The sequence below is a fragment of the Kitasatospora sp. NPDC005748 genome (assembly GCF_040630735.1).
Classification (GTDB): domain Bacteria; phylum Actinomycetota; class Actinomycetes; order Streptomycetales; family Streptomycetaceae; genus Kitasatospora.
In genome coordinates, this window is the sequence record NZ_JBEXYD010000052.1 from 1 (window position 1) to 56,774 (window position 56,774).

At 74.4% G+C, this 56,774-nt stretch carries 47 protein-coding genes; 14 read left to right on the plus strand and 33 right to left on the minus strand.

All coding sequences use genetic code 11. The features are described from left to right. Positions 1–87 precede the first annotated feature (87 nt). Positions 88–1,011: a hypothetical protein gene (locus ABZ495_RS28435; protein WP_359805348.1), complete on the minus strand. Its 924-nt coding sequence runs from the start codon at positions 1,009–1,011 to the stop codon at positions 88–90. A 166-nt stretch (positions 1,012–1,177) separates the two neighbouring features. On the opposite strand from ABZ495_RS28435, the gene ABZ495_RS28440 reads away from it, so the two are divergent. Then, positions 1,178–1,390 (plus strand): hypothetical protein, encoded by a 213-nt coding sequence (locus ABZ495_RS28440; protein ID WP_329490330.1) that lies wholly within the window; start codon positions 1,178–1,180, stop codon positions 1,388–1,390. Positions 1,391–1,451: 61 nt separating this feature from the next. Here ABZ495_RS28440 and ABZ495_RS28445 read toward each other — a convergent pair whose 3' ends face one another. Next, complete coding sequence (locus ABZ495_RS28445; RefSeq protein ID WP_359838760.1) at positions 1,452–3,017, minus strand: hypothetical protein; 1,566 nt, start codon at positions 3,015–3,017, stop codon at positions 1,452–1,454. 269 nt (positions 3,018–3,286) lie between these two features. On the opposite strand from ABZ495_RS28445, the gene ABZ495_RS28450 reads away from it, so the two are divergent. Further along, on the plus strand, positions 3,287–3,481 hold the full coding sequence (locus ABZ495_RS28450; RefSeq protein WP_359805344.1) for a hypothetical protein: 195 nt from the start codon (positions 3,287–3,289) through the stop codon (positions 3,479–3,481). Between the two features lie 281 nt (positions 3,482–3,762). On the opposite strand, the gene ABZ495_RS28455 is transcribed toward ABZ495_RS28450, so the two are convergent. The 7 genes from ABZ495_RS28455 to ABZ495_RS28485 form a co-directional block, all read right to left on the minus strand. Then, positions 3,763–5,124 carry a DUF2252 domain-containing protein gene (locus tag ABZ495_RS28455; protein WP_359838762.1) on the minus strand — a complete coding sequence of 454 codons (1,362 nt, stop codon included), beginning with the start codon at positions 5,122–5,124 and terminating at the stop codon, positions 3,763–3,765. Positions 5,125–5,289: 165 nt separating this feature from the next. Continuing rightward, the gene (locus ABZ495_RS28460; RefSeq protein WP_329490326.1) at positions 5,290–6,885 is read right to left on the minus strand and encodes a multicopper oxidase family protein; all 1,596 of its coding nucleotides are present in this window, start codon (positions 6,883–6,885) and stop codon (positions 5,290–5,292) included. Next, positions 6,882–7,364, minus strand: coding sequence for a hypothetical protein (locus ABZ495_RS28465; protein ID WP_359805337.1), 483 nt, complete (start codon positions 7,362–7,364; stop codon positions 6,882–6,884). Before ABZ495_RS28465 ends, ABZ495_RS28460 begins: the two co-directional genes overlap by 4 nt. Positions 7,365–7,819: 455 nt before the next feature. After that, complete coding sequence (locus ABZ495_RS28470) at positions 7,820–10,378, minus strand: FtsX-like permease family protein (RefSeq protein ID WP_359838764.1); 2,559 nt, start codon at positions 10,376–10,378, stop codon at positions 7,820–7,822. Next, entirely contained in the window at positions 10,375–11,169 is a 795-nt protein-coding gene (locus ABZ495_RS28475; protein WP_329490323.1) for an ABC transporter ATP-binding protein, read from the minus strand. Before ABZ495_RS28475 ends, ABZ495_RS28470 begins: the two co-directional genes overlap by 4 nt. Before the next feature lie 240 nt (positions 11,170–11,409). Further along, positions 11,410–12,198 (minus strand): aminotransferase class IV, encoded by a 789-nt coding sequence (locus ABZ495_RS28480; RefSeq protein WP_359838766.1) that lies wholly within the window; start codon positions 12,196–12,198, stop codon positions 11,410–11,412. 67 nt (positions 12,199–12,265) lie between these two features. Further along, positions 12,266–13,270 carry a GNAT family N-acetyltransferase gene (locus tag ABZ495_RS28485; RefSeq protein WP_359838768.1) on the minus strand — a complete coding sequence of 335 codons (1,005 nt, stop codon included), beginning with the start codon at positions 13,268–13,270 and terminating at the stop codon, positions 12,266–12,268. A 154-nt stretch (positions 13,271–13,424) separates the two neighbouring features. Here ABZ495_RS28485 and ABZ495_RS28490 point away from each other — a divergent pair, with 154 nt between their 5' ends. Together ABZ495_RS28490 and ABZ495_RS28495 are read left to right on the plus strand one after the other, a co-directional pair. Beyond that, complete coding sequence (locus tag ABZ495_RS28490; RefSeq protein WP_359838770.1) at positions 13,425–14,888, plus strand: hypothetical protein; 1,464 nt, start codon at positions 13,425–13,427, stop codon at positions 14,886–14,888. Then, on the plus strand, positions 14,795–15,889 hold the full coding sequence (locus tag ABZ495_RS28495; RefSeq protein ID WP_359838794.1) for a glycosyltransferase family 4 protein: 1,095 nt from the start codon (positions 14,795–14,797) through the stop codon (positions 15,887–15,889). Before ABZ495_RS28490 ends, ABZ495_RS28495 begins: the two co-directional genes overlap by 94 nt. A 62-nt stretch (positions 15,890–15,951) precedes the next feature. Here the strand turns inward: ABZ495_RS28495 and ABZ495_RS28500 are convergent, their stop codons facing one another. The 7 genes from ABZ495_RS28500 to ABZ495_RS28530 all read right to left on the minus strand — a co-directional run bounded on the left by ABZ495_RS28500 (position 15,952) and on the right by ABZ495_RS28530 (position 21,933). Next, entirely contained in the window at positions 15,952–16,608 is a 657-nt protein-coding gene (locus tag ABZ495_RS28500; protein ID WP_329490319.1) for a response regulator transcription factor, read from the minus strand. Continuing rightward, entirely contained in the window at positions 16,593–17,912 is a 1,320-nt protein-coding gene (locus ABZ495_RS28505) for a sensor domain-containing protein (protein WP_359805327.1), read from the minus strand. The genes ABZ495_RS28500 and ABZ495_RS28505 overlap by 16 nt, the downstream gene beginning before the upstream one ends. Positions 17,913–18,018: 106 nt before the next feature. Further along, complete coding sequence (locus ABZ495_RS28510) at positions 18,019–18,474, minus strand: S26 family signal peptidase (protein WP_359805326.1); 456 nt, start codon at positions 18,472–18,474, stop codon at positions 18,019–18,021. A 9-nt stretch (positions 18,475–18,483) separates the two neighbouring features. Beyond that, positions 18,484–20,367, minus strand: a complete 1,884-nt coding sequence (locus ABZ495_RS28515; protein ID WP_359838771.1) for an ABC transporter ATP-binding protein — start codon at positions 20,365–20,367, stop codon at positions 18,484–18,486. Positions 20,368–20,411: 44 nt separating this feature from the next. Beyond that, positions 20,412–21,005, minus strand: coding sequence for a TlpA disulfide reductase family protein (locus ABZ495_RS28520; protein WP_359838773.1), 594 nt, complete (start codon positions 21,003–21,005; stop codon positions 20,412–20,414). Positions 21,006–21,102: 97 nt separating this feature from the next. Further along, the gene (locus ABZ495_RS28525; RefSeq protein WP_359805320.1) at positions 21,103–21,627 is read right to left on the minus strand and encodes a MauE/DoxX family redox-associated membrane protein; all 525 of its coding nucleotides are present in this window, start codon (positions 21,625–21,627) and stop codon (positions 21,103–21,105) included. Between the two features lie 105 nt (positions 21,628–21,732). Next, positions 21,733–21,933 (minus strand): hypothetical protein, encoded by a 201-nt coding sequence (locus ABZ495_RS28530; protein WP_359805318.1) that lies wholly within the window; start codon positions 21,931–21,933, stop codon positions 21,733–21,735. A gap of 673 nt (positions 21,934–22,606) precedes the next feature. Between ABZ495_RS28530 and ABZ495_RS28535 the strand changes: the two genes are divergently transcribed. Further along, on the plus strand, positions 22,607–23,794 hold the full coding sequence (locus tag ABZ495_RS28535; RefSeq protein ID WP_359838796.1) for a carbohydrate-binding protein: 1,188 nt from the start codon (positions 22,607–22,609) through the stop codon (positions 23,792–23,794). A 58-nt stretch (positions 23,795–23,852) separates the two neighbouring features. Here the strand turns inward: ABZ495_RS28535 and ABZ495_RS28540 are convergent, their stop codons facing one another. The 3 genes from ABZ495_RS28540 to ABZ495_RS28550 form a co-directional block, all read right to left on the minus strand. Further along, entirely contained in the window at positions 23,853–26,804 is a 2,952-nt protein-coding gene (locus tag ABZ495_RS28540) for a hypothetical protein (RefSeq protein ID WP_359838775.1), read from the minus strand. 2 nt (positions 26,805–26,806) lie between these two features. Further along, positions 26,807–28,711: an HSP90 family protein gene (locus ABZ495_RS28545; protein WP_359838777.1), complete on the minus strand. Its 1,905-nt coding sequence runs from the start codon at positions 28,709–28,711 to the stop codon at positions 26,807–26,809. Between the two features lie 155 nt (positions 28,712–28,866). Beyond that, positions 28,867–29,892, minus strand: a complete 1,026-nt coding sequence (locus tag ABZ495_RS28550) for a hypothetical protein (RefSeq protein ID WP_359838779.1) — start codon at positions 29,890–29,892, stop codon at positions 28,867–28,869. Between the two features lie 653 nt (positions 29,893–30,545). On the opposite strand from ABZ495_RS28550, the gene ABZ495_RS28555 reads away from it, so the two are divergent. Further along, complete coding sequence (locus ABZ495_RS28555; protein ID WP_359805309.1) at positions 30,546–30,872, plus strand: hypothetical protein; 327 nt, start codon at positions 30,546–30,548, stop codon at positions 30,870–30,872. A gap of 80 nt (positions 30,873–30,952) precedes the next feature. Here ABZ495_RS28555 and ABZ495_RS28560 read toward each other — a convergent pair whose 3' ends face one another. From ABZ495_RS28560 to ABZ495_RS28590, 7 genes are all read right to left on the minus strand, one after another. Next, positions 30,953–31,621, minus strand: a complete 669-nt coding sequence (locus ABZ495_RS28560; protein ID WP_359805307.1) for an enoyl-CoA hydratase/isomerase family protein — start codon at positions 31,619–31,621, stop codon at positions 30,953–30,955. 111 nt (positions 31,622–31,732) lie between these two features. After that, the gene (locus tag ABZ495_RS28565; protein WP_352287629.1) at positions 31,733–33,331 is read right to left on the minus strand and encodes an AMP-binding protein; all 1,599 of its coding nucleotides are present in this window, start codon (positions 33,329–33,331) and stop codon (positions 31,733–31,735) included. Between the two features lie 81 nt (positions 33,332–33,412). Then, the gene (locus tag ABZ495_RS28570) at positions 33,413–33,808 is read right to left on the minus strand and encodes an acyl-CoA thioesterase (protein WP_329490309.1); all 396 of its coding nucleotides are present in this window, start codon (positions 33,806–33,808) and stop codon (positions 33,413–33,415) included. Positions 33,809–34,018: 210 nt separating this feature from the next. Beyond that, positions 34,019–34,957, minus strand: coding sequence for an acyl-ACP desaturase (locus ABZ495_RS28575; RefSeq protein ID WP_329490308.1), 939 nt, complete (start codon positions 34,955–34,957; stop codon positions 34,019–34,021). After that, entirely contained in the window at positions 34,954–35,253 is a 300-nt protein-coding gene (locus ABZ495_RS28580) for a hypothetical protein (protein ID WP_329490307.1), read from the minus strand. Before ABZ495_RS28580 ends, ABZ495_RS28575 begins: the two co-directional genes overlap by 4 nt. A 156-nt stretch (positions 35,254–35,409) precedes the next feature. After that, the gene (locus ABZ495_RS28585) at positions 35,410–36,852 is read right to left on the minus strand and encodes an MFS transporter (RefSeq protein WP_359805303.1); all 1,443 of its coding nucleotides are present in this window, start codon (positions 36,850–36,852) and stop codon (positions 35,410–35,412) included. Between the two features lie 490 nt (positions 36,853–37,342). Beyond that, positions 37,343–38,026 carry a Tat pathway signal sequence domain protein gene (locus ABZ495_RS28590; RefSeq protein ID WP_359838781.1) on the minus strand — a complete coding sequence of 228 codons (684 nt, stop codon included), beginning with the start codon at positions 38,024–38,026 and terminating at the stop codon, positions 37,343–37,345. 332 nt (positions 38,027–38,358) lie between these two features. On the opposite strand from ABZ495_RS28590, the gene ABZ495_RS28595 reads away from it, so the two are divergent. Further along, entirely contained in the window at positions 38,359–38,913 is a 555-nt protein-coding gene (locus ABZ495_RS28595; RefSeq protein ID WP_359838783.1) for a hypothetical protein, read from the plus strand. A 14-nt stretch (positions 38,914–38,927) separates the two neighbouring features. Here ABZ495_RS28595 and ABZ495_RS28600 read toward each other — a convergent pair whose 3' ends face one another. Continuing rightward, positions 38,928–39,644: a flavodoxin family protein gene (locus ABZ495_RS28600; protein ID WP_359805298.1), complete on the minus strand. Its 717-nt coding sequence runs from the start codon at positions 39,642–39,644 to the stop codon at positions 38,928–38,930. 281 nt (positions 39,645–39,925) lie between these two features. Here ABZ495_RS28600 and ABZ495_RS28605 point away from each other — a divergent pair, with 281 nt between their 5' ends. Continuing rightward, positions 39,926–40,450 carry a hypothetical protein gene (locus ABZ495_RS28605; protein WP_359805296.1) on the plus strand — a complete coding sequence of 175 codons (525 nt, stop codon included), beginning with the start codon at positions 39,926–39,928 and terminating at the stop codon, positions 40,448–40,450. A gap of 35 nt (positions 40,451–40,485) precedes the next feature. Here the strand turns inward: ABZ495_RS28605 and ABZ495_RS28610 are convergent, their stop codons facing one another. From ABZ495_RS28610 to ABZ495_RS28620, 3 genes are all read right to left on the minus strand, one after another. Continuing rightward, positions 40,486–41,214 carry a DUF5995 family protein gene (locus tag ABZ495_RS28610; RefSeq protein WP_359838785.1) on the minus strand — a complete coding sequence of 243 codons (729 nt, stop codon included), beginning with the start codon at positions 41,212–41,214 and terminating at the stop codon, positions 40,486–40,488. 273 nt (positions 41,215–41,487) lie between these two features. After that, positions 41,488–44,541: an acyltransferase family protein gene (locus ABZ495_RS28615; RefSeq protein ID WP_359838787.1), complete on the minus strand. Its 3,054-nt coding sequence runs from the start codon at positions 44,539–44,541 to the stop codon at positions 41,488–41,490. A gap of 84 nt (positions 44,542–44,625) precedes the next feature. Further along, positions 44,626–46,332, minus strand: a complete 1,707-nt coding sequence (locus ABZ495_RS28620; protein WP_359838788.1) for a cellulose synthase catalytic subunit — start codon at positions 46,330–46,332, stop codon at positions 44,626–44,628. A 560-nt stretch (positions 46,333–46,892) separates the two neighbouring features. Here ABZ495_RS28620 and ABZ495_RS28625 point away from each other — a divergent pair. The 3 genes from ABZ495_RS28625 (at position 46,893) to ABZ495_RS28635 (ending at position 50,260) form a co-directional block, all read left to right on the plus strand. Then, a complete protein-coding gene (locus tag ABZ495_RS28625) occupies positions 46,893–47,951 on the plus strand; it encodes a substrate-binding domain-containing protein (protein ID WP_359805465.1) in 1,059 nt (352 codons plus the stop codon). A 195-nt stretch (positions 47,952–48,146) separates the two neighbouring features. Further along, positions 48,147–48,935 (plus strand): ATP-binding cassette domain-containing protein, encoded by a 789-nt coding sequence (locus ABZ495_RS28630; protein WP_359805289.1) that lies wholly within the window; start codon positions 48,147–48,149, stop codon positions 48,933–48,935. Positions 48,936–48,991: 56 nt separating this feature from the next. Next, the gene (locus tag ABZ495_RS28635; protein ID WP_359805464.1) at positions 48,992–50,260 is read left to right on the plus strand and encodes a sugar ABC transporter permease; all 1,269 of its coding nucleotides are present in this window, start codon (positions 48,992–48,994) and stop codon (positions 50,258–50,260) included. A gap of 134 nt (positions 50,261–50,394) precedes the next feature. Here ABZ495_RS28635 and ABZ495_RS28640 read toward each other — a convergent pair whose 3' ends face one another. Continuing rightward, positions 50,395–51,840: a glyceraldehyde-3-phosphate dehydrogenase gene (locus tag ABZ495_RS28640; protein ID WP_329490298.1), complete on the minus strand. Its 1,446-nt coding sequence runs from the start codon at positions 51,838–51,840 to the stop codon at positions 50,395–50,397. Positions 51,841–52,210: 370 nt separating this feature from the next. Beyond that, a complete protein-coding gene (locus tag ABZ495_RS28645; RefSeq protein ID WP_359838790.1) occupies positions 52,211–53,155 on the minus strand; it encodes a ScbA/BarX family gamma-butyrolactone biosynthesis protein in 945 nt (314 codons plus the stop codon). A 116-nt stretch (positions 53,156–53,271) separates the two neighbouring features. Here ABZ495_RS28645 and ABZ495_RS28650 point away from each other — a divergent pair, with 116 nt between their 5' ends. Further along, positions 53,272–53,901 (plus strand): ScbR family autoregulator-binding transcription factor, encoded by a 630-nt coding sequence (locus ABZ495_RS28650; protein ID WP_329490296.1) that lies wholly within the window; start codon positions 53,272–53,274, stop codon positions 53,899–53,901. A gap of 165 nt (positions 53,902–54,066) precedes the next feature. Continuing rightward, positions 54,067–54,840: a glucose 1-dehydrogenase gene (locus ABZ495_RS28655; RefSeq protein WP_359838792.1), complete on the plus strand. Its 774-nt coding sequence runs from the start codon at positions 54,067–54,069 to the stop codon at positions 54,838–54,840. A gap of 54 nt (positions 54,841–54,894) precedes the next feature. Here the strand turns inward: ABZ495_RS28655 and ABZ495_RS28660 are convergent, their stop codons facing one another. After that, entirely contained in the window at positions 54,895–55,485 is a 591-nt protein-coding gene (locus ABZ495_RS28660; RefSeq protein ID WP_329490294.1) for a TetR/AcrR family transcriptional regulator, read from the minus strand. A 177-nt stretch (positions 55,486–55,662) separates the two neighbouring features. Between ABZ495_RS28660 and ABZ495_RS28665 the strand changes: the two genes are divergently transcribed. Next, positions 55,663–56,373 carry a response regulator transcription factor gene (locus ABZ495_RS28665; RefSeq protein WP_329490293.1) on the plus strand — a complete coding sequence of 237 codons (711 nt, stop codon included), beginning with the start codon at positions 55,663–55,665 and terminating at the stop codon, positions 56,371–56,373. Positions 56,374–56,774 lie beyond the last annotated feature (401 nt).

Consider the following 56,774-nt stretch of genomic DNA (forward strand, 5'->3'; position numbering starts at 1 on the left):
GCCGACAAATCCCAAACAAGACAGCCGAAGCGTCAGTCAGCCGAAGGGTCAGACCCGCCAGCAACATCACCACGAACATCATCACTGTCAGCCGACGAGCCGCCGGCGCCAGTCCAGCGGTCGCACCTCGACGGCACTGGCGGGGTCGCCGTCCCAGTCCGCCGACAGGCCGGCCACCGCCAGGGCGGCCACCACCTCACGGCCGACGGCGGCGGTGGTCTCCGAAGAGTCGTCGAAGCCCCCGTAGTACAGCGACAGCCCGTGGCCGGCGGCGGCCGCGTCGGTGCTCTGGGAGTGGAAGTAGACGAAGCCCCGGGCGTCCGGCGAGCCGACGCCGGCGATCTCGGCCTGTCCGCAGGAGTGGCAGCAGGTGAAGTTCTCGCGGGCCGTGATGCCGGCCGCCTCCAGTGCCGTGAAGGCACGGGTGATCCGGTCGGCGTCCGTCTCGCCCTCCCAGCCGGCCTGCTCCTCGGCCCGCTCGCGCCACATCCGGTCGACCAGGGCCCGGGCCTGCGCGGGCGAGACCGGTCGCCGGTCACCCTTGACCAGGTAGTCCTCCGCCAGTTCGGCGAGTTCGGCCCGGGTCGCGTAACCGCCGGCCAGGCTCTGGCGGAGGCGGTCCTCCAGCTGCCTGCGGTCGTCGTCGGGCAGCTCCAGCGGCGGCGCCGGCGTCTCGGGCTCCGGTGTCAGGTCGAGCCGCCGCCAGGCCAGGCCGGCGTCCCAACCGTCCGCCCGGCGGGCCCAGCCCGTCATCGCGGCGATCACCGGGCCGGGGTCGTCGAGCAGCACCCGGAAATGGCGGTCGTTCGAGCCCTCGCGGTGCTCCAGGGTGTAGTCACCGCCGGCCTCGTGCCAGACCTGGACGAACACCTCGGCGGGGCCGGAAATCCGCTCCACCACCAGGAAGCGGTCGCCCGGCCCGCCGATCCGGCGCACCAGTGCGGCCAGCTCCTCGGCGGTCACCCGAAGGTGCCGCTCCCCGTTCTCCGTCTGCACCTCGATCGCCAGCATGCGGGCCACTGTCGCACAGCCCACTGACACGTCATCGGGGAGGTCCCTGCCGCACAGGGGACACCTGCCTCATGTGTCCGGGACTCCGGGCACCGAACCATGGACGCATGCCCCCCACGGGACGCTCTTCCTCCGACCCGGGGAAGTCGTCCGGAAAGGAAGCTCCGTGGCCATCCTCGGACAGTCCAACTGGCGGTACTGCGGCAAGTGCTTCGGCCTCTGGTTCAACGGGAACCCGACCAACGGCGTCTGCCCCGCCGGCGGTGCGCACACCTCCTCGGGCAGCTTCGACTACCTCCTGCCCGCCAACAACTTCAGCGGCGTCGCGCCCGCGGGCGCCGGGAAGGAGGCCGCGACGGAGGACGACGACGGCGCCTGACCCCTCGCACGCCGCGGACCCCGGGCCGAATCGGCCCGGGGTCCGCGGTACGGACGACGGCTCAGCCCTTCGGGGCCGGCGAGGGGAGCGCACCGGACACCAGCGGCCACTCGCGGTGGAACGGCGGCAGCGGGAGCTTGCCCTCGATGATCGGGGTGCCGAAGACCTTCAGATGGGCGAGCAGCGCGCCGTTCAGGTCGACCCCGCCCAGCAGGGCCCAGCTGCCCTGGAGTTGGGGCGCGCCGCCCGGGACGTCCACGGTGAGCGAGCCGTCGGCCCGGGCCCGCAGGTACGGGGCCACGGTGGCCTCGACGCCGACCGTGTCGTACAGGCCGACGCTCACCTCGGCGCCCAGCGCGGCCCGGGCGGCCGCCTTGCCGGTCAGCCGCACGTGGACCGGGGAGACCTTGGTGTCGGCGGCGTCGGTGGACGAGGTCCAGCCGCGCCCGCCGGCGTAGTCGGCGTGCACCGCCCAGGTACCGGTGACCTCCTGTTCGGCCTCCAGGTGGACCTGGCCGTCGGCGCTGACCTCCAGGTAGCAGGTGAGCCCGAGGTTCACCACGACCGGCAGGCCGGCCACCGTGATGACCGGGCTGGCCTGGAGCTTGGCGAAGGGCACCCGGGTCGGTGCTGCGCCGGTGTCTCGGGCGAAGTCACCGGTGACCTTCCACTGGGCGTGGGCGCCCAGGTCGAAGCCGATCGACGCGGTGCGCGGGCCGCCCGCGCCGGCACCGTGGTAGGCGAAGTGCACGGCGGGGTGGAGCTGGAGGGAGCCGGAGGCGTCGGCGCTCAGCCCCTCGGGGAGCGGGATCGGCGCCTTGACGTCGACCTCCAGCGTGCCGGACGCGTCGGCCGTGGTGGTTCCGTCCTCCCGGCCGACGGTCGCCTTGACGTCCTTGACCAGGGGCGTCACCTTGATCGCCTGGGGGTCGACGGCCACCTTGCCGTCCGCCTCGGCCCCGCCGAGCAGTTCGGTCAGCGTCGCGGGCCGGGTCGCCAGGGAGACCGACCCGCCGCTCGCCGAACGGACGGCCGTGACGGCGACCAGGGCGCCCTGCGGCGCGGCGGCCGTCGGCGGGCTGGCGATCAGCTGACCGGGCCGGACGGCCTCGACCGCGGCCGTCGACCCCGGCGAGGGGCTCGCGAACGGGCTCGCGGACGGGCCCGCGGACGAACCGGCGGACGGGCTCGCCGACGGACCCGCCGAGGGTGCCGACGGCCCCGCGGCAGCCAGGACCGCCGTACCGGCGGCCGGGTCGTACGCGGTGAGCTGGAGGTTCCGGGCCGCCGGGGAGACGGCCGTGCCGTCCGGACCGGGCACGCCGACGGCGGCCTGCTGCGCGCCCGGCTGCGCCGCCGCCACCGGCAGGGTGGTGGCGGCGGGACGCCCGGAGGCGGTGGACGCGCTGGCCGGGGTGGCGGCCCGGGCCTGCGGCGAACCGGTCGGGGTGACGGCGGCGACCGGGTGGCCGGCACCGGAGGCCGAGGCGGCGACCGGGGCACCGCCGGTCGCGTCGGCCGTCGGGGAGCCCGGCTGGTCGCCCGAGGTCGGCCCGCACGCGGCGACACCGAGCAGCACCAGTGAGACGAGGGCAGGGCGGACCGCCATGCCGAGGGAACTCTTCAACAGGACTCTTTCGGAGCGGCGGACGAGGACACGACCGCCCGTGATCAGTGGAGGCAGGGAGGCGGCTCGCACGGCCGCGCCGCCATGTTACTGACGAGGAATCATCTTGTCGAAGTCATGCACATGCCCCACCGGCACCAGGGCGGACCCTCAACTCATCATCCGGAAAGGCGAGTTGACGCCACAAAGACGCGCCGACCCCGACCTTCGACGGGCCTCGGTCCCCCGCCAACCCGTCGACCGGCGGGGTCCGCACCCCCGCCGACCGGGTGGCGCCCGACCCCGTCGCCCGGCCGCCGGCGCCCACTGCGGCGGCCCTCGCCCGCACCGGGCGGTGCTACGGCGGCCGGCTGCCGTACCCGCCGGACCCCGCCGACTACCGGTCCGGGCTGCTGGACGTGCGGAAGGCGGCGGCCGGGGCGGGCCGTGACCCGGAGGCGATCACCCCCGCCCTCTTCGTCTAGGTCCGCGTGGACGAGGACGTGGCCGCCTGGCGCCCGACGCCTACGCACGGGCCGACCACGGCCTGCCGCTGGAGGAGTCGGAGCGGATCCAGGCGCTCGTGACCGGCCCGCCGGAGGACGTCGTGGCCGGCCTCGCCCGGTACCGGGACGCGGGGCCCGCCATGTCGTCGTCCGCCCGGGCGCGCTCGACCTCGCCGACCAGCGCGACCAACTGCGACGGCTCGCCGCACTGCTGCCCGAACTGGCGTGACGGTCCTGCCTGGAGGACCGGGCGGCCAGGGTCAGATCCCCCGCTTCGCCGTGATCACCCGGTCGTCGATCGCGGACAGCAGGGCGGCGTGGTCGGCCTCGGTCCGGTCGGCGTAACTGACGGCGAAGTCGGCGATCGCCTCCGCGAAGGTGTCCGACGAGCCCAGGTAGCCGGCGATGGCAAGCCGGTCGCCGGAGCGGGCGTGGGCGCGGGCCAGCGCGCGGCCGCAGAGGTCCGCGTAGTCCCGCAGACCGGACCTCGTCATGTCGGCGATCTCCACCGAACCCTTCATGTCCCGCAGTTGGCGCCCGTAGTAGTGGCGGCCGGCCGGGCCGGTGGTCCAGCCGAGGAAGATGTCGCTGACGGCCTGCATCAGGTGCTGGCCGACCACCACCCGGCGGCCGCCGTGGGTACCGGTCACCTCGGCGTCGACCCGGCTGCCGGCGGGCAGGTGGTCCTCCAGGACCGACCGGGTGGCCTCCTTGACCTGGAGGAAGAGCGGGTCCCGGGCGTCGCGCCCCTCCAGCAGGATGATGTAGCAGCGGGTGCCGACACTGCCGACGCCGACCACCTTGCGCGCCGCGTCGACGAACTGGAACCGGTCGAGCAGGACGCGGCGGTCCTCGCTGAGGGTGGCCCGGTAGTCGCTGAAGATCTGCCCGACGGCACCGAACTCGTTCTTCGTCAGCGGCTGGATCAGCGGCGGCTCGCTGATGATGTGGCGCTGGCCGTCCCGTTCATCGGTGAGCTTGCCGAAGGCCTGCAGGCTGGTGCGGCGCCGGGCGTGCGCCATACCGGCCTCGACCCGCTTGCGGCGCTTGGACCTGCTGATCAGCGGGAGGAGGTCCTCGGTGTCGATCCGGGCGTACCAGACGTCGAGTTCGCCCATCGCCGCCAGCCGCCGCATCGCGGTGGCGTAGCCGAGCGCGGCGGTCAGCGCGGCCCGGCGGACGTGCGCCTCGTCGTTGCCGTTGTCGCGGGCCGCGACGGCGGCGCTCGCGGCGAGCCGTTTGACGTCCCACTCGAACGGGCCGGGGTAGGTCTCGTCGAAGTCGTTCAGGCCGAAGAGCAGCGCCCGCTCCGGCGAGGCGTACATGCCGAAGTTCGCCAGGTGGGCGTCACCGCAGAGCTGGACGGTGATGCCGGTGTCGGGGACGGCCGCGAGGTCGGCGGCCAGCACGGCGGCCGCGCCGCGCAGGAAGGCGAAGGCGGAGTCGGCCATCCGGCCGTAGCGGATCGGCAGCAGTTCGGCGACCCGGTCCGCCCCCTGCCGCTCCAGCACGGCGATCGGGTCGAGCCGGTCGGCCGCGGGGATCCAGCGGCCGTGGGCCGAGCGCGAGACCCGTTCGCGGGCGGCCCGGCCGCGCCGGCGGCGTTCGGCGGGACTGGTCATGCGCGCGCTCCTCGGTCGGACGGCAGGGCCGGTGCCCCTCCCGCGACGCTAGGTCAACCGCGGGGGCCCGGCACGTCGAGGCGCCGGCGGGCGGGACGGCCGCCCGCCGGCGCGCGGCCGAACGGGTGAGGGGACGGAGCGGTGGCCACCGGCCCGGCCGGCGCACTACTCCACGACGAAGTCCGCCATCATCGCCATGTCCTCGTGCTCCAGGTTGTGGCAGTGCAGCATGTACGTCCCCGGGTAGTCCGTGAAGCGGACCAGGATCTCCACCGACTCGGCCGGCCGCAGGTCCACGGTGTCCTTCCAGCCGGCGTCGTAGCGGCCGGGTTCGGCGCCGTTGCGCGAGAGCACCTGGAAGGGGTCCAGGTGCAGGTGGACGGGGTGGTGGACGTCGGTGAAGAAGCGCCACTTCTCGACGGTGCCGAGGGCGGGCCGGGCCAGCGAACGGCCCGGCTGGTAGGGCTGGTTGTTGATCGTCCAGCCGTCGTTGCGGCTGCGGCGGAAGCCGAAGGTCCGGGTGGTCACGGCGGCGGCCGGATCGAGCCGTTCGAGGGTGCAGAGCCGCTCGGGCACGGCCGAGTCGTCGGTGACGGTCCGCGAGGACACGTCGAACACCATCACCTCGGCGTCCCGGTCGGTGCCGAACCGGTTCATCAGGCGGACCGACGTCCCCGGCGGGTAGCGGGCGAAGTCGACCACCAGGTCGAAGCGTTCGGCCGGGGCGATCTCCAGCGCGTCGTGCGCCAGCGGGGCCTCCAGCAGGCCACCGTCGCCGCCGATCTGCACCAGCGCGTCGCCGCCGGAGGGCTGCGGATCGAGTTCGAGGCGGTAGAGGCGAGCGTTGGAGGCGTTCAGCACGCGCAGCCGGTAGCGGGCGCGGTCCACCGCGAGCCGGGGCCAGGGGGCGCCGTTGACCAGGATGACGTCGCCGAGGACGCCGTTCATGTAGTCGTCGGTGACGCCCGGGACGGCCAGCGCGGCATCGGTGGCCGGGTACTGGAAGGAGCCGTCCTCGGCGAAGGAGCGGTCGGCGAGCATCAGCGGGACGTCGCGTTCGCCGCGCGGCAGCGGCAGCGCGTCCTCCTCGTCGTCGTGGACGAGGTGGAAGCCGGCCAGGCCCCGCCAGACGGCGGGGCCGGTGAAGCCCATCCGGTGGTCGTGGTACCAGAGCGTGGCCGCGCGCTGGTGGTTCGGATAGGTGTAGGTGCGCTCGCCGTCGGCGGTCCGGGCGGCGGCCGGGTCGGCCGGGTGGTGCTCCATCCCCGGCATGCCCGCCATCCCGGCCATGTCCTGGGCGCCCCGGGCACCGCCGCCCCCGACCGGCAGCAGCAGGTCGGTCGGGTAGCCGTCGCTGTCCGCCGGGGTGTGGCCGCCGTGCAGGTGGACCACCGAGGGCACCGGCAGCTCGTTGCGGTGGCGGACCACGCTCTGCCGCCCGGCCCGCACGGCGAAGGTCGGACCGGGGAAGCTGCCGCCGTACGTCCAGGCCTCGGTCCGCAGGCCGGGCAGGATCTCCAGCCGCGCGCTCCGCTGGGTGATCTCGTAGTAGTCGGTGGTGCCGTCGGTACGGACTGGTTGCAGCACGGGCGGCACCGGGAGCGGCACCTGGAACGGGGCGGGCGGCTCCATCGCGCTGAGCAGCAGACGGCCCGGCCGGGCCTCGGCCAGCAGCCGGGTGGCCGAGGGGAGGGCGAAGGCCCCGATCCCGCCGGTGCCGACCACGGCCGCGCCGATGCCCAGGAAGCGGCGGCGGTTCACTGGGCGACCTCCACCGGTCCGCCCGGGCGGGGCAGCCGGCCGGCGCCCTCGGGGTCGGCCGCGGCGGCGCCGGCGCGGGCCGGCAGCGGCAGCCGCCAGGCACCGACCAGGCCGGCCAGGATGCCGCCGACCAGCAGCACACCGAGCACCACGTGCACCCCGATCGCGCGGTTGTAGCCGACGGCGGTCTGCAGGGTCACCGTCGCCACCAGGAGCACCGAGAGCCACAACGGCCCGCGCGGGCCGCGCCGGTCACGGCCGGGCCGCCGGACCAGCGCCCCCGCCACGAGCTGGCAGCACGCCGCGACGAGCACCGCCCGCGCGGCGGCCTCGTGCAGCACGAGCGACTCGTAGTGGCCGTTGAGGTAGCTGCCGGCCAGCACGGTCTGCAGGACGGCCAGCGCGGCCAGCGCGGTGGCGCTCGCCCGCAGCAGGATCAGCGGCCGACGGGGCGCGGGGGCCACGGGAGGACTGCTCATGGGTGGGCTTCTCTCTGCTCGGCCGTGAGGCGGGAACCGGTGCGGGAGGGTGCGAAGGGGCTGCGGAACGACGACGGGAGGAACGGCGGCGGTAGGAACAGCTGCGGAGCCGGTGCGGAACGGGTGCGGGAAACGGCCCGGCGGGCCTGGCGGAGGGGAAACGGCAAACGCCTCCGGAGGCGGCTCGGCCCCGGACGGCGCGGCCGACACCGTAACCGACCGGGCTCCCGGATCCGTGGCGCCGAACCGGGGGCGGGTCGATCACCACCCCGTTGCGCCCGCCTGGGCCGGAGCCCTCACCCGAACGGGCGGTACGCCACCCGCGCGCACCGCCCGTCCCGCCACCCCGAGGCCGCCCCGAGGCCCACACCCCCACCCCTCGGCCCACCCGGACGGGCGGTGCGCCACCCGCGCGCACCGCCCGTCCCGCCGTCAGGAGCCCCCAGGGGTCCGCGCTACTGCCGGCCCCCGCCCGCCGCCACCGGGTGGGCCCGCAGCAGGAGGCGGGCCGGCAGGCCGGTCGAGCCGAGGCAGAGCAGCACCGCTCCGGCGGCCAGCGGCAGCGCGAGGCCGACCGGGATGTGCGGCGCCGAGCCGGTGATGCCCCGGGTGATCGGCAGCAGGGTGACCCAGGCGATCACCGCACCGACCGCCAGCCCGGTCGCGGCGACCAGCAGCGCCTCCCAGCGCATCATGCCGCGCACCTGACGGCGGGTCGTCCCGGCCAGGCGGAGCAGCGCCACCTCCCGGCGGCGGTCCAGCACCGTCATCGCCAGGGTGTTGGCGGCGGTGACGGCGGCGAAGCCGCCCAGCACACCGGCCATCACCGCGTTCGCCCAGGCGCCGATCTCCTGCGCCTTGTCGGCCTGGGCGACGAAGCCGGCCCGGTCGGCGACGGTGGTCGCGCCGGCGCCGGAGAGGTTGCCCAGTGCGGCGGCCACGGCGGCCCGGTCGGCACCGGGGGCGTCCGCGACCAGCAGCTGGCTGTCGTAGCCGGCGGTGACGTGCTCCGCGACGGCCGCCCGGGGCAGCAGCACCTGACCGAAGCCGAGGCCGCGCTCGTAGGTGGCGACCACGGTGGGCTTGACCGGGGTGCCGTCACCGAGCCAGAGCGGGGCGCGGTCGCCGACCGTGACGCCGAGGGCGTCGGCCAGACCGGCGTCCAGGGCGACGGTGTCGGCCGAACGGGCGAGCTCGGCCAGCGAGCCGCTCTTCACCCCGAGGTCGAGCACCGCGGGGAGCTTCGCCGGGTCACCGCTGATGCCGAGCGTGTTGGCGGTGCCGAGCATGCTGCCGTCGCGGTACACCGTGCTGGTGCGCAGCACGCCGACGGCGGCGTCCACGCCGGGCACCTTGGCGGCGCGGTCGGCGCTGCCGGCGGGCAGGCCGGGGCCGGTCGAGCCGACCACGTGGTCGGCGGTGATGCCGGTGCGCACCTGCTCGCCGGTGACGTGGGTGATGGTGCTCTGCATGAAGAGCAGGGTGCCGCAGAAGGCGGTGACCATGACGATCGGCGTGATCGCGGAGGCCAGCCGGCGGGCGTTGGCCCGGGTGTTGTCGACGGCGAGCGAACCGGGCGCGCCGGCCCCGGCCCGCAGCGGGAGACCGAACACCCCGGCGGCGACCCCGGCCACCCAGGGACCGAGCAGGGCGACGGCCATCAGGAAGCACATCACCACGCCCAGGGCGGTGTTGGCGGCCTTCGAGCCGTCCAGGCCGGCCGCGACGGCGGCGAGCGAGACACCCCCGGCGGCGAAGAGCAGCCCGACCACGGTCCGGACCGTGCCGGGGCGGCCGGCCTCGACCGCCGCCGCGCCGAGGGCCTGGCTGGGCCGCAGCCGGGACGGGCGGCGGGAGGCGAAGAAGCCGGCGGTCAGCGCGGCGATCGTGCAGGTCGCCACGGCGGCGAGCATCGGGATCGGGCCGACGTCCAGCGGCACGGCCGCCGGGACGGCGCCGCGGTCGGCCAGCTCGCCGAACCACCAGCGGGCCAGCGCGAGGCCGGGGAGGATGCCGAGGGCGCCGGCGATCGGTGCCACCAGCACCGCCTCGGTGGCGATGGTGCGGCGGATCTGGCGCGGGGTGGCGCCGATGGCGCGCAGCAGGGCGAACTCCCGGGCCCGCTGGCCGGTCGCCAGGGCGACGGTGCTCATCACGACGAACACCGCGGTCATGGTGGCGATGCCGCCGAAGGAGCCGCCGAGGGCGGTGAGCATGGTCCGGCTCTCGGCGAGCAGCGGCTGCTCGACGGCGCCGCGGGCGTCGCCGGTGAGCACCTCGGCGTCGCCGCCGACGGCCTGGCGGACCTGGGCGGCGAGGGTCTTGGCGGTGACGCCGTCGCGGGGGACGACGGCGATCGCGTCGACCCGGCCCGGGTGGCCGGAGATCCGGTCGGCGACCTGGTCGGCGAACCACGCGGTGGCGGCCGGATGCTGCGGGCCCGCCCCCGGGGAGGCGGCGAGGCCGGAGATCCGGTAGGTGCCGGTGCCACCGGGCCCGGTCAGTGCGAGGGTGGCGCCCGGCGCGAGGTGGGCGGCGTGCGCGGTGTCGACGTCCAGGACGACCTCGCCCGCGCCCGGCGCACGGCCCTCGACCAGCTTCTCGCCCGCTCCGGCGATGCCGAGGGCGGCGATGCCCCGGCCGGTCAGACCGGGCACGCCGGGGGCGGAGCCGGCCGGGATCGGGAAGGCGGTGTCCGGCCGGGCGGCCGCGACACCGGGCTGGGCCGCGATCCGCCCGGCCAGCGCCGCGTCGACCCGGGCCCGCTCGGGGACGGGCAGGCTCTCGACGTCCTCGTCCCCGCCGGTCTTGACGGTGATCTCGACGGCCGCGTCCGGCGCGACCAGCACCGGGGCGGCGGCGTAGCGGCTCGGCGGCACGCTCGCGGTGAGGCCGGTCTGCAGCAGCGTGCCGCAGGCCGTCACGATGGCCGCGCCGAGCAGCAGGGCCAGGAAGGTGCCGACGAAGGAGGCCGGCCGGAAGCGCACCGAGGCGCGCGCGAGTCCGTTGCTCATGCCGCCGCTCCGACCGGGCGCGCCGCCAGCGTGACCATGCGGTCGGCGACGGCGTTCGGGTCCGGGTGGTACAGCTCGCCGGCGAACGCGCCGTCGGCGAGGAACACGGCGCGGTCCGCGAAGGAGGCCGCCACCGGGTCGTGGGTGACCATGACCACGGTCGCGCCCATGGTGTCCACGGCGCGGCGCAGCAGGCCGAGCACCTCGTGCGCGGTGCGGGTGTCCAGCGCGCCGGTCGGCTCGTCGGCGAAGACCACGTCCGGGTCGGTGATCAGCGCGCGGGCGATCGCCACCCGCTGCTGCTGGCCGCCGGAGAGCTGGCCGGGCCGCCGGCCGGCATGCTCGCCGAGACCGACCTGGGCGAGCAACTCCCGCGCCCGGGCACGGTCCTGGCGCTCACCGGCGAGGCGCTGCGGGAGCAGCACGTTCTGCTGGACCGTCAGCGAGGGCAGCAGGTTGAAGGACTGGAAGATGAAGCCGATCCGGCTGCGGCGCAGCTTGGTGAGCCGGTTCTCGCTCAGCCGGGTGATCTCCTCGCCGCCGAGGTAGACCTCGCCGCCGTCCGGGCGGTCCAGGCCGGCCGCGCACTGCAGGAAGGTGCTCTTGCCGGAGCCGGACGGCCCCATCACCGCGGTGAAGCTGCCCCGGTCCAGCGACAGGTCGATCCCGCGCAGGGCGTGCACGACGTCGCCGCCGCGGCCGTAGCTGCGCCGTACCGCCCGCAGCTCGATCGCTGCGTGGGCGCCGGGGCGGCCGTACGGCTCGGTCTGGGGGTGCTGGCGGCGTGCCATGGAGGGGCCTTCCTTCGGGAATCGTCGCTGGTCGTCGACGTGTTCCAGCCTAGGAAGGGCGGGTGCTCCGAACCATGGAGGCCGCTGGCGGACGGACCGGGGGGTTATCCCCACCCCGTTCCCCCCGCCTTGCCCCCGGCCCGCAGCCCCGGAGTTCTTTCGGGGTTCGTCCGAGTCCTACGGACCGACGGAACTCTCGGGACCGGCGGAGCGCTGCGGACCGGACCGGTGGGGCCCGGCTCAGAGCAGGTCGCCCTCGATCCGCCGGTACGCCGCGCACAGCGGCGCGAGGACGGGGTGGGCGGGGTCGAACGCCGTCCCGTCGATCGCGGCGATCGGCCGGACGCCGACACCCGCGTTGACCGCGAAGGCCGCCACGAACCGGTCCAGGCCGGCCGGGTCGACGCGCTCGCGCCGCTGCGGGCCGGGGTGCGCGGCGGCGAGCAGCGCGGCGGTGACGCCGGGCAGCGCGGGGCCCTCCGGCCAGATCACCTGCCGGTCGTCGTGGAAGCCGACGTTCCAGGTGGCCCCCTCGGTGATCCGGCCGTCCTCCCCGGTCAGCAAGGCATCGTCGTAGCCGTCGAGTTGGGCCTGCCGGCGCAGCCCGACCAGACCGAACAGGCCGACGTGCTTCACCTCGGGCAGCTCGCGCCGGTACGCGGCGGTGCGCACCCGCAGCGGCCCGGGGGCCGCGGCCGGGGCCGGGCGGGTGGTCACCAGCAGCCGGGGCAGGGCGGGCGCGGCCGGGCGCTCCAGCCCGAGGGCCGGATCGAACACGGTGACCCGGACGATCACCGGAGCGCCGTCCGCCGGGAGCACCCGGCGGATCCGCTGCCGGACCAGCTCCCGGTCCAGCTCGGCACCGAACACCGTCCGGCAGTCCCGGACCAGGCGGTCCAGGTGCAGGGCCAGTCCGCGCACCCGGCCGGACTCCACCCGCAGGGTGGTGAAGTGCCCGTAGTTCAGCAGCGCCAGGGCGGCGAGCTGCCCGGGGTCGGCAGGCGCGCCGTCGATCTCGATCTCAGCCATCCCCCGAGTCTCCCAGCCGTCCGGCCGCGGGTGTGCGCGGCCGTCGCGAACGGTGGTGGCGGCGCCGTCACGGCCCCGGGGCGGTACTCGGCAGCCGGCCGGCCGGGCCGGGCACCTGCGGGGCCCGGTCCGACTCCCGCAGGACCGGCCGCTCCGGCCCGGCCCCCTCCGGCCGGTAGGGGGAGACGACGCGCCGGCCGGCGTCGCGCGCGAGCCGCTCGAAGTGCTCGATCTTGTACGCGAGGCCCTCCGGCTCGCCGGTGTCGGACCAGCGCCAGGCCTCCGCCCACCACTGCGGACCGCGCACCAGCGGCCGGCCCGCCAGCGCGAGGTGCAGGGCGAGCGTCGAGCGGGCGAAGTCGTGCACCCACCCGTCGCTCTGCCGGTAGGCGGCCGTCTCGTCCAGGCGCAGCCACCGGCCCTCCCGCCCGGCGGCGAGCAGCGGCACCCAGCCGTGGCGGGCGTCGGAGACCAGCAGGAGCAGCCGGTCGTCCTCCTCGCGCACCCGGTAGGACGGCAGCTGCGGCATCCGGGCGAGGCCGAGGGCGTGCTTCCAGGAGACCACCCAGAGTCCGCGCCGCAGGTAGTAGCGGACGGCGTGCTGCCAGGTCCAGTGCGCGTCCAGGCGGTAGCCGGGCATCCCCTCGGCCGCGGCCGCCCGGTACACCTCGTCGAGCACGGCGGCGGCGTGGCCGCGGCCGCGCGCGCCGGGGCGCAGGTAGAGCGAGGAGACGGCCAGTTGGCCCGGCCCCCTGGTCCAGTTGTCGACCGCCACCGTGCCGACCGGCGGACCGTCCCGGCCGTCCGGGCCGTGCACCCAGTAGCGGCGGCGGTAGAGCCCGCCGTCGGGCCACTCCCGGCCGCCCTCGCCGAGCCGCTCGCGCAGCCCGCGCTCGGCCTCCGGGGTCAGGGCGTCCGGGTCCACCCGCTCGCCCAGCTCGCCCTCGGCGCGGGACGCCACGTCCCAGAGCTCGAACCGCCGCCCGTCCCCGCCGTCCACCGTCCGCAGCCGGGGCACCGCCGCCAACCGCTCCTGCGCCCGCTCCACCGCGGCATCCCACGACCTCACCACGGGACCACGATAGCGAGGTTCGCCACCGAACGTGTTTCCGTCGTCACCGAACGTCAGGGCGAAGGTGGGCGGGCGACGAAGGTAGGGGAAACCCGACCCCAGGTCTCGACCTGGCCGTCATGACCCGGCCGTACTGCGCCGCTGGAATGAAGGGGTGCTGAATCACCGAGGCAGACGCGACCACCGCGACCGGGACCACCATCGCCCCGGGGGAGCCCAACTCACCTACCGGGCCGGGCGGTTCGACCGGCGGGCACCGTGGTGCGCCGGTTGGCTGACCGCAGCCGGCTGGGCGGCGGCCTTCCCGCTCGTCTCCGGGCTCGGGCCGCACCGCAGTTGGGGCGCCATCGCCGCAACGGGCTATCTGGCGGCGGCCGTTGCCGTACTCGTGCTGCCGTGGCGGCGGGCCCGCTCCTGGTCCGTGGCGGTGGCCCTGCTCGGGGCCCTGGCCCTGCCGCTGCTGCGGCTGGTGCTGACCGGCCAGGGGCAGAGCGAGGTCGCCGTCATCGAGCGGTCCGCGGAGCTGCTGCTCCGGCACGGCACCCCCTACCTGGCCGATCCGCACACGGTCTCCGAGTACACGCCGTACCTGCCCGGCATGGCGCTGTTCGGGCTGCCCCGCGCGGTGCTGGGCGCACAGGAGTGGCCGGCCCGGCTGCTCGGGGACGCCCGGCTCTGGTGCGCCGCCGCGTTCCTGGGCTGCCTGTTCGCGGCCGGCCGCCGGCACCGGGCCGGGCTCGCGGCGCTCACCGCCTCGCCGCTGGTCGCGCTGCCGCTCTGCGTGAGCGGCGTGGACCTGCCGATGACCGGCCTCTGCTGCCTGGCCCTCGCCCTGGCCGCCCGGGACCGCCCCGGCGCCGCCGGGCTGGCGCTCGCCGCGGCCTGCGCGCTCAAGTGGACGGCCTGGCCCGCGGTCGCGGTCGTCGCGGCCCTGCTCGCCGCCACGGCCGGCCGGCGGGCGGCGCTGCGCGCCACGGCGGTCGCGCTGGCGGGCACGGCCGTCCTCGTCCTGCCGGGGGCGCTGCGCTCGCCCGGCCCGATGTTCCACCAGGTGTTCGCCTTCCCCACCGGACGCGGCCCGCTGCCCACCCCGGCGGGCAGCCCGCTGCCCGGCCGGCTGCTCGCGGACCTCGGCCCGGCCGGCTGGTACGCCGCCGTGACGCTGCTGCTGCTCGGCGGACTGGCCGTCGCCACCTCGCTGGTGCTGCGCCCGCCCCGGGACGCCGTCGGCGCCGCCGACCGGCTCGCCCTCGGGCTCTGCGTGGCCTTCCTGCTCGCACCCGCCGGGCGGTTCGGCTACCTGGCGCTACCGCTCCTGCTCACCCTCTGGGCCCGCTCGCAAGCCCGCCCCGCTCCCCGCACCGGCGCCCTCGCCGATCCCCGAACCGATCCCCGAACCAATCCCCGAACCGATCCGCTCACCGATCCCCGAACCGAGGTTGCACCGACCCCATGGCCGGCACACTCATCGTCACCAATGACTTCCCGCCCCGGCAGGGCGGCATCGAAACCTTCGTCCACGCCCTGGCCACCCGTCTGCCCGCCGACGAGGTCGTCGTCCTCACCTCGGACGAGCCCGGCGCCGCCGCGCACGACGCGGCCCTCCCCTTCCCGGTGATCCGCGACCGGTCCCGGACGCTGCTGCCGACCGCCAGGGTCACCCGGCGGGCCGCCGAGATCGCCCGCGCGCACGGGTGCGACCGGGTCTGGTTCGGCGCCGCCGCCCCGCTCGCCGCGATGACGCCCGGGCTCCGGCGGCAGGCCCCCGGGATCGCCCGCACGGTCGCCACCACGCACGGACACGAGATCTGGTGGGCCCGCACCCCCGGGGCCCGCCGACTGCTCCGGCGGATCGGTGACCACGTCGACGTGGTCACCTACCTCGGCGAGTACACCCGGGCGCGGATCGCCCCCGCGCTCGGGCCCCGGGCCCGGCTGGAACGGCTCGTGCCGGGTGTGGACGCGGATCGCTTCCGGCCGGCGGGCGCGGGCGCGGCGGGCGCCCCGGACACCGGCGCGCCGATGATCCTCTGCGTGGCCCGGCTGGTCCCCCGCAAGGGTCAGGACGCCCTGATCCGGGCCCTCCCGCTGATCCGGCGGACGGTGCCGGGGGCCGTCCTGGTCCTGGTCGGCCGGGGCCCGGACGAACGACGGCTGCGCGCCCTCGCCCGGCACCACACCGAGCCCGGCTCGGTGGTCTTCGCCGGCGGCCGGGAGCACGCGGCGACACCCGCCTACTACGCGGCGGCGGACGTCTTCGCGATGCCGTGCCGCACCCGGCGGGCCGGTCTGGAGGCGGAGGGCCTGGGCATCGTCTTCCTGGAGGCGGCGGCCGCCGGGCTGCCGGTGGTCGCGGGCCGGTCCGGTGGCGCGCCCGACGCCGTCCTCGACGGGGTCACCGGCGCCGTCGTCGACGGCCGGAGTCCGGCCGCCGTCGCGGACGCGGTCGGCCGCATCCTCGGCGCCCCGGCGGCCGACCGCGCCCGGATGGGGGCGGCGGGACGGCGCTGGGTCCGGGCGCAGTGGTCCTGGGAGGCCTCCGCCCGCCGCCTCGCGGAGCTGCTCGACCCGGCGGGCGCGGACGCCGCCGCCCCGGAGGGGTCCGTCCGCCGCGGGTGAGGCGGCACCGCCCGCTGGGTCGGGCGGGTCCGCACCCGCTTCCGGAGGGGCCCGCCCCGGACCTACTCCCCCCGCAGGTGCGCCAGCACCGCCAGCACCCGGCGGTTGCCCTCCGCCGGGTCGAGGTCGAGCTTCATGAAGATGTTCCCGCAGTGCTTGACCACCGAGGCCTCGGTGATGCCCAGCCGCCCGGCGACGGTCTGGTTGTTCAGCCCCTCCGCCATCAGCGCCAGCACCTCCCGCTCACGCGGGGTCAGCCGGGCCAGTGGCCGGTCCGCCGCCTGCTGCCGGAGCAGGACCCGGACCACCTCGGGATCGATCACCGTCTGACCGGCCGCCACCCGGCGCAGCGCGTCCAGGAAGTCCGCCACCTCGCCGACCCGGTCCTTCAGCAGGTAGCCGAGCCCGGCGGGCTGCGCGCCCGCGGCGCCGAGCAGCCGGGTGGCGTACGGGGTGGCCACGTACTGGGAGAGCACCAGCACGGGCAGGCCCGGGTGGCGTTCGCGCAGCTCCAGGGCGGCCCGCAGGCCCTCGTCGTGGAAGTCCGGCGGCATCCGGACGTCGGTGAGCACGAGGTCGGGGCGGTCCGCGTCCACGGCGGCGGCCAGCGCGGCCGCGTCGCCGACCGCGGCCACCACCTGGTGGCCGCCACGGGCCAGCAGCTCGACCAGCCCGGCCCGGAGCAGCACCGCGTCCTCGGCGATCACGATCCGGAGCACGGCACCTCCACCCGGAGCCGCGTCGGCCCGCCGATCGGACTGGTCACCATCAGCCTCCCTCTCAGAATCGCGATCCGGTCGGCCAGGCCCTGCAGCCCCGCCCCGGCGGCCGGGTCGGCCCCGCCGCGGCCGTCGTCCGTCACCTGGAGCACCAACCGGCCGTCGTCGACCCGGCCGTGGACGGTGACCGCGGTGGCCCCGCTGTGCTTGGCCGCGTTGGTGAGCGCCTCGGTGACGGTGAAGTAGGCCGTCGTCTCGACCGGTCCGGGCAGCCGGTCCGGCAGGTCGATGTCCACCGCGACCGGGACCGGGTGGCGCAGCGCGACCTCGGCGACGGCGGCGGCCAGCCCGTGGTCGGTGAGCACCTGCGGGTGGATGCCCCGGACGAGGTCCCGCAGCTGTTCGAGCGCCTGCCGGGCCTCGCCGCGCGCCCGGTCGACCAGTGCGAGCGCCGGGTCGTCGTCCGCCCGCCCGCGAAGCTCGTACGCGGCCAGCCCGAGGGTCATGCTGAGGGCGACGAGCTGTTGCTGGGCGCCGTCGTGCAGATCGCGTTCGATCCGCCGGCGTTCGGCCTCGAAGGCGTCGACCAGGCGGGCCCGCGAGCGGGTGAGTTCGAGGACCTGTCGACCGAGGCCCTCCGGCCGGGGGCCGAGCAGGAACCGGACCAGCCGGACCCGGCCGGCGGTCAGCAGCGCGCCCGCGTACCCGCAGAGCAGCAGGCCGCCCAGTCCGACGGCGGTCGCGGGGAGGGCGGCGGCGGGACCGGGGACGGCCCGGCCGGGGATCAGCATCACGGTCTCGGGGGCCAGCGCCCAGACCACCAGCGGGCTGACGACCAGCGCGCCGCAGAACACCAGCAGGGCCGTGAAGGCCAGGTCGACGACGCTCAGGACCAGGGCGAACAGGGCGGTGTAGCCGAGCTCGCGCCAGGTGGCGCGCTCACGCAGCCTGGTCCGCAGCCGGGCCCGCCGGCCGACCCCGGGCAGCGCGCGGTGCGGGTCGGGCACGGGCACCGGCTCCACCAGCCGCAGCCGGCGGCGCTCCAGCGCGCCGACCGGGATCCCGGCGAGCGCGACGCCCAGCAGGACCACCAGGCCGACCCCGACGACGGACAGCCCGGTGCCGATCAGCAGCAGGGCGGCGAGCAGGGCCAGCAGCAGCGGCCCGAACACCGCACCCCCGAGCACGTGCCCCCAGCAACGCCACGGGGTGGAGGTGAACGGGAAACGCAGCGGGCGCGCCCGCAGGGCCGCCAGGACCGCGACGGCCTGCCGCCCCTCCGCCACCCCCCGGTCCGCCCCCATCCGGCCACCCTAACCGACCACCCCGCACCCGCCCCGACCTGCCCTTCCACCCCCGCACCCCCGCCCAGGCCCCCGAACCGCCCACCTGACACGACCCCGGGGCCCGTCAGCCGCGCAGGGGGACGCCGTCGAGGACCACGCCGACGATGCTGGTGGCCGGGACGGCGCCCCAGAGGCGGGAGTCGGTGCTGAAGGCGGGGTTGTCGCCGAGCAGGACCACCTGGCCGCCGGGCACGACGGTGGTGCCGGCCGCGGCGCGGACCGGGTCGGGCACCGGGTCGCCCGGCAGGGCGGCGAGGCGCTTCACCAGGAGCCGCCGCGGGCGGCGGCCGGCCGGGTCGGCGGGGAGGTCCAGGTCGGCCGGGGAGACCACGACGATCCGGCCCGGCCGAAGCCGCGCCCAGCTCCGGCGCAGGACCAGGACGCGCTGGCCCGGCCGCAGGGCGGGGGCCATGCTCGGCCCGGAGACCACGACGACCGACAGCGCGGTGCGGGCCAGCGCGGCGACGACCACCACCACGGCGGCGATCGCGCCGCCGACGGCGAGGAGCAGTTGCGTCATGGGGGTCTCCTACGGAACCGGGCCGGCCGCGGGCTGGTAGCCCTCGGCCTGGAGGGTGAACAGTTCGGCGTAGCGGCCGCCGAGCGTCATCAGGGACTCGTGGGTGCCCACCTCGGTGACCCGCCCCTCGGCGAGGACGACGATCCGGTCGGCGTCGCGGACTGCGGCGAGGCGGTGCGACACGATGACGCTGGTCGCTCCCCGGCGCAGTTCGCGCAGGCTGTCGTGGACCTCCTTCTCGGCGGCCGCGTCCAGCCCGGCGCTGGGCTCGTCGAGGATCATCAGGTCGGCGTCCCGGCGCATGAACGCCCGCGCCACGGCGAGTCGTTGCCACTCGCCGCCGGAGAGCGAATGGCCCCAGCCGGTGCCCGCCCCCTCGGGCAGGAAGATCCGGCTGAGCAGCGCGTCGTAGCCGCCCTCCAGCCGGTCGATCCGGGCGTGCACCCCGGCGGCGCGGGCGGCCCCGGCGACCCGGTCGCGGTCCTGGAGGTGGTCGAGGCGGCCGAGGCCGATGTTCTCGCCCGCGGTGAGGTCGTAGCGGCAGTAGTCCTGGAAGACCGCGCCGATCCGCTCCCGGTAGGCCTCCGGCGTGAACTCGCGGATGTCGACGCCGTCCCAGAGGATCCGGCCGCGACCCGGGTCGTAGAGCCGACAGAGCAGCTTGACCAGGGTGCTCTTGCCCGCGCCGTTGAGGCCGATCAGCGCGGTCACCGAGCCGGCCGGGACGGTCAGGTCGACGCCGCGCAGCGTCCACGGCGCGTCCTCGTGGTAGCGGAACCAGACGTCCTGGAACTCGATCGTCCCGCCGAGCCGGCCGGGTGCCAGCGGGACGGCGGGCAGGGCGAGGTCGGGTTCGGCGGTGCCCAGGGCGCGGTAGTGGGCGAAGGTGATGGCCGCCTGGTAGGCGGCCGCGCCGGTGCTCGCGAGCTGTCCGACGCCGGACTGGATGCCGGCCACGGCCGCCACGCAGACCGAGACCTGCCCGATCGACAACTCGCCCCCGGCGGCGGCCCGGACGGCCCAGACCAGGCCGAGCCCGTACACCGCGACGCCGAGCAGCAGGGCGGGCAGCCGGTGCCCGAGGTTCTGCCGGTCGGTGCGGTTCTCCGCCTCGGAGACCGCGACGAGTTCGGTCCGCGCCCGCTGCTTGAAGAAGTCCTGGAGGCCGAAGAGCCGGATCTCCTTCACCGCGTCGACGTCGGCGATCAGGCTGCCGTAGAACATCTGCCGGCGGTTGCGCGGCATGGTCTCGCGCAGCACGGCCGCCCGGCGGCGCCCGGCGGCGAGCTGGACGCGGATCAGCGGGAGCGTCAGCAGCAGGGTGAGCGCGCCGAGGAGCGGGTTCACCACGAACAGGGTGCCGAGGAAGCCGGCGACCGTCAGCAGCGCCTGGAGGCTGCTGAACGCCGAGCCGATGAGCAGGTCGGGGGCGATGCCGCCGGCCTGCTGGGCGAGCCGCAACTCGTCCTGGAAGCGCGGGTCCTCGAAGCGCCGCAGACCGGGCAACCGGTTGACGGCGTCGAAGAGTTCCTCCTGCACCCGCAGCCGGACGGCCCGGCTGCTGCGGGCCCGGGTGAACTCGCCGAACGCGGGGGCGAGCGCCAGCCCGAGGCTGGCCGCGATCAGCAGCGCGCAGATGCGGACGGGCACCCCGGCGGGGGCGCCCGTGCCGGCGGGCCCGGTGAGGTCGTCGAAGAGGTCGCTGACCAGCAGCGCCGTGCCGGCCGGCAACAGCCCGGCCACCAGGCTGGTGAGCAGCGAGAGCAGCAGGGCGGCCGGGCTCGCGCGCCAGGCGAGGGCGCAGGCGGCGGCGCCCGAGCGCAGGGCCCGCCGGCCCTCCGCCGGAACGGCGGGGCGGTGCCCGGCAGCCCCGGCGGGCGACGGGCCGGCCATCGGCCCGGCAGACGTCCCGGGGGGCGCTCCGGGAGGCGTTCCGGTCACAGCGAGGCGGGGGCGACGGTGAGTTCGGCCGGGAGAAGGCGGTTGGTGATCCGCCCCGCCGCGTCGATGTCCACGTAACTCGGCCAGCGGACCACGCCGAACGCCTCGGCCACCGAACCCTCGGCGACCCCGGCGGGCTCGACCACCACCCGTGCCACCGGTTCGAGCATCGCGACGAGGTTGTCGCCGACCGGGCCGGTGCCCTTGACCACGGCCACCACCCGCTCCCGCCCACCGGGGTAGGCCGTCACGGCCTTGACGAAGTCCGGGGCCTGTTCGAGGCACGAGCCGCAGGTGGTGGAGAAGAATCCGACTACTGCCCGGTCACCGGTCAGGTCGTCACCGGAAAACGGACCACCGGAATGCGAGACGGCCCGGAAAGCGGGCATCGGCGCGCCGTCCGGGAGCTTGTTCTCCGGAATAGACACACCGCTCAGAATGCTGCCCGCAGCACCACCCTGGGAGGCTCCGTGGGAATGACCGTGGGCATTTCCGTGGGACACCAGGGTGATTTTCCTGGCCAATACCAGGGTCAGCAGAAGATTGAATACCGAAAGGCAGCCGACCAGAATGACGGAGACCGTGGTCATGGTTATCTGTTCCTCGTTCCGGCGCGGTCGTGCGCGCGGGGATGGGGGCGCCCGGAAAGCCCCGGGGAAGCGGGAGCCCAGGGAAGGCGGGTGCCGGTCAGCGGGCGGCCGAGAAGAGTTCCACCAGGGTGTCGGTGGCGATGATCAGGATGCTGGCGAAGGCCGCGACCAGCAGGGCGACCGCCACCCCGGCGGCGGCGAGGCCGCCGGGATCGGACGCGGTGCTCGCCGACAGGCCGGCTCCGGCGATGGCGAGCAGGACCGCGTTGCGGACCACATGGGCCCGGTTCACGGGCACCCCGGAGGCCCCGAAGCACGAGCAGGAGACGTCCAGCCCGCGCCGCAGGACGGAGACCAGCACCACCGCGAAGGCCGCGAACATCCCGCCGGCGAGCGCGAACCCCCAGGTCGCGAGGGGCTTCGACGCCCACACCAGGAGGCCGGCGGCGACCTCCACCACCGGGACGGCGGCCGCGACGGCACCGGTCAGGCGCCCGGGCACGACGGACATCGCGCGCAGGGCGGAGGCGAACTCGCGCGGCGCCCGGAACTTGGCCAGCGCGGAGACGGCGAACACGGCCGCGAGCACGCAGCGGCCGCCGAGCAGCAGGTAGGCAGTCATGGCTCCCCCGTCACCGGCGCCCCCGCCCGGATGGGCGGGGGCGCCGGCGGACTTGTGTGTCAGTCGGCCGTCGTCGTCACGGCGAATGGATCGCCGGGACGGGGATCAGCAGCCGCCGATGATCCCGTAGGTCTCACAGGACGGCGCGACGGCGCAGTTCCAGGAGCAGCACGTGCGGACGTACAGAACCTCGCCGGAGCACCAGGAGCTGGTGCCCGCGGGGCACGCGCAGTACGCGTCCGCGGCCTCCTCCTTGAGGCCCCGGGAGAAGGTGCGGTCCACCAGGTTGAGAATCGCCTGAACCATTTGTTCCTCCACGCTGCGATAGCTGGACAGGAGCGGCTTTGCACTTACGGACGAGATCTCGTGTCGGGAAACGTAACCGACACATGAACAGCTTGTCTAGACCAACTTCGATCACGTTCGAAACGGGTGCGGACCACGCTCGGAACCGGAGCATCCGGTTCCATCGAAGGAAATCGGGGCGGCAATCACGACGTACGGAAAGGGGACGGAAAGGGGGCACAAAAGGGGTCAAGGGCGGATCCGGGAGGGGGGTCGGGAATGCCCCGGAATCCAGGGCCGGGCCGGAGCGACCACCGGACGTCCGGTCGGCCGGCCCCGGGAAGCGCCGCCGGGGCCGTCACCGGCGCCGCCGCCAGGGCCGCCACCGGAGAGCGCCGCCCGGGCCCGGCCGAAGGCTTGACCGTCCCATTGGTTGACGGCGGTTTCCAGACAGGTCTATACCAGTGGAGGCCGTCCGCACGCTCCCCCCGTGGCACGGCTGTCGCGCCCGACCGCGTCTCCCCCACCTCGACGCGGGCAGGCCTTCCCCCGCCGTTTCCTGGAGAGGTTCCCGATGGAACGCGCTCTTCCCCCACAGCACTTCACCCCACCGACCGGACCGCGGGCCCGGCCCTCGCACCGCACGCCCCGGGCCCGCCGGGCCGCGGTGGCGGTGGCCGGGGTGCTCGGCCTGGTGGCCGGCGCCGCGGTCGCGCTGGCCGGCGGCGGCGCCGCCGCGGCCGACGTCACCGCCCCGGCCGCCGGGATCGGCAGCAACTGGTACGCCTCGGCGCCCTACCTGATGCCCGAGGACAACAGCCCGCCGGACGCCGCGGCGGTGATGGACGCGACCGGCCAGAAGGCGTTCCAGCTGGCGTTCATCCTGGACAAGGGCGGCTGTTCCCCGGCCTGGGGCGGCACCTCCTCGATCGACACCGACACCACCATGCCGGCGGTGATCCAGACCATCCGGGCCAAGGGCGGGGACGTCTCGGTCTCGGTCGGCGGCTACGGCGGCAACAAGCTCGGCCAGGGTTGCGGAACCCCGGAGGCCACCGCCGCCGGCTACCAGAAGGTGATCACCAAGTACCAGCTGAAGGCGATCGACTTCGACCTGGAGGAGCCGGAGTACGAGAACACGGCGGCCATCCACAACGAGATCGGCGCGGCCCGGATCCTCCAGCAGAACAACCCCGGGCTCTACATCTCGATCACCACCGCCGGGACCGGGGCGGGCACCGGGTGGTTCGGGCAGCAGATGCTCAACGAGGCGAAGGCGCAGGGCTTCACCCCCGACAACTACTCGATCATGCCGTTCGACGGCGGCTTCAACGGCGCGGCCGCCCAGACCGCCGCCCTGGTCGCCTTCAACGGGATCCTCCGGACCACCTTCGGCTGGACCGAGGCCCAGGCCTACGCGCACGAGGGCGTCTCGCTGATGAACGGGCGCACGGACGCCGCCGAGTACTTCCGGCAGGCGGACTTCCAGACCGTGCTGGACTTCGCCCTCGCCCACAAGCTGGCCCGGTACACCTACTGGTCCGTCAACCGCGACCGCCAGTGCCCGGGCACGGTCGACCCTGGGCTGTCCGGGTCGTGCTCCAGCGTGGCGCAGAGCGACTGGGACTTCACCAAGTTCACCGTGCGGTTCGCCGGCGCCACGCCGCCCACCACCCCGCCGAGCACGCCCCCGACCACGCCCCCGACCAGCAACCCGCCGGGGGCCTGCGCCGACCCGGCCTGGAGCGCCACCACGACGTACACCAACGGCAGCAAGGTGTCCTACAGCGGCCACAAGTACCACGCCAAGTGGTGGACGCTCAACGAGAACCCGTCGGCCAGTGGACAGTGGGGCGTCTGGTCCGACGACGGCCCCTGCTGACGCGGGGCCGCCCGGTGGGCCCGCCGCCGCTCCCGGCGGTGGCGGGCCCACCGTCACCTCACCGCTCCTGCGCGCCGATCCGCTCGCGCAGTCCGGTCAGGATGCCGGCCGCCTCGTGCAGTCCGAAGCCCCGGCAGCGCTCGGCGGCGGCGGCGAGACGGGCCCGGGCCTGCTCCGTCCGGCCGAGGTCGGTGCCCTCGATCAGCCCGGCCAGCCGGACGGCCTCGGCGCGCGGCGTCTCGGCCGGCTCCCCGCCCGCCTCGTAGGCGGTGACCGCCGACTCGGCCTCGGCCAGTGCCTCCTCGTGCCGCCCGGCCACCGCGTACACCCGGGCCCGCTCGTAGTGGACGGCGCCGCGCAGGTACCAGGGGGTGTGCGGCTCGCCGTCGCGCTCGGCGGCCTCCCGGACGGCGTCCGCCTCGGCCAGCCGCTCCAGCGCCTCGGCCAGCCCCCCGGGGCCCTGCCGCTGCATGGTGATCCGGGCGAGATCCCGGAGCATACCGGCGATCTGGTCCGGCCTCGGCGCCTTCGCGTGCGAGGCGAGGGCCCGCTCGCGGGCCGTCCGGGCGGCCTCCCAGCGGCCCGCCTCGGCCAGCGCGAGGACGGCCTCGCCGGCGACCACGGTGTGGGTGTGCTGCTCCTCCCAGCCGGCCACCTCGTCGGCGAGCCGCAGGTACTCCTCCGCCGAGTCGCGGAACTCCTCCAGCGCGAACAGTCCGCGCGCGAGGTCCAGCCGGGCCTGCGCGAGCATCCGCTCGTCCAGGTCGGGCGCGGCCGGGTCGAGCAGCACCGACTCCAGGACGGCGACCGCGTCGGCCGCCCGGCCCGCGTCCCGCAGCAGGTCGGCGAGCTGGAGCCGCACCTGGGCGGCCTCCTCGGCGCCCGCCGGACCCTTGCGGTCGAAGCGCGCGGCGGCCTGCGAGAGCGCCCGGACGGCCGCGCCGTTGTCCCCGAGGTGGGCGCAGGCGTGGCCGAGCATCATGTACGTCGCCCCGAACGGGTACGAGTCGTCCGCCCAGCGGGTGGCCTCGGCCAGCGCCCGGTGGAAGACCTCGACGGCCTCGGCCCGGTCGCCGTTCTGCAGCAGCACCTGGCCGAGCAGGCCGAGCACCCGCGGCGTGTGCCAGGGCAGTTCGGCTTCGTCCAACTGCTCCAGGGCGCCGCGCAGTTCGGCCACCGCCTCGGCCATCCGGCCCTGCCGGGCGGCCACATCGGCGCCGTACTGGCGGGCGGTGGCCGTGCGCCGGAGCGAGCCCCGCTCGGTGCTCTCCCGCCGGTACGCGGCGACGGTGTCCTCGAAGCGCTCCAGCGTCCCGGCCGGGGGCTCGGGCAGCGCCCGGACGAGGTCGTGGTGGGCCGCGAAGGCCCGGCACTGCAGCACGATCAGGTAGTCGTCGGTCGTGATGGCCGGCCCGGCGGCTGCCGCGTCCGCGGCCGGCGGCGCGGCGAGCAGCGCCTCGGCCTCGGCCAGCGCCGCGTCCAGGGCGGGCCAGTCGGAGGTCGCGCCCTCGACGTCGCCGAGTTCGACCACCAGGGCCCGGGTGCGGACCGCCAGGGCACGCCCGGCCAGCCCCGCCCGCTCGAAGAGGTCGGCCGCCTCCAGCAGCGCCGCCCGGCCGCCCGTCCAGTCGTCCCGCTCGATCGCGGTATGGGCCCGCTGCTCGGCGAGTTCGGCCCGCAGCCGGGCGGCGCTGCCGGCCGCCGTGCCCTCGGTGTGCCGGTAGTCCGCGGCGCCGAAGCGCTCGGCGACCCGCTCCCAGAGGCGGTCCCCGTCCGGGTGGCCCAGCAGGTGCAGCTCGCGGGCCCGGACGACCAGGTCGGCGAAGTCCGCCGGCTCCGGCTCGGCGGCCCGCGGCGGCGCCGCCGGGGTGGCCGGCGCGGCCGACAGCTCCGGGGTGCTCGCGGCCCGCACCCCGAGCGCGAGCGGCTCGGCGAGCAGCGGGCGCCGCTCCAGCCGGGCCCGCCGGCGCGCGCCGACCGCGTCGGTGCCGTTGCGGGCGTCGAAGCGGGCCGCCAGCGCGTCCGCCTCGGTGCGCAGGTGGGCGAGGAGCGAGTCCACCGTCCAGGCGGCGCCGGGCGGTCCGCTGACGGCGAGCCCGCCGTGGCCGCTCCGGGCCAGCCCGGCGATCAGCACCTCGACGCCGGTCAGGAAGTCGAGCCGGCCGGCCTGGTCCCCGGTGACGCCGAACAGGTCGCGGTTCTCGGCCAGGATCTCCAGGCCGCGCGGCTCGTTCCCGGACAGCGCGCAGAACTCCACGTGCAGGCCGACCGCCCGGGCCATCCCGGACTTGCCGCGGGCGAACCGGTAGCCGACCAGGTGGCTGGAGCGCGCGTCGTCCAGCCGGCCCTCGCGCAGCAGCGGCAGCAGTGCGTAGGCGTGGCTGAGGTAGGGCTCCTCGGCGCAGGTGCTCTCGCCCTCGAAGACCGGCCGCCAGGCGTCCAGCGCCCGCCGGTCGTCCCCGGACCGTACGTGGTGGCCCGCCTGGGCGCGGATCTCGCAGGCCCGGCAGTCGCTCAGTTCGCTGCGCGGCCGGGCCGCCCACAGCTCGAAGGCCTGCTCGGTGTCGATCCCGGTGTGCGCGGCCAGGTGGTACCGCTGCGCGTAGTACGGCTGGAGGCCGTGGCCGGCGGCGCGGTAGCGGTCGCGCATCTCGGTCTGCCAGCGGCGCACCGCGTCCAGCGGGACGTCGGGGGTGCCGAGCAGCGCGGTGGCCACCCACTTGAACCGCCAGAACACCTGCTGGCCGGCCCACTCGCCGAAGCCGTCGCGGTCGGTGTCCCAGAGCTTCAGCACCCGGGCGAAGACCACCGGGGTCTTGCTCCGCTCGCCGTCGTACTCGTAGGCCTCCATCAGTTCGAGCAGCGCCATCGCCCGGACCGCGGTGTCGTCGAACTGCTCGGCGGCGTCGACCAGTTCCTCCGCCGTCACGGTCCGCAGCCGGCCGTACGGGCGGGCGTCGTTCTCGCGCAGCGCGGCCATCACCGCGTCGACGCTGTCCAGTACGTCCACGGTCAGGACTCCTTCTGCGGGTCGGCGGCGTCACGGTCGGCGGCGTCACGGCCGGCGGCGGCGCGACCGGCCGACTCGTGGCCGAGCATCGCGTGGTCGAGCAAGCTGATGAACGACCGGTTGAGCAGGGCGCTCTCGCTGGACTTCAGCGGGCGGCGGGTGAGCAGCACGGCCTGCCCGTACAGCGCCTCGACGGCGGTGACGGTCAGTTCGCGGTCGCCGATCGAGGCGGCCCGGCGCACCAGCGGGTTGAGGTGGTTGAGCACCAGTTGGGCGCGCGGCGCCTCGGCGCGCAGCGAGCCGAGGATGTCGGCCCACAGGCCGTCGGCCTCGTCCGCGAGCTGGGCGCGGGTGCGCTCGTGCCGCGCCTCCCGGTTGTCCAGCAGCAGCGCGGGCGCGCTGGTCGGGTGGAAGCTGCGCAGCGCGACGTCGCAGTCGAACCGGCCGACCACCTCGCGGGCGACGGTGAGGAACGCCGCCGCGGCCAGCTCGGCCGCCGGGTCGACGGTGTCCAGGTGGGCGGTGACGGTGCCCGGGTCGAGGTCGGCCACCGACGTGCCGGGGCGGATCTCGGGCAGCCGGTGGACGAGGTCCCGGTCGTAGGTGTAGCCGCCGTTGACCACGCCGAGGCCGGCCGCGGCCGCGATCGGGGCGACCTGGCGGAACTCCTCGACCGTGCGCGTCACCAGGACGACCGGGTGGGCGCGGGCGAACTCGTCCAGGGTGACATTGCCGTCGGTCGTCTCGAACGGCAGCCAGGGCAGCAGCATCCGCAGCAACTCGTCGTCGTAGCGAGCGAGTTCCTTGACGGCGAGGTGGTGCACCGAGATGAAGCGGTGCAGCAGGGCCGGATCGCTGGCGGAGAGCCCGGTGAGCCAGTCCCGGATGCGCGCGCCGAGGGCGTCCCGGACGGCGGCGAGCGTCTCGTCCGCGTACAGGCCCTCGCGCGAGGCGGTGGGGCGCAGGCTGTCGGTGTCGACCACGCAGCGGACGAAGAACGCCCAGTCGGGCAGGAGTTCGTCGGCCTGCTCGGACAGCAGCATGCCCTTGAGGTGGACCCGGTGGCCGGAGCGGCGGGACGGCGGCACCGCGTCCGGCAGGACGTAGGCGACGCCGCGCAGGCCGACCAGCGGCAGGTCCAGCTCGATGGTGTCCAGCGGGGTGAAGTCGAAGGTGGTGCGGCAGTAGGTGGCCAGCGCCTCGCGGCGGGCCAGCGGGGAGCCGTGCCGCTCGGCCCACGGCGGGGTGCGGTTGACCCGGGTGGCGGTGCCGCGGCCGTCGACCACCGTCACCTCGTGGCGCAGCAGGCCGCCGAAGTCCCGGGCGAGCGCCAGGACGCGGTCGGAGCGGGTCCACTCGGCGGCGTCGGCGCGCGGCGCCAGCCGGACGGTGGTGCCGGGCTCGGGCTTGGCCTCCGGCGGCAGGGTGCGGATGGTGTAACGGCCGTCGGAGCCGCCGCGCCACTCGATGACCGGCGCGTCCGGGGTGGCGGCGGAGCGGGTGACGACGGTGATCTCGTCGGCGACCACGAAGCAGGCCAGCAGCCCGATGCCGAACTGGCCGATGAAGTCCCCGCGGGCGCGGGCCAGGCCGGCGCCGTCGAGGCGGCCGTCGGCGTCGCGCTTGGAGCTGCGGCCGATGGTGGCGAGGAAGGTGTGGACGTCGGCCTCGGTGAGCCCGATCCCCGTGTCGGTGACGGTGAGGTCCTGGTCGGCGTGGACGGTGATCCGGGCCGGCGAGGCCGGGTCGAGCGCCTGGCGGGCGGAGATCGCGTCGACCGCGTTCTGCAGCAGCTCGCGCAGGTAGACCCGGGGGCTGGAGTAGAGGTGGTGGGAGAGCAGGTCCACCAGGCCGCGCAGGTCCACCTGGAAGGTGTGCGCGCTCGTCGGGTTCTCGGAAGGGGACACCGCAGGCTCTTTCGATCGCATCGGGTGTGGGGCGGGAGGGGCGGGGCGCCGGGGCGGGGCGCCGGGGCGCGGCCCGGCCGGGCGACTGGACCGGACCGGCGGGTCGGGCTGTCGGGCCGAACCGGTGGGCCGAACCGGTGGGCCGGGCCGGTGGGCTAGCGGGCGCAGCGGTCCCGGTGGGCGCGGAAGATCTCGGCGGGGTCGCCGGACAGGTAGTTCCACGGGGACTCGGTGACGGCGCCGTCGAGCGCCTCGAACAGGAGGTGCGCCGTCCTCGGCTGGTCGGCCAGCGAGAAGGCCATCGCGAAGGTGTTGAAGGCGGCCTGCCAGCCGCGCGGGCGCGGGTAGTCGGCGTGCAGCACGGACCGCCGCAGCGCCTCCTGGAGCGAGGCCAGGACGGCGGGCCCGGTGAGGTAGGCGTGGTCCTCGCCGTCCGGGAGGTCCAGCCAGTGCTCCAGGTGCGCGAGCGCGACCAGTTCACCCAGCGGACTGCCCTCGGGAGCGGCCAGCATCGCGGCGCGGGCGAAGGCGTGCATCTCCTCGTGCGAGCCGCCCCACTTGGCGCAGAGCTGCTGGAGGCGCTGCTTGTGCGAGCCGAGGTGGCCGGGGTCGCGGCGCAGCGCGGCCTCGAACCGGTACCGGGCGACGTCCGGGCCGAGCGAGGCGCCGCGGCCGCTGATCTGCAGGAAGTACCAGGGGGCGAGCCACCGGGGCTCCCGCTCGGCCACCTCGAACAGCTGCTCCTCGGCGGTGTCCAGCCGCTCGTGGAACAGCCGCCACTGCTCCTCGGTGACGTACTGGGCTCGCGCACCGGTGCGCGCCTCCCAGGCCCAGGAGACGTGCCGGGCGCCGGAGAGCAGCAGCGCCGGCGTGTCCTCGGGCCGGTCGGCGACGGCCCGGGCCGTCCACTCCTCCACCCCGGCGACGTCGGAGAGCGCGACCAGCAGCCAGGTGAGTTCGGCGCCGTCCGCGACGGCGGCCAGCGCCGGGCGCAGCGAAGCCCAGTCCCCCGCGGCCGCCTGGGCCAGCATCAGCCGCAGCTCCTCGTCACCGTGGGCCGGGTCGAGCGCCGGCACCGCCGCCACGCGCGCGGCGGGGCGCCGGGCGAAACCGAACCCCCGACGGCCGTCGGCCCCGCCTCCGGCAGCGCCCTCGCCGGAACGGCGTCGGAAGAACGACATGGTGTGGCCCCCTCGAACAGCATCGGCTTCTTTCGTACGGCTGCGCACTGGCCGCCCCAGACGCAGTACATATCACGGGCGGACGACATCCCGTCCGCCGGGCCGACCTCGAAGCCCAGGTCACGACTGTGGTGGCATACCCCTGCCTGGTATGTGGACGCAGCATCGCGCGCGGGGCGCGGCGGGCCGGCCGGCGCCCGGAGCCCGGGCACCGGCCGACGGGACCGTTCGAAGACCGGCGATCCGGCGCGGTGGCACGGGGCGCGCGGCCGGCGCGCGTCCTGCACGGTCGCCGGGTCGGTGCGGACGCGCTCCTGCTCGACGGTGCGCATCCGCGTCCCGCGCTCCAGGGGCTGCTGCGCCAGGGCCCGGCCAGCCGCCATGACCCGCGGGGGCGTCGGGCGGCCGGGCGCGGCGGCCCGCGCCTCGGCAATGGCGGGTCCGAGGCGAGTTGGACCCGCTCCTGCGGACGAGCGTGGCGGTCCGGTGCGTGAACGGCGAAGGGAGCCGGTCCGACCGGCCGCGCGACCACGGCAACGGAACGCGGGCGCACCGGAATCGTCGCCGTACGACGGTGACATGTTGCTGCCAGTCAGAAGTGTGCCACCGGCGCTTCGGACCAAGGGAACTGTCGATCAGTCACGCTGTCGTAGATGTACGTGATTCGCGTCCGGTTGGAGACGGCGGGTGGCCCCCCGCCCGTCCGACCGGTGGCGGCGGCGACCGTGCGGGACGCACTGGAGCGCGTGCTCCGGGAGCCGGCCCGGCTCGACCACGCCCGGATCCGGACGACGCCGGGAGCCCTGGACGCCGTGGCGTTCGTCTCGGCCCCCGGCCTGCTGGCCGCCGAGGCCGGGCTGCGCGCCGCCTGCGTGGAACTGTCCCACCCACAGGGCCCGTTGGCAGGCTGGCTGCTACGGCACTGCGAGGCCGACTCCTGGCTGGCGCTCGGCCTGCACGAGCAGCCGACGTACCGCTGAGCCCGGGCCCGGGCCCGGGGCACCGGCACCCCGCGCGCACGGGGGCCGGCCGCCCGGCCACCTGTCACGCGCTCACGCGCTCAGGCCACCGTCGGCGTGCGGAGCGAGGCGAGCGTCTCGGAGTACAGCATCTCCTTGATCTGCCCTCGGACCGGCCGGGTCTTGCCGGCCAGCGCGCGGGCCCGCTCGACCGCGGTCCCGAGCAGCGCGTCGAGGTCCGCGACCTCGTCGACGATCCCGGCCGCGAGCGCCTCGCCGCCGCCGTAGCGGCGTCCGGTGGTCATCGCCTCGTGGGCCGTCCCCGGCGCCAGCCGGGCCCGGATCAGATCCGACATGCCGCGCTGGAAGGGCAGGTCGAGATCCACCTCCGGCAGGCAGAAGTACCCCCGGTCGGCCCGCATCACCCGGACGTCGTGGGCCAGCGCCCACATCGCCCCGGCCGCGAAGGTGTGCCCGTTGAGCGCCGCGACGGTGACCACCGGCGAGGCCAGCGTCCGGGCGAGCAGCGCGTGCACCCGGTCCAGGTAGCCGGCGTACTGGTCGCCGTGGTCGAGCAGCCAGGCCAGGTCCAGACCGTTCGACCAGTACTTGCCGCTGCCCACCGTGACCAGCGCGCGCGGCCCCTGCGCGCCCTCCACCTCGTCGAACGCCGCCTCCAGGGCGGCGAGTCGGTCGGGGTGGAAGAGGTTCTCGTCGTCGGGGTCGAGCCGCAGGACGAAGACCTCGCCGTCCTGTTCCAGCTTCGGCATGCGTCGCTCCTTCGCGTAGTGGCGTCCCCGCCCGCGGGTGCGGGCGGGGCTCCGACGGCCGCGCCGGACCGGGTGGCCGCCCGCCGGCGGCGAACCGGTCCGGCCGCCCGGTCAGCTCCCGGGCCCGGCCAGCGTCAGCCCTTCGAGCTGCCCCTGCTCGTACGCGGCCACGATCGCGCGCCGCTGGAGCTTGCCGCTGCTGGTGCGCGGCAGCTGTCCGGGCTTCAGGTAGTGCACGTCCTCCGCCCGCACGGTGACGCCGATCGCCCGCACCAGGTGCTCGACGATCCGCGCCCGGCTGCCCGGCACGTCGTCCCGGGCCTCGCGGTCCACCTCGGTCAGGACCACGATGTCGGTGCCGATCTGCGCCACCGCGGTGCGGCCCTCACGAACGAACGGGAGCTGCTCGACCGCCTGCTCGAAGTCGGCGGCGAACAGGCTGCGCCCGCCCACCTTGATCCGGTCGCTGATCCGGCCGGTGATGAACAGCTCCCCGGCGTCCAGGAAGCCGATGTCCCCGGTGGCGTAGTAGCCGTCCGGCCCCTCGATCGACCCGGGGCGGTCGAAGTAGGCCTCGGCGAGGCTGCCGCCGGCCAGCTCGATCTCGCCCAGCTCGTGCTCGCCGCAGACCCGCCCGTCCTCGCCGCGCAGCCGGACGGCGAACTCCGCCATCGGCCGGCCGACCGAGATCGCCGGGACGCCGGACGGTGAGGTCACCACCCGGATCTCGCCGCCCACCGGTCGGCTGGCCACCAGCAGGACGGCCTCAGCCATGCCGTAGCAGGGCATGAAGACGTCGCGCCGCAGACCGGCGGGCGCCATCAGGTCGAGGAACGCCTCCAGGTTCGGCAGGTTGATCGGCTCGCTGCCGAGGTAGATCGACCGCATCCCGGAGAGGTCGAGTTCGGCGATCTCCTCCGGGTCGAGGTCCTGCATCAGCTTGAGCGAGTAGTCGACGGCGAAGTTCGGGATGACGGTGCCGATGGCCCGCTCCCGGCCCATGTGCTCCCACCAGCCGCGCGCGTCGAACAGGAAGGTCACCGGCTCGGCGAGCAGCAGGTCGCAGCCGACGGTGAAGCAGGACAGCATGCCGCCGACCAGTCCCATGTCGTGGTAGAGCGGCAGCCAGCTGCTGACCCGCTCCCCGGGCTCGCGGCCGTCGGTCCGGGTGATCATGGCCAGGTTGGCCCGGAGCCGGCCGTGGGTCACCGGGACGCCCTTGGGGAAGGAGGTCGACCCGGAGGAGAACTGCACGAACGCCAGTTCGTCGTCCCCGGGCGTCCGCAGCCGGGCACCGGCCCGGCGCAGGCCCGCCGGCGGCAGCGGCAGCGCCTCGACCGGCAGGTCGACGGCGGCCAGCGTGGGGACGCCGAGGATCCGGGCGGCGCCGAAGTCCGCCGCGACCCGGGCCAGGAACTCCTGGTAGCCCTCCCTCGGCGTGTTCAGCACGAAGGGCTTGACGGAGAGCGGCACCGCGCCGATCTCCATCAGCGCCAGGAACGCGAAGATCACCGGAACGGAGGTCTCGAACGGGAAGACCACCCTGGTTCCCGGTCCGATCCCCTGCTCCCGGAAGAAGTCCGCACTGGCGGCGATCCGCTCGGGGAAGTCCCGGTACGGCGTGAACTCCGCCGGATCGCCGTACTTCTCGTACAGGTGGAGCCCCCGCTCGGGCGGGCACTCCTGGTTGCGCTGGATGTGTTCGAGCACCGGACCCCTCCTACTCGTTCAGTTGCCGCTCGTTCATGGTTCGGTCGCCGCGTTCCGGAGCGGCGGTGTCCCGACGGGTCGTCAGGCCGGGGTGGAGGCGGCCAGGAAGTCCTGGAGGGAGACCAGGCAGCGCTGCTCCGCGTCCAGGAAGGCCACCGTCACCAGCGCGTCCACCGCCGGCCGGTCGGCCTCCGGAAGGTGGATCCGCTGCCGGAACCGGGCCCGGAAGGTCAGGCCCTCCTCGTCCCACTCCTCCTCCGAGGGGGAGACGAGCTCGGTCCGCACCTCGACCCGGCCGCGCGGGATCTCCGCCAGGTAGTCGATCTCGGTGCGGGCGACCACCGCGATCAGCCGGTCGCCGTGCACGAGCCCCTGCCGGCCGAGCCAGTCCCACCGCCCGGCCTCCAGGTACTCCAGCGCGACCGCGTTGTTGACGTGCCCCAGCGCGTCGAGGTCGTTGGGGCGCACCGGGAGCATGAGGCGTGATTCGCCGAAGAACACGTCGGACCGTCCGTTTTCGATCGTGCCGAAGGGCCCCGGCCGAGGAGCCGGGAGCCGGTGTACCGGGAGCCGCTGTACCGGGAGCCGCCCGGGCGGAGCGTCCTGCCCGGGCGCCCGGGTGCCCGGCCGCCGGGCCGGCGCCCCGCGCGTTCACCGCGGGGCGCCGGCCGGGGCCGCGGGGCGGCGTCAGCTGTCGAGGAGGTCCATCCAGGTGTCCTCGACCTCCTCCCGGGAGTGCACCTCGATCCCGGTGATCTTCTTCAGAGCGCCGCAGACCAGCTGCTCCTTCTTCTCCATCGCCTCGGGCCGGTAGCCGGTCTCGGCGGTGTCCAGGTGGTCCCACCAGTTGACGTGGGTCCCCCGGTCCTCCTTCTGGTCCCGGGCGCTGCCCAGGAGTTCGCCGTCCTCGCGGAGGAAGAGGTGGGCCACCGCGAAGGCGTCCTTGGCGTGGTACTCGCCGCTGTCCACCAGAGCCTTGGCGAACGACACGAAGTAGTTGCGGTGCTGGATCTCGTCGGCCGCGACCTGCTTGAAGATCCGGCGCAGGCCCTCGTCCTGGATCACGTGCTGGCACTGGCCGTAGTTGACGGCGGCGGTGATCTCGGAGATCGCGAGCAGCACCAGGGTGCGCAGCATGTCGTCGTCCGGGAAGACCTTGCGGAACGCGAGGAAGGTCTCGTCGTCGATCGGCTCCATCCCGCTGACGTCCGCCAGCCGGTTGAAGACCGTCTCGTGGTGGGCCTCCTCCTCGTTCCAGTAGCGGCTCCAGGTGCCGCACGCCTCCATGACCGCCGCGAGCGCCGGGTTGGTCTTCTCCCAGCGGCGCACCTCGGCCTCGGCCTGCCGCTCCAGGCGGTCGGCGCCCGGCTTGGTGGTCAGCTCGGCCCGGCCGGCGTTCCACACCAGGTTGCGGTCGAGCGGGGTGAGGCTGTCCAGGTCGACGGCGGACAGCATCTCGACGACGCTCCACCGGCGCGACTCGTGCAGCCGCTGCTGCTCCCAGGTCACGTCGACGAGGGACATCCCGCGCACCGTCACCGCGTCCCAGAGGTCGGTGATGATGGCCGGCGGCTCGGCGGGGACGACCGCCTTCCGGATCACCGGCTCCGTCTCGATGACGCTCATGCGGCCGCCTCCTTCGCCTTCTGCTTCTCGAACTCCTCCAGGAACACCTTCAGCACCACCGGGGTCGCGGTGTCGAGGGGCAGCGCGGGCAGCCGCACCCGCACGCCGTAGTCCTTGCGGAGACCGTTGGCGGTCCGGGCGAAGGCTTCCATCAGGTCAATGCTGTTGGTCATTTTGGGACTCCGGCCGATCACATCGGCCAGCGTCACGTCGTCGGCGAAAACTTCCTCGTCGGCGAGGCCGGCGTGCTCGCCGAATTTCTGCCGGATGTAGGACTCAACTTCGGGCGTCACCATGGCTCAGAATCATACAAGTTGGCGATTGTGCAGGCCAAGTGATGCGTGTTACACGGAAGTTGATGCATCATCAGATCTGCTTCGCACAAACACCGCTGGACCCCCGGTCGGAACCGGGGGCCGAGTCGCGGTATTGGTCGGGGAATTCGGCCGAAATCACCGGAGGCCCGGTGGATCGGCAGGCGCGTCGACCGCCGGGATCCGGCGGATCGTCACCGCGGCGAGCAGGGCGACGGCGAGCGCGAAACCGATCGCCAGGTACCAGGTGTCACGCGCGGCGCCGAGCGCGTCGGCCGCCGAGGCGGTCACCACGGAGACCGCGAGGGCCGTCCCGAGGACGGCGCCGAGCTGACGGAAGGCCGCGTTGGCCGCACTCGCGGTGGCCAGCCGGGCCGGTTCGACCCCGGCCAGCGCGACCGCGCCCAGCACCGGCCAGACCAGTCCGGCCCCGGTGCCCATCACCACCGCCCCGGGCAGCCAGTGGGTGAGGAAGTCGGGCCCCCGGCCGCCGCCCCAGAGCAGCAGCAGCGTGCCGCAGGCGTAGATCAGGCAGCCGGCGATCACCACCGGGCGGTCCCCGAACCGCTCCGCGAACCGGCTCGCCGGGCGGGCGACCAGCGCGGTGGCGATCGGCGGCGGCGTGGTGGCGAGTCCGGCCGTGATCAGCGACCAGTGCCAGTGTCCGGTCAGGAACAGGATGTTGTTGAGGATGACCATGTAGAAGGTCACCGAGAACAGCATCGAACCGAGGTTGCCGCCGATGGCGCTGCGCGAGCGGAGCAGGTCCAGCGCGATGACCGGCGCGGGGTGGCGGGCGCTGCGCAGCACCGCCGCCACCGCCAGCAGCGCGCCACCGGCCAGCGCTCCGAGGGTGCCGGGGCTCGTCCACTCCCAGTCCGGGCCCTTGACCAGGCCCAGGGCGAGCAGGCCGAGCGCGCCGCCGAGCAGCGCCGCGCCCAGCACGTCCGGGGTCGGACCGCCGCGCTCGCGCTGCTCGGTGAGCGAGCGTGAGGCCCAGACGGCCGCCACCCCGATCGGGATGTTCACCAGGAAGACCGCCCGCCACGACCAGTGCTCGGCCAGCAGCCCGCCGAGACCGGGGCCGATGCCGGCGGCCAGCGCTGCCGCCGCGCCCCAGATGGTGATCGCGATCAGCCGCCGGGCCATCGGGAACATCGGCATCAGCAGCGCGAGCGAGGTCGGCACCAGGATCGCCGCGCCCACCGCCTGCACCAGCCGCGCCGCGATCAGCACCGTCGCCGACCCGGCGAGCCCGCAGACCACCGAGGCCAGGGTGAAGAGCGAGAGGCCGACCGCGAACGACCGCCGGCAGCCGAGCCGGTCGGCGGCCCGGCCGGCCGGCATCAGGAAGGCCGCGATCACCACGTTGTAGCCGTTGAGCACCCAGGAGAGGGTCGGCAGGTCGGAGCCGGAGAAGGTCTTGGCGATGTTGGGGAACGCCACGTTCACGATGGTGCTGTCCAGGAAGGCCACGAAGGCTCCCAGGCAGCAGAGCAGCACCGGCCCGAGCGGCGGCCCGGCGGCCGGGCCGGCCACGACGGCGGGGCCCTTGACGGGTGCGACGGGCGATTCGGCCATGCGGGCGTCCTTCCTGGGCGACGGGATCGGGCGGTCGGTGCGCCGTCGGGGCACCGCGCCGCAGCGGCCCGTCCTCCCGGACCGGTCCGCACACCGCCGTCGAGCCGCCGGCCCCCGCCTGCGTCTCTCCCCCACGGGGGCACGCCTCACCGGCACGCCCCCACCGCACACCCCAGGAGCGTGTACGGGCACGCGGAACTGGCGTTCCCCCCGCATGTGAGCCGAGCGCGCGACGCCACGATCCGTCGCGCACGCCGCATCCGGCAACGGCACAGACCGCACTCGACCCCCCGCACACGCCGGTGGGCCTGATCAGATTGCTCGTTGTTACCCGCCAGTGTCAATCCCCTCCCGACCGGCGGACAGCGGTCGGGGGAACGCCCCTGACCTCCCGTCAGGGCGGCTTCACCCCCGCCCACCGGCCACGACGCCGACCGGCAGGGCAACGGCCCCGCGGGCACGCCCGCGGGGCCGCTCGCTTCGCGCCGGATCAGTTGACGACGACCGCCGGGCTGCCGGCCTGGCTGGTGTCGGTGACCGGGCCGTAGGTGGCCGAGAAGTAGCCGTCGGCCGGGCAGAGCGAGGAGCCGCCGCTCTTGGCGAAGTGCTCGGTGCGGAACGCCATGCTGTGGCCGGCGTTGTCCGCGGCGCCGGTGAACGCACCGCTGAGCTGGTAGCTGCAGGTGAGGGTGCCGAACCAGCTGTTGAGCACGGCGGTGGCCTGGATCGGCCCGGCCGTCCCCGAGGTGAGGGTGATCGGCAGCCCCGGGCCGTCGTCGACGGCGATGACGTGCGGGAAGTTGCCGACGGTCAGGCTCCGGACCGAGGTGACACCGGTGACGTTGCTGGTGCAGGAGCCGAAGGTCAGCCCGGTGAGGGACTCCGTGGCCGTACCGGGGGCCGCCGGGTTGCTCAGCACCTTGGCGGCGAGCTGGGAGGTGGCGCAGGTGACCCCGGTCGTGCTGGTCGCGGTCGAGTAGAAGGTGGCGCGGGTGTTCGCCGCGAGCGGCGCGGCGAGCGTGTCGCCCGCCGCGACGGCGCCGCCGCCGGCGGTCAGCACCGCGGTGGCGGTGACGGAGCCGGGCGCCGCCGACGCGGGGACAGCGCCCAGCGCGAACGCCGCGGTGGCGGCGAGGGCGGCGGCGAGGAGCGGGACAGGACGGTGAAGGCGCATGGGAAAGCCTCTTCCTCGGTGAGGGGAAATCGAGAAGGTGAACTTTCGTGGCTCCCCGCCGGTGGGGGATTCGGGGAGCTGACTACGTTGTAGAGCGGTGTCCGTGCACCGTCAAGGCACTGCACCGAACTTGCTGACTTTTCGTCAGCAAGAGCCGGGGCGCCGATCGGCAGCCGGACCCGCGGCGGTGTGACTTACCCTCCACGCGGGTGACCGGACGCGGGAGGCGGCCGGGAATCCCGCACCGGCGACGCCATAATCCCAGCACAGCACGGCGGTGAGCCGGATTCCGCCGCCGGACGCACAGCTACCCGAAGAAGAGGCGGACCGCCATGACCGACACCTCCTGGCCGAGCGACCCCGATGCCGACACCTCGATCCGGGAGCTGGCCCTTCGCTCCGGAGAGGTGCACAACGAGGTCCTGCGGGTGGTCCCCGAACTCCTCAGGCTCTCCCTGGACCAGCTCGTCGAGCGGGGGGAACGGGACCTCGCGGCGCTGCACGGCAAGGGGCGGCTGTCCGCCGCGGAGCTGGAGCAGCTGATCGACCTGCTGCGCCTGGTCCGCTCGGAGGCCTCGCCGAAGGACAAGTCCGACGGGGTCGACGCCGCGCTCGACCGCATCAGGACCTCGAACGGGCACCCCTACGCGGTGGTGATCGCCTCGATCGCCTCCGCCAGCAGCCGCGAGTTCCTCCGACGCGCCGAGGCGGCCGGCCCGGACGCGGTCGCCTTCAAGGCCTCGACCCTCGCGGTGGTCGCCTCGGACGTCGTCGGCGGGGTGGTCGGCGTCCTCGTCGGCGACGAGCTCTGCGGGGTGCCCTGCGGAGTCCTGGGCGGCGCCGCGGGCGCGCTGGGCGCGTCGCTCGCGGCCCAGGAACTCCTCTAGGTCGCGCCCCGTCCTCAGCGGTGCTCGGGGTTCTCGAAGTCGAAGCGGCAGCCGGCGTCCCACTCGGAGCGCTGGTTGCCGTGGGCGGGGACGCCGCCGGCGTCCTTGAGCATCCGGGCGAGGTGGAGCAGGTTCCAGGTCATGAAGGTGGCGTTGCGGTTGGTGAAGTCGTTCTCCGGACCGCCCGACCCCGGGTCGAGGTAGGACGGCCCAGGCCCCGCCTCCCCCACCCAGCCGGCGTCGGCCTGCGGCGGGATCACGTACCCCAGGTGCTGCAGGCTGTAGAGGACGTTCATCGCGCAGTGCTTCGCGCCGTCCTCGTTCCCGGTGATCAGACAGCCGCCCACCCGGCCGTAGTAGGCGTACTGGCCCTCGGAGTTGAGGATCGACGAGCAGGCGTAGAGCCGCTCGATCACCTGCTTCGTCACCGAGGAGTTGTCACCCAGCCAGACCGGGCCGGCCAGGACGAGGATGTCGGCGGCCATCACCTGGCTGTAGAGCACCGGCCAGTCGTCGGTCTCCCAGCCGTGCTCGGTCATGTCAGGCCAGACGCCGGTGGCGATGTCGTGGTCGACCGCCCGGATCACGTCGACCTGGACGCCCTGGCGCTGCATGATGCCGGTGCTGAGGTCGATCAGGCCCTGGGTGTGGCTGCGCTCGGGTGAGCGCTTGAGGGTGCAGTTGAGGACCAGCGCGCTCAGGTCGTCGTAGCCGCGGGGCGAGGTGGACATCGGCGGGCCCTTTCCGGAGGAGGCGTTCGCCCACCAGTCCAGCCGCACGGCCGGGCCGCCGCCCGTCGGACTGGGCCGACCGCGCGGACGCCGGACGGACGCCGGGCCGGGAACGGTCCGGTCCGGGAACGGGCCGGGGCCGCTCAGCGGGGCGCCGCGGGCAGCCGGCCGTCGGCGATCGCCCGGGTGAAGGCGGCGTGGTCGTCCCGGCGCCCGTGCCGCCGCCGCCGTACGGCGTAGCCGCCGGGCCGGTCCGCCCGCCCCCTCGTAGGGTGCGAAGGATGAGCAGCCCAGTCAGCCGGCCCGAGGGCGGGCACCGCAGCGACCGTCCGGCGGCCGAGCGCACGGACTACGCGGGAGCGGTCTACGGCTCCATGCTCGCCGCCTCGGTGGTGGCGACCGCGAGTGCCGTCGGCGACTACCCGCGCTTCCAGCTCGGCGTCCTGCTGATCGTCACCGGCCTGGTGTTCTGGGGCGCCCACGTGTACGCCCGGCTGGCCGGTGAGCGCCAGGTCGGACAGCGGCTCACCTGGCGGCAGGCCCGCCGGATCGCCCGCCACGAGCGGCCCATCGTGGAGGCGGCGGTGGCTCCCGCGGTGGCGGTGCTGATCAGCCCGCTGCTCGGGCTGGGCCTCGCCGGGACGGCCTGGCTGGCGCTGGGCGTCGCCGTCGCCCAGCAGGTCGGGTGGGCGTTCGTGGGAGCCGTCCGGGCCGGTGCGAGCCGGCGGCAGGCGGCGCTGGAGGGGTTCGTCAACCTCGTCCTGGGCCTGGTCATCGTGGCCGCCAAAGCCGCCCTCGGGCACTGAGCGCGGCTCGTCCCGGCGCGGGAGCGGCGGCGGTGTCAGGCCTCGTCGGTGGGCGGGCCGGCCGGCGGCAGGACCGGGGTGACCAGCAGCCGGGCGGCCAGTATCGCGCCACCGGTGACGGCGGCCAGTGTGGCGTCGTGGAAGGGGCGCAGGTTGCGCTCGTGCCAGAGCGTCTGGGTGGTGGCCCAGGCGGCGTCCAGCGCGCGGGCGACGGAGAAGCTGGCGACGAGGTGCTGCAGGGAATCGGCGGCCTGGGCGTCCGGCGTGCCGAGCCGCGCCTCGAAGGAGGCCCGGGCCTCGGCCTCGGCCTGCCCCAGCAGTGCGGCGGCCCGGAGGTGGTCGGCGTGCACGGGCGGCGTGTCCGGCGTGGTGCGGCGCTCGATGCAGGTCTCCACCAGACCCAGCGGGAGGTCGTGGCTGAGGTGCGCGCTCATCCCCGCGAAGGCGAACTGGATCGGCCGGACCGACCGGTCTCCCCGGGCCTCGAACAGCGGCTGCCAGGCCTCGTTGACCGGGCGACCCGCCTCGGCGTCCTCGACCGCGTCGAGGTAGGCACCGGCGACGACCACCTCCAGGCCCTCGGTGAACGCCCCGTCCTGGAAGGAGCCCGCGGCCAGGTGGCCGCCGATCAGTTCGGCGACCCTCAGGTACATCCGGTTGAAGCAGGCCACACCGTCCCGCGGGTCCAGCCGGGCCTCCACCGCCCGCATCCGCCCGACGACCTCGTCGAGGCTCCGCGCGGGCCTGGCGTGCGCGTATGTCATGGCCGTCCTCCCGGAGAAGCGGTCGGTGCGGGGCCGGACCCGGCTGCCACCTGTACCCAGACTGCCACCTCCGCGCGGCGGCCACCGCCGCCGGGCCCGCGCACCCCGCGCTCGGACCCCGCGCTCGCACCGCCGCCGGTCGCCCGAACCGCCCCACCGGCCGACCGCAGCACCGGCCGACCACGCCACCGGCCGGCCGACCGTGCCGGGGCCCGGAACGCGCCGAGGGCCGTCCTCGCCGGCGGGGCGGGGACGGCCCTCGGCCGGTCCGGATCAGGGGCGGGCGCCTCCCCGGGTCGAGACGGCGACGTAGTCCACCCGCATCGGGTGCCCGGGCTCGGTGGCCGGGCCGGGCACGCCGCCGAGCGCGGCGGGCAGGTTGCCGCCGACCGCGACGTTCAGGATCAGGAAGAGCCCGTGGCCGACGGCCCGGTCCCAGGTCGCGCGGTCCATCTGCGCGGCCGTGACCCGGTGGTGCTCGCGCCCGTCGAGGTACCAGCGGACCTGCTCGGCCCCGGGCGTGAGGTCGACCTCCACCGCGTAGCTGTGGAAGCCCGTGCGGCAGTCCGGGCACGGCTGGTCGCCCGAGCCGAGGCCCTTCGGCTCCTGGCAGGGGCCACCCTCCAGGGTGCCGCAGTGCATCGTGCCGAAGATCGAGCCGCGGCCGTTGACCTGCTCCATCACATCGAGCTCACCGATCGCGGGCCAGCCGGTGAAGCCGTTGCGCAGCTCACCGCCGAGCGTCCAGAAGGCCGGCCAGTACCCGGCGGCGGCCGGTCCGGTGACGTCGGGCAGCGCGATCGAGGCCTCGATCCGCAGCACTCCGCCGGGCGGCGGGGCGAGGTCGGAGCGGCGGGACTCGATCCGGCCCGAGCTCCACCGGCCGTTCTCCAGGGTGGGGACGATCTCCAGCGCGCCCCGGCCGTCGAGACGGACGTTGGCGGTCGAGTCGGTCATCGTCTCGATCTCCCCGGTGCCCCACTGCGGAGCCGGGCAGCCCGGGTAGCAGGTCCCCAGGTCGTACTGCCAGTGCTCGGCGGAGGGGCGGCTGCCGGCCGGGCCCTCGAAGTCGTCCCGCAGCACCGGTGTCCAGCCGTCGGCGCCGGGCTTCCCCGGTCCGGTGGCGACACCCCCGGCAGCGCCGGCGGCGGGCACCAGCCCGGCCTCGGTCAGCAGCCGTTCGAGCCGGGGCGTCAGGACGACGGCCGCGACGTTGGTCAGGTGCGCGTCGTCCCGGTAGAGCAGGATGCGCTCCAGGACGGCGGGGCAGCTGCGCCCCGCACCCGGGCAGAGGACGGAGTTCAGCTCGACCGACCGGACGCCCGGCACCCGGCCGGCCGCGATCTCCTCGGCGAGCGGGTCGGGCCACTGCGCACGGGCGCGCGGGAACTCGCAGGCGGCCGGGTCCTCGGTGTGCCCGGAGACGCAGGCCGGAACGTCCGTCCCGGGGATCGGGGTGTCCTGGATGTAGACGATCGGCACTCCGAGCGCGCGCAGCGGCGCCAGTGTCCGCTCCCAGCCGTCCAGCACTTGCCGTCGGTCGTCGGTGTAGCGGTTGAGCGCGGAGACCACGATCAGCTTGGGCTTCGGCCCGCTGCGCAACCGCTCCAGGCTGGCCGTCCGCCAGCTGTCGCACTCCCAGTAGGCCCGCCCCAACTGCGGGTTGACGACGTCGAGTTCGGGCAGCGGGCAGCCCTGCTTGACCAGTTCCTCCAGGGCCCAGTGGCGCCCCGCCGCGATGGCGAGCAGCGAGGAGAACCACTGGCCGGCGTGCGAGTCGCCGAGCAGGACGATCCGGTCCGCAGCGGTGGTGTCGCCGAACAGGCAGGCGGGGCTGGTGACGGCGCTCGGCGCCACCTCGCACTCGCCGTCCGGCGGGAAGTCCTTGCGCGCCTGCGCGGCGGCCGGGACGACCGCCGCGGTCTTCGGCGGGGTGGCGGTGCGCACCAGCAGGGAGGTGCCGTCGGGCGAGCCGGGCGGCAGGCCGAGCAGGTCCACCGGCCCGGCCGGCCCGAGCAGCCGCAGCGTCCCGGTTCCGACGACCAGCGCCAGCACCACCGGGACGATCACTGCGGTGAGCCCCAAGGAGAGCCCGCGCCTGGGGAGTTCGGCCACGGTCCGGTTGCGGCGCAGCGGCTGTTCGATCCAGCGCAGCACCGCCACGGCGGGCAGCGCGGCCGCCGCGCTCAGCGCCACCTTGACCGGCCAGCCGAGCGTCCCGAACCGGGCCTCGGTGAGCACCAGGACCGGCCAGTGCCACAGGTACAGGTTGTAGGAGAGCCGGCCGATCGCGCGCGGGACCCGCAGGCCGAGCAGCCGGTCCGCGCCGTACCGGGTGGCGACGACGGCGCCGCCGTCCCGCCGGTCCGGCGTCCCGGCCAGGATGATCGCGGCGGTGGCGAGGGTCGGGACCAGTGCGCCGTACCCCGGGTAGGGGGTGCCGGCGTCGTAGGCGAGGACGCACCAGCCGATGGCCAGCAGGCCGGCCCAGCCGGTGAGCAGCCGCAGCGGGCGCGGTCCGCGCAGCCGGTGCCAGGGCAGCAGGGCGAGCAGCGCCCCGACCCCGAACTGCCAGACCCGCGAGGGCGTGCCGAGGTAGGCGAGCGAGACCGAGCTCTGCGTCCAGTGCAGCGAGAGCGCGAAGGAGCCCAGCGTCAGCGCCCCCGCGACCGCGGCCGCCACCGTGCGGACGGCCCGGCCGCGGCGGACCGCCCGGGCCGCCAGGAACACGATCAGCGCGACCAGTGGCGCCCAGAACAGGTAGAACTGCTCCTCCACCGCGAGCGACCAGAAGTGCAGCAGCGGGCTCTGGTCGCGCCCGGCCGCGAGGTAGTCGGTCTGCTGGGAGACGAAGCGCCAGTTGGCGACGGAGAGCGCCGCGGCCAGCACGTCGTGCTCCAGGTCGGCACGGCGCAGCGGGACGGTCAGCCAGGCGCCCGCCAGCGCGACCGCGCCGAGCACCACGGCGGCCGAGGGCAGCAGCCGGCGCGCCCGGCGGGAGAAGAACTCCCCCAGCCGGACCCGGCCGGTGGTGACGGCCTCGCGCACCAGCAGTCCGGTGATCAGGTAGCCGGAGACGACGAGGAAGACGTCGACGCCGACGAACCCGCCGGCCAGGCCGGGTACGGAGGCGTGGAAGGCGAGCACCGCGAGGACCGCCACCGCGCGCAGGCCCTCGATGTCGGGGCGGAAGCCGGCCGGGCGGGGCGCGGGCCCCGGGCTGCCGGCCGCCCGCGCGCCGGAGCCCCGGGAGTCGGAGCCGCCGCGCGGCGGCCCGGGGATGGTGTAAGTACCCGGCAGGAGCTCCGGATCCGCGGTCGGTGGCACAGGTGTGTCCGGTGACATCGAGGTGGTCGGTGTGATCGGGGTCGGAGACATCGGTGTGGTCGGGGACATCGGTGTGACGACCTTTCAACCCAGCCAGGGCAGCATCGGGCGGACCCAGCCGGAGGCGAGCAGGGCGGTGAGCACGAGGGTGGCGGTGGCGGCCAGCGCTTCGGGCCAGCGCCGCGGCAGCATGCCCGTCCGGGCCGCGCGCCGGGACAGCAGCCGACGCGGGGCGCCGGGGCGGTCCGGGTCGGCCGCGCGCTGCCCGCCGGCCGGGCGCAGCTCGCCGACCAGGTCGCGGATCAGCGGGAGGCCGATCTGGCACTGCACGGCCAGGTAGAGGCCGAGGCCCCAGTTGGGCTCCCAGCCGTTGCGGGCGACCGCGAGCGAGAGGCCCGCGGCGGCCGCGCCGACGGAGGCGCAGAGCCACCCGAGCGAGACCAGGACCACCTGGCGGGCCAGGCCGCCCGGCTTCGCCCGGCCGGCACCGGTGGGCACCCAGGCCGCGCTGCGGCCGCGCAGGGTGTGCCAGAAGGCGGCGCCGGCGGCCACGCTCATCAGCACGTTGGAGCGGATCACCTCGATCCGCCAGCGGGTCCGGCTGATCCGGGGCAGCAGGACGTGCCAGAGCCAGAGCGGCGCGAGCAGCGGCAGGACGTGCCAGGGCCGGATCTGGTCCGGGTACCAGAACATCATCACCAGCGGCGGCAGCGGTGCCACGAAGAGGTTCACGGCGGCGGCCAGGTAGCCGACGACGCCCTCGTAGAAGCAGAGCCGCATCCGCCAGGGTGCCCGGATCCGCTTGAGCACGGGCGAGCCGAGCAGGTGCAGGTTGCCCATCGCCCAGCGGTACTGCTGGTTGACGTAGGAGGCGAGGTTGTCGGGCGAGGTGCCCTTGGCGACCAGCACCGGGACGTACAGCGTCCGGTACCCCTGCTCGTACAGGCCGAGGCCGGTGAAGAGGTCCTCGCTGTGGTCGAGCCGGGCGAAGCCGCCGGCCGCGTCGATCGCCGTGCGCCGGTAGACCGCGTTGCTGCCGCAGCAGATCGCCGCGTCGCTGGCGTCCCGGGAGGGCTGGATCCAGCGGAAGAACCACTCCTGCGCCGAGCCGGCGGCACGCTGGATCCAGTCCATCGTCTCGTCGGTGTCGAAGCACTGCGGGCTCTGCACGATGCCGATCCGGGCGTCCGCGAAGTACGGCACGAGGTGGCGCAGGAAGTCCGGCCTGGGCGCGAAGTCGGCGTCCAGGATGGCGATGTACTCGGCGCGGCTCAGGGTGAGCGCGTGGTTGAGGTTGCCCGCCTTCTTGAGGTGCCCGCGGTCGGGCCGCACGACGTACTCGTAGCCGTGCGCGGCCGCCAGGTCGGCGACCTCGGCGCGGTCGGCGTCGTCGAGCACCCAGACGGTCAGCGCACCCGGCCAGTCGAGCCGCCGCACCGCGCGGTAGGCGTTCTCCAGGACGTCGAGCGGTTCGCCGCAGGTCGGCAGGTAGAGGTCGACGGTCGGCAGCTCACCGGGGCTCCAGGCGTGCACCAGGACTTCGTGCGACTGCCTGGTCAGCCGCCGCTGGCGGAGGCTGTTGACCGAGGAGAGCCCGAGCGCGACGACGTTGAGCGCGAGGACGGCGAGGAAGCCCCAGAGGGCCGGGGTCCGCAGCGAGAAGGTGAACATGGTCGCCGCGGTGAAGACGAAGGCCAGCGAGGTCAGCACCAGCACCCAGCGGCGTTGTGGTCCGAAATACCAGTACAGCTCCTGATCGGAAGGAGGTTGAGGAAGGTGTTGGACAGTCATGAGGCCCCCACAGCCGCGTTTCTGACAGCTCCGCGGCCACAGTACCTCATTGGTATAGACCATTCGGGCGGCCGTCCGAGAGCTGGGACGCCCGCCGGCGGCACCCGCCCCGGGCCGCGATCACCCGGCCACCGCGGCCGGATGCGGAGGAAAGCGGCAGGTCACGGCGGTGACGGCGGCGCCCCGCCCACCCCGGGGGCCCGTCGGGCCCAGCCGTCCGCTCCCCGCCAGGACGCCTCCGGGCCCTCGCCGATCCCCCGCCCCGACGCCTGCGTGACTGCGCGCCGCCCCCGTCGCGACCCCTGATCGCCTCCCGCCGGCCACCCACCCGTCACCTCGGGCGCCACTCCTCCCCCTCCCGACCCCCTGGCTCCCCCGGGTCGGACGGCCGCCCCCTCCCCCGATTGGCGGTGCGTCGCACTCGTTCGGCGCAGTCCGGATCGTGCCGGCGCCCCGGTGTTCCCAGACTCGGAGGCGGGGGTGGACTCAACCGGAGAGGCATCCTCATGTACATCGGGCTTCGCCGCATCGTCGCGGTGACCGCAGTGGTAACCGTCGGCATGGGCCTGGCGTCGTGCGGCAGCGCCAAGCAGTCGACCGGCACCACGTCCTCGGGCAGCGCGAGCGGCACCGCAGGAGGAGCGATCAAGATCGGGCTGCTGCTGCCGGAGACCAAGACGACCCGGTACGAGCAGTTCGACCGCCCGCTGATCGAGCAGAAGATCAAGGAACTCGCGCCGAACGCGCAGATCGACTACTACAACGCCAACGAGAACGCGACCACCCAGCAGACCCAGGTGGACACCGCGCTGACCAAGGGCGACCAGGTGCTGATCCTGGACGCGGTGGACTCCAAGTCGATCCAGTCCTCCGTCCAGAAGGCGCACGACGCGGGCGTGAAGGTCGTCGCGTACGACCGCCTGGCGCAGGGTCCGGTCGACGCGTACGTGTCCTTCGACAACAAGAAGGTCGGCGAGCTGCAGGGCCAGGCCCTGGTGGCGGCCGTCGGCGACAAGGCGAACGCCGGGTCGATCATCATGATCAACGGCTCGCCGACCGACCCCAACGCGGCCGACTTCAAGGCCGGCGCGCACAGCGCGATCGACGGGAAGCTCAAGATCGGCAAGGAGTACGACACGCCGAACTGGGACCCGAACAACGCCAACCAGGAGGCCGCCGCCGCGATCACCGCGATCGGCGCGCCCAACGTCGTCGGCGTCTACTCGGCCAACGACGGCATGGCCGCCGGTATCGCGACCGCACTGAAGGCGGCGAACCTCAGCGTGCCGCTGACCGGCCAGGACGCCCAGCTGGACGCGGTGCAGCGGATCCTGGTCAACACCCAGACCATGTCGATCTACAAGCCGTTCAAGCCGGAGACCGACGCGGCCGCGCGGATGGCGGTGGCCTACGCCCAGGGTTCGAGCCCGGCCCCCGACCTGGTGCCGACCACGGTGACCAACGGCAGCGGCAACAAGGTCCCGGCCGACCTGATCACCCCGGTCGTGCTGACCAAGGACAACATCAAGACCACCGTGGTCGCCGACGGCCTCTACACCGTCGCGCAGATCTGCACGCCCGACTACGCCGCCGCCTGCGCCGAGGCCGGCCTCTCGTAGCGGGGCCGGGCCCCGGGCTCCGCCCCCCGGAGCGGCCCCGGCCCGGCCCCGGTCGCGTGCGGCACCGGACCAGCAGCACCGCATCGGCCGCACCGGACCGGCAGCACCGCATCAGCGGCACCGGACCGGCAGCACCCCGAAGAAGCACCCGAAGCCGAAGACGCCCCGCCTCCCCCCGGAGGCGGGGCAAGGGAGTTGGTCACTGTGGCAGGTGAGACCGTACTGGCCCTGCGCGGGGTCTCCAAACGGTTCGGCGCCGTACAGGCGCTCACCGACATCGAGCTGGAGGTGCACACCGGCGAGGTACTGGCGCTGGTCGGGGACAACGGCGCCGGCAAGTCCACCCTGGTCAAGGCGATCGCCGGGGTGCACCAGCCGGACGAGGGCGTCATCGAGTGGCAGGGCCGCCCGGTCTCCATCCACCGCCCCCAGGACGCCCAGCACCTCGGCGTGGCCACCGTCTACCAGGACCTCGCGCTCTGCGACAACCTCGACGTCGTCGGGAACCTCTTCCTGGGCCGCGAGATCAAGCGCTTCGCCGTCCTCGACGAGGTCGAGATGGAGAAGCGCTCGCGCGAGCTGCTGGACACGCTGTCCATCCGCATCCCCAGCGTGCGGATCCCGATCGCCTCGCTCTCCGGCGGCCAGCGCCAGGTGGTCGCGATCGCCCGCGCGCTGATCGGCTCGCCCAAGGTCGTGATGCTGGACGAGCCGACCGCCGCCCTCGGCGTCGAGCAGACCGCCCAGGTCCTCGACCTCGTCGAACGCCTCCGCGAGCGGGGCCTCGGCGTGATCCTGATCAGCCACAACATGGCGGACGTGATGGCGGTCGCGGACACCGTGGCGGTCCTGCGCCTCGGTCGCAACAACGGCGTCTTCGACCGGCGCTCCACCAACCAGGAACAGATCATCTCGGCCATCACCGGGGCCACGGACAACGCGGTGACCCGCCGACAGGCCCGCGGCACGGAGGGCACCCCATGAGCGACCACATCCCGGGCGGCGACGACGGCCGCCGCCACCACCTGCCCGAGGACAGCATGCCCAAGGGCGGCGTCAACGCGCCGGTCCCCGTGGCACCCTCGGCGACCCCGGTCGTGGACCCGCGGCTCATCGTGCGCCAGGAGGGCATCAAGGGCTACCTCGGGGAGTTCCGCCGGCGGGTGAGCAGCGGCGAACTCGGCTCGCTGCCGGTCGTCCTGGCACTGATCGTGATCTGGGCCGTCTTCGGCAGCCTGGACAGCACCTTCCTCTCCGCCCAGAACCTCTCCAACCTGTCGCAGCAGATCGTCGGCACCGGCATGATCGCCATCGGTGTGGTCTTCGTGCTGCTGCTCGGCGAGATCGACCTGTCGGTGGGCTCGGTCAGCGGCCTGTGCGCGGCGATCTTCGCCGTCCTGAACGTCACCCACGGCGTCAACCAGTGGGTGGCACTGCTCTCCGCCGTCCTCGGCGGCGCGGTCGTCGGCCTGATCCAGGGCGTGTTCTTCGCCAAGGTCGGCGTGCCGGCCTTCGTCGTCACCCTCGCGGGCAACCTCGGCTGGAACGGCGCGATGCTGCAGATCCTCGGCGCCAGCGGCACCGTCAACCTCTCCGGCAAGGACATCGTCTCCCGCCTCTACAGCACCATCTACAGCCAGCAGCTCGCCGCCTACGGAGCCGCCGCGATCGGCGTCCTGCTGTTCGTCGGCGCCTCGCTGGCGGACGCGAGACGGCGCCGGGCGGCCGGCGTGCCCTACCGGCCGATGGCCGACCTGGTACTGCGCACGGTGGCACTGGCCGTCGTCTCGTTCCTCGCCGCGTACACCCTGAACCAGTACAAGGGGCTGCCGCTGGCCCTGCTGATCTTCCTGATCTTCATCGTGGTGCTGGACTTCGTCCTGCGCCGCACCACCTACGGACGGCAGATCTTCGCGCTCGGCGGCAACATCGAGGGCGCGCGCCGCGCCGGTATCAACATCTCGTGGATCCGGATCAGTGTCTTCATCATCTGCTCCACCATGGCGGGCATCGGCGGTCTCTTCCTGGCCGCCCAGATCCAGTCCGCCAGCCAGACCTCCGGCGGCGGCAACCTGCTGATGAACGCCATCGCGGCGGCCGTCATCGGCGGCACCAGCCTCTTCGGCGGCCGCGGCAAGACGTGGTCGGCCCTGCTCGGTGCCCTGGTGATCGGCTCGATCCAGTCCGGCATGAACATCGAGGGCCTGAGCAACGCCATCCAGTTCATGATCACCGGTGCGGTGCTGCTGGCCGCCGTGGTCGTCGACTCCCTGGCCCGCCGCACCCAGAAGGCGGCCGGCCGCGCCTGACCCTCGCCCGGGTCCCGGTAAGGCGACGGAGGCCCGCTCCACCGAGGTGGAGCGGGCCTCCGTGCCGCATGGGCGGGCGCCCGGCCGTCAGGCCTTCGGGCCGGGGTCAGCGCACCCGGCTCAGAGCATCCGGCTCAGAGCGCCGGGGCCGGGAAGGTCGGGTACTCCACGCCGGAGACGTACTGGACGACCCGGATCACCTGGCACGAGTAGCCGAACTCGTTGTCGTACCACAGGTAGAGGATCGCGTTGTCCCCGTCCACCATGGTCGGGCCGGCGTCCACGATCGAGGCGTGGCGCGAGCCGATGAAGTCGCTGGACACCGCGTCGGGGGCGGTGACGAAGTCGATCTGGCGCTTCAGCGGCGAGGTCAGCGACACCTCCCGGAGGTAGTCGAGGACCTCCTCGCGGGTGGTCTCGCGACCGAGCCGCAGGCTGAGGATCGCGATCGAGACGTCCGGCACCGGCACTCGGATCGAGCTGCCGGTGATCTTCGCGTCGAGGTCCGGCAGCGCCTTCGCGACGGCGGAGGCGGCACCGGTCTCGGTGATCACCATGTTCAGCGGTGCCGAACGGCCGCGGCGGTCCGAGCTGTGGTAGTTGTCCAGCAGGTTCTGGTCGTTGGTGAACGAGTGGACGGTCTCCACGTGGCCGCGCAGCACACCGTACTCGTCCGCCATCGCCTTCAGCGGCGGGACGATCGCGTTGGTGGTGCAGGAGGCGCAGGACAGGATCTGCTCGTCCGGCTTGATCATGTCGTGGTTCACGCCGTGCACGATGTTCGGGACGTCGCCCTTGCCCGGCGCGGTCAGGACGACCTTCTCGATCCCGGGGCGCAGGTGCTTCGAGAGCCCCTCGCGGTCCCGCCACCGGCCGGTGTTGTCGATCAGGATCGCGTCCTTGATCCCGTACGCGGTGTAGTCCACCGTGGTCGGGTCGTCGGAGTAGATCACCGTGATCTCGTGACCATTGGCGATGATCTTGTTGTTCGCCTCGTCGACGGTGATCGTGCCGTTGAACTGGCCGTGGATCGAGTCGCGCCGCAGCAGCGAGGCACGCTTCACCAGGTCGTCGCCCGCACCCTTGCGGACGACGATGGCACGCAGCCGCAGGCCGTTGCCCGACCCGGCCTTCTCGATCAGCAGGCGGGCCAGCAGCCGGCCGATCCGGCCGAACCCGTACAGCACGACATCGCGCGACCCGCGGCGCTCCAGCTTGTTGGCACCCGTGGCGCCGGCCACCGCCTCCGCGGTGAACTCCGCCACCGACAGACCGCGGTCATCGGCCTTGTACGTCGCGGCGAGCATGCCGATGTCGATCTGGGAGGGGCCGAGATCCAGCGCGGTGAGCGCGTGCAGGAACGGCAGCGTCTCGGTGACCGAGAGCTCCGCCCCGGCTATCTGGCGGGCGAACCGGTGAGTCTTCAGAATGCTGACCACCGACTTGTTCACCAGGGAACGGCTGTGCAGCAGAACGGTGACGTCCCGCTCACGCTGCAGCCTCCCGATGATCGGGATCATCGACTCCGCGATCTCCTCGCGGTTCATCCAGTTAGTGAACACGTCTTCGTTGACAGTCACAGGTCCATCTTTCGAGCTAGGCGAATGCCCACATGCTAGCTTTGAGCCATTTTGGCCTCTCAGCCGGACCCACCCGAACAGCACTTCCCCCGCCCGGGGTTTCGAAGGGCACGCCTCGCTCGTTCGTCCTACCCCGGTGATCGTCATGGCCATATCGAACCCTCGCACCGGAGCGGGCAACAGGCCCTCGTACGGCGGCCGGTCGTGCGCGACCTTCCGCGGAGTCCACCCGTCGCGGCCGTAGGCCGCGAGCAACTCGCGCGCCACGGCTGCCACCGACCGGCGCCGTCCTCCCCCGCTCCAGCCCGTGACGGACATCACCGGAGCCGGGCCGCCGCCGTCCTCCCCCGCCGGCCCCCGGCCCGGTGGGTCAGGCCGGGTGGGGCTCGGTGGTGAGGGTGGTGGTGAAGACGGGGGTGCCGGACTGGGTGGCTCGGATGTGGGTGCGGGGGTGGCCGTCGGGGGTGGGGGGTGCGGGGGTGGTGGTCAGGAGGCAGGGCTGGTCGAACTCGACGTAGCGCAGGAAGGTGCTGTCGAAGGCGACCGGGACGGCGGGGTGGGGCAGGGTGGCCCGGGTCGCCTGGACGGCGGCCTCCAGGAGGACCATGCCGGGGACGTGGTCGTGCGGGTGGTCGAAGAGGACGCGGTGGCCGGTGTCCGTACGGAGCTGCCAGTGGTCCGGCGCGCCCGCCGGTGAGATGACGACGTCCCGCTCGTGCAGGCGGCCGACCACGGCGGTGGGGGCCGGCGGGAGGAGCGGGAGCGCCCGCGCGAACGCCTGGGCCGCGTCGGCGTAGCGGCCGCGCAGGCGGTCGTAGAGGGCGGGCGGGTGGCTGGTGTAGTGGAGTTCGGCGGCGCCGAGGTGGCGCCCCCCGCGCCGGGCCTCGACCTGGGAGACCAGGTGGGCGGAGCCGAGCCGCCGCCTGGTCACCGAGGTGTGGGTGATCAGCAGGTCGACCTCGGGCGGGCCGGAAGTGGTGAGCAGCTCGCCCGAGTTGACGGACGTTCGGATACGCTCCATGCCGAAGCGGTGTCCGAGCGGGACGCCGTGGACGGCGTGGCTCAGCACGGTGAGCGCCTGGCGGGCACTCTCGGTGAACAGCAGGGGGCTGTAGCGGCCGCCCTCGGTGTAGAAGGGGTGGTCGTGCGGCCAGTGGACGGTGACCCACTGGGTGGCGCCGGAGACGTCGCCCCAGTCGGTGACGAGCGCTTCGCCCGCCACGGACTTGCCGACCAGGGCCGGCATCTCCGGCGGGACCGACGGCCGGGTGCGTGTGGCCGCCGTGTGCTGAACGATCGTTGGACGCGACTCCATGATGAGCCGTCTCCCCCCGGAGTCAGTGTGGCGGGGGACGGGAGCGGTGCAATCGTCCCCCCAGCCTATAAAATGAAGAATACTCTTCTTTATCAAGCAACATGAGGTGCAGTCGTATGGTGGGACGCCCAGTGAAACAGGAGCGGGCCGAGCGGACGCGGGCCGCCCTGATCCAGGCCGCCGCGAAGCTCTTCGGGGAGCAGGGCTTCTCCGGAACCAGCGTCGTGAAGATCGCCGACGAGGCCGGCCTGACCCTGGGCGCGGTGTACTTCCACTTCCGCAACAAGAGCGAGCTGGCCCGGGAGATCGTCTTCCGCCAGCCCGAGTGGGTGGTGACCCCCCGCCCCTCGGAGGGGCTGCAGCGCGTCGTCGACGTGTCCCTCACCTGGGCCTGCCAGCTGCTCGACAACCCCATCCTCCAGGCCGGGGCCCGACTGGTCTGGGAGCAGGAGCAGTTCAACTCCCCGGACGAGAACTCCCACCGCCAGTGGGCCGAGATCATCATGGACGACCTCCTGGTCGCCCAGCGCCGGCGGGAACTGCGGGCCGGCACCGACGTCCAGGCGCTCTCCCGCCTGGTGGTCTACGCGTGTACGGGGGCCCAGATGCACTCGTTCATCGAGACCCGGCGCGCCGATCTCCCGGAGCGCGTCGTGGAGTTCTGGCAGCTGCTGCTGCCGGCCGTCGCAACTCCCGCCACCGCGAAGCGCATCGAGCTCTCGGAGTGCCGCGGTCGGCCCGAGTAGCACCGACGGCCGGGGGCCGCCCCGTGCCGGCCCGCTCCCCGGACGGTCGACCGTCCCGACTGGTGCCGCCCCGCGCGGGCCCGGGACAATGATCGACATCCGAGTTCGACGACACCGAGACCGGCTCGCGGGCCGGTCGGCGCCGCGGGCAGGGGGGCGAAGCACATGGAGCACCGTCAGGGGCTGTTGCAGGGCAGGACCGTCATGATCACCGGGGCGTCCAGCGGGATAGGCGCGGCCGCCGCCCGGCTGTTCGCCGCCGAGGGCGCGGCCGTGGTACTGACGGCCCGGCGCAAGGAACTGCTCGACCGGCTCGCCGAGGAGATCCGCACCGCGGGCGGCCGGGCCGAGGTGGCCCCGGGGGACGTCACGGCGACAGCCGACGTCGAACGGGTCGTCGCCACCGCCGTGGCGGCCTTCGGCGGCCTGGACGGCGCCTTCAACAACGCCGGCTGGGGGGCGATCGGCTCACAGCTGCACGAGACGGACGACGCGGTCTACGACCGGATCATGGACGTCAACGTACGCGGCGTGTGGAACTGCCTCAAGCACCAGGTGCCGGTGATGCTCGGCCAGGAGTCGGGCGGCTCGATCGTCAACACCGCCAGCATCGCGAGCCTGTTCGCCACCGGAGCGGTCTCCCCCTACGTCGCGGCCAAGCACGCCGTGCTCGGCCTGAGCCGGGCCGCGGCGGCCGAGTACGGGGCGCGCGGGATCCGGGTCAACGCGCTGGTCGTCGGGACCACCCGCACCGAGCTGATCGAGGACGCCATGCGCCAGGTCCCGCAGTTGGAGCAGGTCGCGGTGGGCAGATCCATCCAGCCCCGGCTCGCCGAACCCGTGGAGGTGGCGCGCGCGGCGGCCTGGCTGCTGAGCGACCAGGCCTCGTTCGTCACCGGTGGTGCCGTCCCCGTCGACGGCGGCTGCAGCGCCGTCTGACGGGGCCGGCGGAGCCGGGGGTCGGGCCCGGCGGGGTGACTCTCGCCGGTGGGCTCAAGTCAGGCACCGCTCGCCGCAGCTGAGGAGGTCCCAGATGCGGCTGATGTGCTCCACGGACTGCCCGTCCAGGGGTTCCTTCCGGCAGGCCCGCTGCCGGATGCAGGACTCCGCGCCGGTGACCAGGTACCCGGCCAGGGTGGCGAGGGTGCTCCGGTCCCCGTACGGGCCCAACTCGGCTTCGTGCGTCGCCTGCAGGCGCTCGTGGATCACCGGCGCCCAGGTCGTCGACCAGTCCGGCTCCCCGGGTTGCTCCCGGGCGAGCCGGGCCGCGGCGCGCACCACGGCCTCCCGCTCCAGCAGATCGGCCAGCGCCAGGGTCAGCGAGATGACCGACTGGACCGGGGGTTCGCTCCGCGCCGTCACCTGGCCCACGACGGCCTGGGTCACGGCGTGGCCCTGCGTCCTGACCACCGCGGCCATCTCCTCCTTGCTCTGGAAGTGGAACGTCAGGGCTCCGGTGGTGATTCCGGCCGACCTGGCGATCCGCGCCAGGGACGCCCCCGCGTATCCGTCGCGGTCGAACTCGCCAGCGGCCGCGCTGACCAGGTTCTGTCGCGTCCGGGCCGCCCTCTCTTGCATCATCATGCTCCTGTCAGATGTGGCGTTCATACACCCGCACCATAGGCGTAAAAAAAGAATGCCACTATTTTTGTAGCGGGGCCGCCTCCCCGTGGTGCATCCTGTGTAGAACTGGTGTACAGGGGGGACTTTATGACTCTGGCGACAACCTCTCGAACCGAACTACCAGGTCAGCCCCGGGCCGTGGTGTCGATCCCGTACCGACGGACCGAGAAGGCCTCCGAGCCGCAGGCGATCCGGGTGCTCGTGGTCGCCGGCGACCACGACGCCGCCGAAGGAAGGGCTCATGACCTCCGACGACAGGGGTACTGCACGAGACTTGCCGGAACCGGCGCGGAAGTGCTGAGAACACATGAGCACTCGGACATGATCCTGCTCGACCTCGATCTTCCCGACATCGACGGCCTGGAAGTCTGCCGTTCGATACGAGCGAGTGGAGACAAGCCCATTATCACTCTCACCGGCCGCGACACCGAACTGGACCGGGTGCTCGCCCTGCAGGCCGGCGCGGACGACTGCGTCGTCCGCTCGTGCGGCCCCAGGGAAATGACGGCCCGTATCGAAGCCGTGCTCCGCCGGGCCCGCCCCAGACCGGCCCCGGTCCGGATATTATCCATCGGCCCGCTCCACGTCGACGAAAGGACCCGTGAAGTCCGCCTGCACGGCGAGCGGGTGAGCCTCACCGCCAAGGAGTTCGAGCTGCTGCACATCCTGGCCTCGAACCAGGGCCACGTCATGTCACGCAAGGATCTGATGGCCCGGGTCTGGGACACCGACTGGGTGGACTCCAGCCGGACCATCGACACGCATGTGCGCAACCTTCGCGCGAAGCTCGGCGCCAGCACCTGGGTCATCACCGTCCGCGGGATCGGCTACCGCATCGGCCACGGCTGACGGCCGGCCACGGGCCCGCCCCGGAAGGACCGCACGGACAGGACGGCACCCGCCCGGAGCGCCCCGCGCGGACGGCGTCCCGGCGCGCACGACACCCTCATCGAACGACCCGCGCAGCGCGGGAACGAACCGACCTCGCACGGACAGCAGCCCACGGGCCCACCCCCGAGGCGCGCGGCCGGCCGGCCGACTGATCGTCATCTACCGTTTCCCCGGCGGTTGACAGGCCGACGACCGGCACGCGGAGCCCCGGCGAAGAGCGAACCCGGGCGCACCGACCGAGCGGTTCGGCAGATGGCAGTGGCTCGTCTGCGAACTGCTCTGTGGTGATCGGCCGATTGCCACGGTGCTCCTGTGGGTGAAGCTGGGCTTTGGCAGCCAGGCTATGCGTTTGTGAACGT

Bases quoted from the DNA above. Each gene is read 5' to 3' on its own strand.
- ABZ495_RS28435 (WP_359805348.1), bottom strand. From the start codon at position 1,011: ATGCTGGCGATCGAGGTGCAGACGGAGAACGGGGAGCGGCACCTTCGG.
- ABZ495_RS28455 (WP_359838762.1), bottom strand. From the start codon at position 5,124: ATGACCAGTCCCGCCGAACGCCGCCGGCGCGGCCGGGCCGCCCGCGAA.
- ABZ495_RS28465 (WP_359805337.1), bottom strand. From the start codon at position 7,364: ATGAGCAGTCCTCCCGTGGCCCCCGCGCCCCGTCGGCCGCTGATCCTG.
- ABZ495_RS28470 (WP_359838764.1), bottom strand. From the start codon at position 10,378: ATGAGCAACGGACTCGCGCGCGCCTCGGTGCGCTTCCGGCCGGCCTCC.
- ABZ495_RS28475 (WP_329490323.1), bottom strand. From the start codon at position 11,169: ATGGCACGCCGCCAGCACCCCCAGACCGAGCCGTACGGCCGCCCCGGC.
- ABZ495_RS28480 (WP_359838766.1), bottom strand. From the start codon at position 12,198: ATGGCTGAGATCGAGATCGACGGCGCGCCTGCCGACCCCGGGCAGCTC.
- ABZ495_RS28505 (WP_359805327.1), bottom strand. From the start codon at position 17,912: ATGGGGGCGGACCGGGGGGTGGCGGAGGGGCGGCAGGCCGTCGCGGTC.
- ABZ495_RS28510 (WP_359805326.1), bottom strand. From the start codon at position 18,474: ATGACGCAACTGCTCCTCGCCGTCGGCGGCGCGATCGCCGCCGTGGTG.
- ABZ495_RS28515 (WP_359838771.1), bottom strand. From the start codon at position 20,367: ATGGCCGGCCCGTCGCCCGCCGGGGCTGCCGGGCACCGCCCCGCCGTT.
- ABZ495_RS28520 (WP_359838773.1), bottom strand. From the start codon at position 21,005: ATGACCACGGTCTCCGTCATTCTGGTCGGCTGCCTTTCGGTATTCAAT.
- ABZ495_RS28525 (WP_359805320.1), bottom strand. From the start codon at position 21,627: ATGACTGCCTACCTGCTGCTCGGCGGCCGCTGCGTGCTCGCGGCCGTG.
- ABZ495_RS28530 (WP_359805318.1), bottom strand. From the start codon at position 21,933: ATGGTTCAGGCGATTCTCAACCTGGTGGACCGCACCTTCTCCCGGGGC.
- ABZ495_RS28550 (WP_359838779.1), bottom strand. From the start codon at position 29,892: ATGTCGTTCTTCCGACGCCGTTCCGGCGAGGGCGCTGCCGGAGGCGGG.
- ABZ495_RS28555 (WP_359805309.1), top strand. From the start codon at position 30,546: ATGTACGTGATTCGCGTCCGGTTGGAGACGGCGGGTGGCCCCCCGCCC.
- ABZ495_RS28560 (WP_359805307.1), bottom strand. From the start codon at position 31,621: ATGCCGAAGCTGGAACAGGACGGCGAGGTCTTCGTCCTGCGGCTCGAC.
- ABZ495_RS28570 (WP_329490309.1), bottom strand. From the start codon at position 33,808: ATGCTCCCGGTGCGCCCCAACGACCTCGACGCGCTGGGGCACGTCAAC.
- ABZ495_RS28575 (WP_329490308.1), bottom strand. From the start codon at position 34,957: ATGAGCGTCATCGAGACGGAGCCGGTGATCCGGAAGGCGGTCGTCCCC.
- ABZ495_RS28580 (WP_329490307.1), bottom strand. From the start codon at position 35,253: ATGGTGACGCCCGAAGTTGAGTCCTACATCCGGCAGAAATTCGGCGAG.
- ABZ495_RS28585 (WP_359805303.1), bottom strand. From the start codon at position 36,852: ATGGCCGAATCGCCCGTCGCACCCGTCAAGGGCCCCGCCGTCGTGGCC.
- ABZ495_RS28590 (WP_359838781.1), bottom strand. From the start codon at position 38,026: ATGCGCCTTCACCGTCCTGTCCCGCTCCTCGCCGCCGCCCTCGCCGCC.
- ABZ495_RS28595 (WP_359838783.1), top strand. From the start codon at position 38,359: ATGACCGACACCTCCTGGCCGAGCGACCCCGATGCCGACACCTCGATC.
- ABZ495_RS28600 (WP_359805298.1), bottom strand. From the start codon at position 39,644: ATGTCCACCTCGCCCCGCGGCTACGACGACCTGAGCGCGCTGGTCCTC.
- ABZ495_RS28605 (WP_359805296.1), top strand. From the start codon at position 39,926: ATGAGCAGCCCAGTCAGCCGGCCCGAGGGCGGGCACCGCAGCGACCGT.
- ABZ495_RS28610 (WP_359838785.1), bottom strand. From the start codon at position 41,214: ATGACATACGCGCACGCCAGGCCCGCGCGGAGCCTCGACGAGGTCGTC.
- ABZ495_RS28620 (WP_359838788.1), bottom strand. From the start codon at position 46,332: ATGACTGTCCAACACCTTCCTCAACCTCCTTCCGATCAGGAGCTGTAC.
- ABZ495_RS28625 (WP_359805465.1), top strand. From the start codon at position 46,893: ATGGGCCTGGCGTCGTGCGGCAGCGCCAAGCAGTCGACCGGCACCACG.
- ABZ495_RS28635 (WP_359805464.1), top strand. From the start codon at position 48,992: ATGCCCAAGGGCGGCGTCAACGCGCCGGTCCCCGTGGCACCCTCGGCG.
- ABZ495_RS28645 (WP_359838790.1), bottom strand. From the start codon at position 53,155: ATGGAGTCGCGTCCAACGATCGTTCAGCACACGGCGGCCACACGCACC.
- ABZ495_RS28650 (WP_329490296.1), top strand. From the start codon at position 53,272: ATGGTGGGACGCCCAGTGAAACAGGAGCGGGCCGAGCGGACGCGGGCC.
- ABZ495_RS28655 (WP_359838792.1), top strand. From the start codon at position 54,067: ATGGAGCACCGTCAGGGGCTGTTGCAGGGCAGGACCGTCATGATCACC.
- ABZ495_RS28660 (WP_329490294.1), bottom strand. From the start codon at position 55,485: ATGATGATGCAAGAGAGGGCGGCCCGGACGCGACAGAACCTGGTCAGC.